This window comes from Streptomyces endocoffeicus (genome assembly GCF_016741935.1).
Lineage (GTDB): Bacteria > Actinomycetota > Actinomycetes > Streptomycetales > Streptomycetaceae > Streptomyces > Streptomyces endocoffeicus.
On record NZ_JAERRG010000021.1, the window covers coordinates 170,269 to 213,016 of the forward strand.

A 42,748-nucleotide genomic window follows, 5' to 3' on the forward strand; every position below is an offset into this window, starting at 1 on the left:
CTGGGCCAGGAAGGGAACCTTCTTGAAGGACCACAACACGGCGGCCAACGTGTACCGGGCAACGGGCTCCGCGTTGGCGTCCGCGGCGGTGGTGACCACGATTCCGCGGTCGAGGACCCGTTCGTCGATATGCCCCCGCACGCTGCCGGCGGCGTGGAAGACGGCACGCAGTCGCGGCGCGGCACTGAGCACGTCGGCGTCGAGCGGCGGGCATCCCCACGAGGTGATCAGCACCTCCACTTTCGCCAGCCGGGAGCGAACGCCCTGGGAAGTCAACTCATCGGTCACCAGCGGCTCGGCGACCGTTGCGGCAGCACGGAGACGTACGAGCTCGGGTTCACCGAACTGAAGGCGCAGGGAGTCACGCCCCATGGCCAACAGCGTTTCCGGGCGGCATCCACGCGGCTCATCGGCGACAGGGCCGTGCGCTGGCGGCTTGTGCATTACAGCCCCCTTACCAACGGCGTGGCTGTCACGGGAACCGGGTGTCGAACTTGGTACATGAACCTGGGCCATTGCTCTGTCACGAACGTGATGTTATTGAAGGGGGTGTGGATATCAGGCAGGGCTGGATTGTGCGGAAGTAGGACGAAGTTGCCTCGTGGGTCGCGATACAGATATGAGCGCGCAACCGTGTTCCGCTCGGACGGGCTGCCTGTCTGGGCCGATCGTCATGAGATCACCGCTGACGTGGCCGCCCATGACCACGACTTCCTGGAGATCGCCCTCGTCACCCAGGGACGCGCCCTCCACGTCTCCGTCGATGGTGACCACCCCATTCGCCCAGGCAGCGCCGTAGTGATTCCGCCGAATCAGTGGCATGCCTATCGGGAGTGCGAGGATCTGGTGGTCTTCGACTGTTTCGTGGCGCCGGAGCTGGTGCACACCACGCTGCCCTTTCTCGATGCCGAGTTGCCTTTGATGGCCGGTTTGCACGCTTCGACCTTGCCGCTTCCCCAGCGGGTGCAGCTTGGTCCGGGCGACCTGAGCGCGGCGATCGCAGAGCTGTACAGCATGAGTGACATCACTTCAGGGCCGCGCTCCCGTGTCCAGATCATCGGGCACCTCTTGATCTACCTCGATCTTCTGAGTCACGCGTGGGTCGCCGAGGACTCGGTGGCGCGTCGTCGGCGAGCCAAGCTCCACCCTGCGGTGTCATGCGCCGTCAAGGTGATGGAGGACGACCCCGGTCGCCTGTGGACCCTTGCGGAACTGGGCGCTCTGACCTCGGTGGAGCGTACATACCTCGTCCGGTTGTTTCAGCGCGATCTCGGAGTCTCGCCGATCGCCTACCTCAACCAACTGCGGGAGCAAGCCGCGGCCCGGCTTCTGGTGCAAACGGATCAGGCGGTCGCAAGGATCGGAGCGCAGCTCGGGTGGGGAGACGCCGGCTACTTCGCGCGGCGATTCAAAGCCGCCTACGGGCTGACGCCCTCTGCCTACCGCAGGCGCGCCCTCAACGGCCAGGGCCGGGACCACTACCCGACTGACTCGGAACCCACAGAGCAGTAACCAAGGCCCGCACCACGGCGTGGGAGGCCCGTGGCGGCCTCACAGTTGTCGCGGCAGGCCCCCTCGGCTGTCGGTTCCAGGACAACTCTGTCCGACTCTCGCCCAATTCAGGCCATGGTGACGGCCAAGTTTGGCCAATAGTGTCGCGACCGTGACAGAGCAGCGTTACTCCCATGTGAACTCCGCCGGAAGATCTCGTCACTCGGGATTCTCGGCATGAGCGGGCCGGAGGCGGGGCTCGCCGAGATCGGCTCAACGGACCGCAAGGCCGGCTGTGACGAGTCTCCAGGCGTGGCCCGTCCGGACGAACCTTCCCCTCGGCGCAGAAGACAGCGTTTCGTGAGGCTCGGGCGACTCCGGCGTGACCGGCTGTTCGTCCTTCTCATGCTCCCGGGGCTGGTCTACTTTCTGGTATTCCACTATGCGGTTCTCTTCGGCAACGTCATCGCCTTCAAGGACTACATTCCTTTCGATGGGTTCTGGGCGAGCGCATGGGTTGGTGTCCAGAATTTCACCGATCTTCTCGGTGACCCGGGTTTTTGGCATGCGGCCCTCAATACGGTCGAGATCGCCGGGTTGCAGTTGATCTTCTATTTCCCTGCCCCGTTGGCCCTGGCTCTGCTGTTGCACAGCCTCACGTCGCACACCCTTCGGCGGTTCGTGCAGTCGGTGGTGTATTTGCCGCACTTCATGTCCTGGGTGATCGTGGTCGCCATGGCTCAGCAGATGCTGGGCAGTGCCGGTCTTTTCAATTCCGCACTGTCGGGAGCCGGCCTGCACACGGTCGACATCATCGGAAACCCGGAACTGTTCAAACCGCTGACCGTGCTGCAGGTCATCTGGAAGGACTGCGGCTGGGGGACGATCATCTTCCTCGCCGCACTCACCCAGGTCGACGATCAGCTCTACGAGGCCTCGGCCATCGACGGGGCAGGCCCGTGGCGGAGGTTCTGGCACATCACCCTGCCCTCCATCCGGCCCATCATCATCCTGCTGCTCATCATGCGAATCGGGGAGATCCTCTCCGTCGGCTTTGAACAGATCCTGTTGCAGCGAACAACTGTGGGTCCCGAAGCAGCGGAAATCATCGACACCTTTGTGTATTACAAGGGAATCGTCGGCGGAAACTTCGGCTTCGGTGCTGCCGCCGGCCTCTTCAAGGGTGTGGTGGGGGCGATCCTCGTCTACGCCGCAAACAAGATCTCGCACCGCCTCGGGGAACAGGGAGTCTACAAGTGAGTGCTGTCAGTGGGACTCGCCCCAGAATTCGTCGGCCGGCCAGTCAAGTGCGCCCGGTCTGGATGGAGAAGCCTCGAAAGGTCACGCTGGCCGCAAAAGGCGCCGCTCTCGCGGTGATCATCCTTTTGGTCCTCATGCCGTTCCTGGTCGTCATCGCCACCTCGCTGTCGTCCACGGAGTCCGTCGTGGCGAACGGCGGTTGGGTGGTGTGGCCCAGCGACCCGTCTCTGCAGGCCTACCGGCAGATTTTCAGCGGTGGCATCGTCACCCATGCGCTGTGGGTGAGTATCGGGGTCACGGTCGTCGGGACGGCGGCGAGCATGGTGTGCACGGTCATGCTGGCCTACGCGCTCGCCCGCCCCAAGGTCTTCGGCGGCAAACCCATGCTGCTGCTCGTGCTCTTCACCTTCCTCTTCCCGCCCGGGATGATCCCGACCTATCTGATGGTCAAGAACCTTGGGCTGCTGAACAACTACGCCGCGCTCATCGTCCCGGTGCTGATCAGTGTCTTCAACCTGGTGGTCCTGCGGGGGTTCTTCCAATCCGTTCCGGAGGAACTGTACGAGGCGGCCCGGCTGGATGGTGCGGGAAACTTCAGGATCCTCGTGGCCGTGGTACTGCCGCTTTCCAAGGCCGCGCTCGCGATGGTCTCCCTCTTCTACGCCGTGACCTACTGGAACTCATGGTTTCAGGCGTCGATCTACATGGATGACGACCACTGGCCGCTCCAGCAGGTGCTCCGCACCTACGTCCTGAGCGGCGGTCAGATCGCCAGTTCAACCGGGGCGGGCGACGCGGCCATGGCCGCCCCGCAAACCATTCAGATGGCCGTCCTGGTCGTGGCGACGGTGCCGATCCTGCTGGTGTACCCGTTCCTGCAGAAGTACTTCGCCAAGGGCGTGCTCTCGGGCGCCATCAAAAGCTGAATTCAAGCCGGACCCACTTCTGAGGCCCGCACATGCGGCGGCCCGTCACTCTGCCCGCAACATGGGCCACAGGCGTCAAGCACTCCTCTCGAAGGGAATGTACGACCATGCACACCCCCTCCCGCCGTTCCGTGTTGCGCTCCATCGGCATCGCCTCCGCCGCCATCGCCGCACCTCCCTTGCTGAGCTCCTGCAGTACCTCCAGCTCTTCGGGCGATGCCGCCAACGCGGGGACGGAACTGGCGCCGTGGCCGACGTACGTGCCCAAGGCCACCGTCACCCCGGACCTCAAGGGCGACGTCGGCACCGGCATCCAGGACACCTACCTGAACTACCCCTCGGAGCTCACCAAGGGAACCTCTGAGACTCCCGGCGACGGCTCCACACTCAAGGTCATGACCATCACCTATGGCACCGCGCCCACCCCCCGTGGGCAGAACAAGTATTGGCAGGGCATGGAGAAGGCCCTCGGCGTGAAGATCGACTTCACCTCGGTGCCGGCCGCGGACTTTACGGCAAAGATGGCCACCTTGATGGCCAGCGACGATCTCCCGGACATCCTGAACCTGGCCGGCGGAGCCACGTTCCCGCACGAGGGTCCTTTTGTCCTCAAGACAATGGCCAACATCTCAGAATTCGTCTCCGGCGACGCCGTCAAGGCCTACCCCAACCTCGCGAACCTTCCGACCGGTTCCTGGAAGGCGGCAGGGCGTTTCCACGGCGGCATCTACGGTGTCCCCGTTCAGCGAGCCAGGCCTGCGTTGGTGTTGTGGATCAACAGCACCAACTTCGAGAAGCACGGCTTCCGCCCCGACAACAGCGGGTACAGCCGCGAGGACTTCACGCGCCTGCTCCAGGAACTCACCCACGGCAGGAAATACGGGATCGGCGCGGCGAAGGACAACGCCCTGAACTGGTTCGGCGCCCACGCACAGTTCCATGGGGTGCCCAACACCTGGTCGGTATCGGACGGGAAGTTCAGTACCTATTACGAGAGCCCTCGCTTCAAGGAGATGCTGGCGTACCTGCACACCCTGTGGAAGCAGAGGCAGTACTACCCCGACTCCGCCTCGACTGCGACAGTCGACCTCAAGACGCAGTTCTACAACGGAACTGTGCAGTCCTACACGGACAGCTTCGGCGCCCTCCCGACAACGCTCAGTCAGGTGCGGGGTTTCAAGGCAACACCGATGATCTCCTACTCCGCGGACGGGGTTGACGCCACTCCGTGGGCAGGACCGGGGTATGCCGGGTACACCGTCATCAACAAGAAGCTGTCGAAGGCGAAGATCAAGATGGTTCTGAAGGTGCTGGATTTTCTGGCCTCACCTTTCGGGACCGAGGAGTACCAACTCCTTATGTATGGCGTGGAGGGCGTGCACTTCACCTACAACAAGAACGGCGACCCGATGCCGACGGCCCTTGGCAGGACCGAGAACGTCGTCAATCTGCCGTTCTATTCCATGTGCAGTGCACCCCAGGTGCTGTATGTACCCAATGCGGAGGAAGAGATCAAGGCTGCCTACGAGTGGCAGCGTCAGACCTGCCCCAAGTTGATCAACAATCCGGCGACCGGTCTCCGCTCCAATACTCTGAGCACCGCGGGCGCCACGCTGAGCCAGTCCATGGACGACGCGATCATCGGCATCATCACCGGGCGCCGATCCGTCAATTCGTGGGACACCGCGGTGAGCGAGTGGAAGTCCGGGGGCGGCGACAAGATCGCTTCGGAATACGAGTCCGAGTATGCGGCGGGTACGACCAAGTAGTCTGATGCGCACCGAAGCCGACTGAAACGTCGTCCGGTTCGGTGCGGCTGGATGTGTGAACGTTTGAACACGAGTGGCCCGCGCCGGGTCACCCCGGATGGTCCGAGGAGACCGCGTGCCGCACCACGGAGACAAGCTCCCCCGAGTGGCTGAGCCACGTGCTGAACACCACAGGGAAGCCCTGGGCATCGGTGAAGCTCGCCCGCGGCTGTCCTGGGCGGTACTCGACGCGCCTGCCGGCTGGCAGCAGGGCGCCTACGAGATCGAGTGTGCGGACCCCGAATCCGGAGATGTCGTGTCCAGCGGGCGGATCGACTCCGAGGACAGCGTGCTGGTCCCCTGGCCCCACCGCGAACTCGGGTCACGCAGTCGGCGGCAGATCCGCGTGCGGGTCTGGGGATCGGGGAGTGCGCACGCCTCCGACTGGAGTCCGACGCTGACGCTGGAGACAGGTCTTCTGGAGCCGTCGGACTGGACGGCGGGCTTCATCACGCCTGACGCGCCTGCCGCGGGCGAGAGCGTGCCGCTCCTGCGCAGAGACTTCTCGGTCAGAGGACCAGTACGTCGAGCAAGGCTCTATGCCACGGCATTGGGACTCTACGAACTTGAACTCAACGGTGTCCGTGTCGGTGACATCGTGCTCGCACCCGGTTGGACCAGCTACCACCACCGGCTTCGCTACCAGACATACGACGTGACCGAGGCGCTGAACTCCGGCTCCAATACGCTGGGGGCCTGGCTGGCCGACGGGTGGTTCCGGGGGCGCCTCGGATTCAACGGCGGCACGCGCCACATCTACGGTGACCGAAGAGGGCTGCTGGCGCAGTTGGAGATTCAGTACGCTGATGGATCCGCTGAGGTCGTCCGCACGGATGAGAACTGGTGCACTGCAGCAGGCCCTATCCAGCGTGCGAGCCTGTACGACGGTGAACACCACAACGCGCAGCGTGAACGTCCGGGCTGGTCCACCCCTGGCTTCGACGCCGGTGACTGGCTGCCCGTCCAATTGATGGCTCACGACAGGACAACGCTGGTGGCCCCCTTGGGGCCGCCGGTCCGCTGTACCCAGGAGCTCAAGCCGGTCGCCGAAATCACCTCACCCTCGGGTAGGAGGATCGTCGACTTCGGACAGAACCTGGTCGGCCGCCTTCAGATGTGGGCTGAAGGCCCCTCAGGCGCGGTGGTCCGGCTTCGCCATGCCGAGGTACTGCAGGACGGCGAACTGTGTGTCCGGCCTCTGCGCCAGGCGCGGGCGACCGATGAGTACGTCCTGCGCGGCGAGGGCCAGGAGAGCTGGGAACCGCGATTCACCTTCCACGGATTCCGATACGCCGAGGTCAGCGGAGACGTTGACGACGTTGAGGTAGTGGCCCGCGTCTACCACACCGATATGCTGAGGACAGGCACCTTCGCCTGCTCGGATCCGCATATCCAGCGCCTGCACGAGAACGTGGTGTGGAGCATGCGCGGCAACTTCCTGGACGTTCCCACTGACTGTCCCCAACGCGATGAACGGCTGGGCTGGACCGGCGACGTTCAGATCTTCGCGCCGACCGCGTCATTTCTGTACGACTGCGCGGGCATGCTGTCCTCGTGGTTGCGCGACCTGGCCGCCGATCAGCTGCCCAATGGCTGCGTGCCCTACTTCGTTCCCGCGATTTCGGCACCGCCTCTGGAACTTGAGGCCCTCACGCCGACGGCGGCCTGGGGCGACGTCGCCGTTCTCACACCGTGGGAGCTGTACCAGCAATACGAGGATGTAGAGGTGTTGCGGGCGCAATATCCAAGCGCGAAGGCATGGGTCGACTGCATGACCGCCCATGCGGGTGACAACCACTTGTGGGACACGGGGTTCCAGTTCGGTGACTGGCTCGATCCATCCGCTCCGCCGGATGATCCCACGGCCAGCAAGGCTGATCCGTACCTGATCGCAACCGCATATCGTGCTCGTTCGACCACGGTTCTGGCCAGGATGGCCCACACTCTGGGATATTCCGAGGATCACCGGCATTACGAAGAACTCGCGCGAGCCATCAGGGATGCGTTTGCACAGAAGTGGATTCTTCCGTCTGGATTGCTTGATGACGACGCCCAGTCCTCCTATGCCGTCGCGCTCCATTTCGGCCTGTTTCCCACCCCTGCGCAGCGCGACGCCGCGGCTCGGCGTCTGGCCACGTTGGTAGAGGAGGCCGACTTTCACATTGCCACAGGCTTCGTCGGTACCCCGGTCATCTGTGACGCCCTCACCGACTCTGGGCATCTCGACACCGCCTACGCTCTGCTTCTGAAGCAGACGTGCCCGTCCTGGCTCTATCCGGTAACCCAGGGTGCGACAACGATATGGGAGCGCTGGGACAGCCTTCTCCCGGATGGAAGTGTCAACCCGGGTGACATGACGTCCTTCAACCACTACGCCCTGGGCGCGGTCGCCGACTGGCTGCATCGCGTCGTTGCGGGGATGGCCCCCGCCGACCCCGGGTACCGCCGGCTCCTCGTTCGCCCCCGGCCTGGCGGCGGCCTCACCCACGCGTCGGCGGCGAAGGAGACGCCGTATGGGCGGGCCGAAGTCAGCTGGCTACGCGAGGCGGACACCTTCTCCGTCCATCTCACCGTGCCGGTCGGCGTCACCGCCATCGTGGATCTTCCTGGACGGTCACCGGAGACGGTCGGGTCAGGGCGTCATCGTTGGCACATTTCGGACCTCAATTGCGCGGATGAGACCAGTGACTGATGGTTATTGGGCTCTCGGTGTGAGTAACTGCTGGTGGAAACCTGGACGGAAGGCCGGGCACAGGTCTACGTCGGATATGCCTCACGGGACTCCCCGTTGGTCAACTCTGACCTACTTTTCCTCAATCCAGCCCGCAGCGTGAACGCCACGTCTTCCATACAGTCGCAGTTGTGATTGATCAACGATTTGCATTCAACTCGCCAGCCATCTCGGAGATTTTGAGGGGCCGATGTGAACAGGCGTGAAGTGACGATGGCGGCGTACTACTTCCCGAACTACCACGTCGACCCCCGCAATGAGCGGTGGCACGGTGAAGGATGGACGGAGTGGGAGGTGCTGAAGAAGGCCGGCCCGCGCTTCGAGGGGCATGAGCAGCCGCGCGTTCCGCTGCACGGCTGCGAGGACGAAGCCGATCCGGCGGTGATGGCCCGCAAGATCGAGATGGCTACCGAGCACGGGGTCGATGCCTTCATCTTCGATTGGTACTGGTACAGCGGGCGCCCCTACCTGGAGCGCCCGCTTGAAACCGCGTTCATGCCCATCGCGGCCGAGCACGACATGAAGTTCGCTGTCATGTGGGCGAACCATCATTGGACCAACATCCACCCGTGGAAGTCCGGGACGGAGGCCACCGAGCTCGAGTCGGGAAGCGTCGATGCCGCCCAATTCCGGGCGGCTACGGAGTACTTGCTGGAGAGGTACTTCCATCACCCGGCGTACCTGCGGCTCGGTGACCGCCCCTACCTGTCGATCTACGATCTGCCCACCCTCGTCGACGGGCTCGGCGGAATCGAATCGACCAGGACCGCGCTTGACGATCTGCGCTCGCGTGCCGCCCGGGCGGGCCACGGCGACGTTCACCTCAACGCCATCACCCGCGATCAGCCGGTGCTGCCCCAGGACGGTGTAGCGCTCGACGAAGCCGTGTTGGTGAGCCGACTCGGATTCGACAGCGTGACGTCCTATGTGTGGGTACACCACCACCCGCTGCCCGCGCTTCTCACCCCGTACCCCGACGTCCTGGAGCAGGCGGAGAAGGGCTGGGAGGACCTCGCGGCCAGGTTCGAGCAGCCCTACTATCCCAATGTGACCGTCGGGTGGGACCCGTCACCACGGACGGTCCAGTCCGACAGGTACAACCCCGGCCTCGGCTATCCCCACACCAACATCATCTCGGACTGCACCCCTGAACACTTCGGGCAGGCGCTTGAGAAGGTGCGCGAGTACGTCGAGAAGACCCGGACCCCACTCGTGACCATCAACGCGTGGAACGAATGGACGGAGGGCACCTACCTCGAGCCCGACACCGTCTACGGATACGGGCATCTGGAGCAGATCCGCAGGACGTTCGGCACCAGCCGCTGAGGCGGCACATCACCGTTTCGGATCCGGGGGCCGGCCACCGTCAGTGACCTCACCCGGCGTCCGACACGTGCCCTTGCGGTCCTCCGAAGGTCGGGGCGAGGCTGACGCGTGCGTCGTCAGTCTCGCTCCCCGGAGTACGTGGCGCTTGAGGAGAACGTGACCATGCAGCGCAGAGTGAGCATCAAAGACGTCGTTCCCACGATCATGCGACCCCGGTCGAGTCCCGAGGAACGAGCCGAGGGCCGAAGACGCGGGTCTCGTGGACGTGTTCGTCGCTGGCTTCGATCTCGTCCATGAGGAGCTGTACCGCCGTACGGCCCAGGTCCTCCACCGGCTGCCGGACGGTGGTCAGGGGAGTGGCTGCCAGCGTCGCGACGTCCAGATCGCCGTAACCGACCACCTGTACGTCGCCGGGAATGCGGACGCCACGTTGCGTCAGCCCCTGGCACATGCCCACCGCCAGGAAGTCGTTCGTGCAGAACACCGCGTCGGGGAGAGTGCTCAGGTCGCGGGCGACGGCGGCGCCCGCGGCGACCGTCATCTGCCCGGCGACGACTTGGTCGAGCCGGGCACCGCGACGGCTGCGGATCGCCTGGCGGGCCCCCTGGTACCGGTCGGCGCACTGCCTGATCCCGTGGCCGCCGTTGACGACGAGCACATGCCGGGCACCGCTGTCCAGCAGGTGCTCCACCGCCAGACGGCCGCCGGTGACGTCGTCGACGGCGACCGAGCAGCCCTCTTGCGGTGGCATCTTCCGGTCGGTCAGGACCAGCGGGATGCCGCGTCGGCGCAGCCTGGTCAGGCGGTCCGGGTCGGCGCCGAGGGGGGCGACGACGACGCCGACCGCGCGCTGTTCGGCGAGCATGTCGAAGTACTCGCGCTCCCGGTCGGGGTGATCGCCGCTGTCGCACAGGACGAGTGAGAAGCCGTGCTCGTAGGCGGCCTCGGCCGCCCCCCGGGCGATGCGGGCGTAGAAGGAGTTGACGATGTCCGGGAGGACGAGCCCGATCGACGACGCGCGGCCGCTGCGCAGGCCGGCCGCCCCCGGGTGCGGCACATAGTCGAGGGCGGCGATCACGGACCGAACCCGGTCGGCGGTGCGGGCGTTGACGCGCTCGGGGCGGTTGAGGACGTTGGAGACCGTGGACACGGAGACGCCTGCCGCGGCCGCGACATCCTGGATACGCGCGGGGAGCCTGCTGGTTGTCACGCGCCCCTCATCCTCCGATCGCCTCGGCCTCGGTGGCCTGTGCAGTCTCCGCCGGTGGCGGTGGGGTCATGATAGTGACGGGGCCCAGCAGCCCCGAGACCAGCTGCGAGGGAAAGGTCCAGGCGGTGGGGGTGGCCTCGCTGAAGTACGGGGCCAGCGTGTTGTACACCGTCACGTCGATGCGCACCGTGCGGCCGGCCGTACCCGGCAACGGGAAACGGTACGGGGCACAGAAGGCCTCGCCCGCCTGCTCTCCGTCGACAGCCACCTCGACGGAGCCGCGTACCCGCCCCAGGTCGAGCACGGGCGTCACCGCCGGGCCTGAGCCGGGCGGGATCGTCACCGTACGGGAGTAGCGCAGCCCTCCGCTCCATCCGGCGAGTCCGATGCCCTGCCAGTCGGTCAGCGGGACGGGGGCCTCGGCGACGCGGACGGTGACCGGTCCGGACAAGGCGCTTCCGCCACGGAGCGTAGCCGTGGGCTCGGTGACGATCTCCAGTTCCGCGGGCGCCTGCAGCGGCTGGTCCAGGTGGAGTGCGGTGCCGTCGAGCCGCCGCTCGGCGCCGTCCAGCCTCGCTGTGGCGGCGAGCCGCAGGGGCAGATTCACCGCGACCGCGCCGGTGGGGAGTGTGGCCCGCAGGCGTTGTGGCGCCGGCACGGCGTCGTCGGTGGTACGCATCGCGTCCACGGTCGCGCCGAGGGCCGGGGCGCCGTGCAGCCATGCGGTGTCGTGCAGTGGGTGCGGCCGGGTGGCGGCGTGGCAGGGCTGCAACTCGGTCCAGCGGCCCCGGTGTTCGACCGCCGCTCCCCGCCAGTCGCCCGTTTCGACTTCCCAGCCCGGACCGCTGACGACGGTGACGACCGCTGAGTGCGTATGGGCGACCAGGTCGGCGTAGAGCACGTCCTCGCCGTGGGTACTGTCGGCGACCAGCTCCAGGAGGTGCTCGCCCGCCGTCAGGCGCAAGGCGTGGCGGAAGAACATCGGGGTCGCACCCCAGGCCGACTCGTAGTACTCGACCTTCTCCTGCCGGGCCACGGCGGCGCCGTCCAGCAGCACGGTGACGCCGGTGGCCGTGCCGACGACGAGGACGGCCTCGGCGGCATCGTCGTCGAGACGCACATGGGCCCGGTAGGTGGTCCGCCCCGACGGCCGTACCGTGTCCGGCAGGCGCATGAACTGGGGCCGGGGGGAGAACTCGCCGGGCGGGGTCAGACAGAAGTAGCTGCCGAGCGGTTCGACGGCTTCGTCCGCGGCGAGTCCGGAGCGGACGTCGGCGTCGAAGAGCTCGTACTCGATGACGTTCAGCGACTGGTCGACGTCGACGCGGACCGTGGTCAAGTAGCCGCCGCCGGTGGGGAGTTCCACGCCGTTCCACCACAGGCGCTTGCCGGCCGCGGCGCCGACGTGCAGGTCGGCGGCGCCGAGCCGGTCCGTCTCGACGATGGCCCGGACCCGGGCGACCGTGCCGTCCGCCGGCATGCGCAGGCGCACGAACTCCTCGCCGACGAGCCCCTTGTGGCCGAGTGTGCCGTACCCGGGATCAGCCACGCCCCGGCTGGCGGAGTGGAGCGAGACCTCCCATCCGGCCGCGTCGCCGACCAGCGGCGCCTGCCCGGCGAGGACGCGGGCGACGGTGTCGCGGTCCAGCGGGTCCGGTGCCTGCGCGACCGGGACCGGGGAGAGCACCCGGACGCGGTTGCCGTAGGTCGCGCGCGCCGTCCGCTCCGGGTGGCCGGCCGGCCCCTCGGACCAGTGGAAGCTCCAGACCTGCAGGTCCTCGACGGACGACGCGGCGGGCAGCGCCATGTCACCCCAGGTGTTGTCCATGGTGGCGACGAGTCGACCGCGCCAGCCCGTCGATATGTCGGTCGCGACGGCGGCCGGAGCCGGCGATGCGGGCGTGGGCACTGAGGGCGGTGCCTCGCCTTCCCGCCAGACCACGATCGCGGCGGGCGCGCCGTTGAGCGGCACCTCGATCCTGGACCGCTGCCCGGACACCGTGACATGGGCAGTCTGGCGTACGCCGGTGGCCGGATCCCAGACCTCCGCCTCCGCTACGACGGCGTTCACCTCGACCGACGACATCGCGGCATAGCGCGCCGGGTCGAAGTCGAAGTCCTCCCACCGCCGGGTCGTGGCGTCGCGCAGCGGATGGCTGTTGGCGTTCGGGAACGCCCCGGTGACCAGGGCGACGGCCTCGGTTCCCTGGCGGCGTACCAAGAGCGGGACCTCGCCGGTGGCGTAGTCGTACCGGCGGGCCACGGACTTGGCGCCGGACTCGGGGTCGGCGACACGCTCGAGACGCGGGTGGGCGGCCACCGCGGTGACCACGGAATCGTCTCCGTCGGCCCCTGCTGCGAAGGCAGGCGGCCGGCCGACGACCACGACCCGGCCGCCGGCGTCGAGCAGCGCGATGAGTTGCCGTGCCGTGGCGGTTTCGAGCACGCTCGCGGACGGTAGCAGGACCGCGGAGAACCGCAGCCCGGCCACCCGCAGCGTGCCGTCCGCGACCTCGGCACGCTGGACGGAGTCGTCGTCGATGACGTCGAAGGCCACCCGCTGCCGGTCCAGTTCACCGATGCGGGTGTGGAACCAGTTGTTGGTGCCGCACAGCTGGAGATAGTGGCGCTGCGTCTCGTCCAGGTCCGTGTGCGCTCCGCCGGCCTGCCCGTCACCGAAGTGGTCGATGGGCAGGTCCAGCGGCAGCAGCGCATGCGCGGTGGTGGTCGGGTGCAGGACCGCGACGCCGGCGTCGTACGTTCCCCACGACATGATCGATGCGATGCGGGAGACGGCCCGCGAAAAAGCCGGGTACTGCTTCCAGTACGGCTGACGCCAGTCGGTGGACGGCGGCGCCCATTCGAACCAGCCGCCCGCGGTGCCGAAGTAACTGGCGTGCGGGTTGTACAGGTTGGCCCCGCCGCGCAGGAAGGGCAACAGCCAGTCGTACGTGTCCTCCAGCGTCCCGCCCCAGCCGGAGGAGTGGAACGCCTCGATCCACACCCGCTCGTGGCCATAGAGATGGGCCATGGACGAGTGGACCTTCGCGTCCCCTTCGTGGTCGCTGCCCGCGGCGCTGTACCAGCGGTGAGTGCGGAAGTAGTCGGTGTAGAGCTGGGTGGACTGGGTGGGGTATCCCGCACGCGCCGGGTTGCTCTGGTCGGCGCCCAGCAGCATGCCGCGGCTGTCGTGCCATTGGCCGAGCGGTTTGAAGAGCGCCTCCTCGGTGAGTTCGGCGCGCACGCCATAGTAGTCGGTGCGCACCTTGGCGGCCTGTCGGCCGCCGTGCCGGAACAGCGCGGGCAAATGGTCGAGGAGGTCGTAACCACGACGGGTCCTGAACTCCTCCGGAAAGCGGGGCGTCCAGGAGTTGGTGGCGGGCAGCTCGTCCTGGAAGCTCCCGGCGATGACATGGCCCAGGTACTGCGGAACGCGGCGGTCGTACTCGCCGTGAACGGTGTCCATCAGGAGACCGACGGCGTGCGGGTCCAGGTAGTCGAAAGCCGTGGGGACGGAGGTGACCAGCAGGATGTCGGTGCCATCGGGGGTGTCCGGGACGTGCAGCCTGCTGCCGTCCGTCCCGTACGCGCCGATCAGTGTCTCCGTGCTCAGCAGGTCGACGCGACCGCCGGTGACGACGGCGTCGCGGCAGCGCAGCGCCTGGCCGGCCGCTTCGGGGTGCCGGTGGGTGATGCCGCCCTGGACGTTGGCGCCGGAGAAGCCCACCTGGTCGTAGAACCACAGCCGCATGCCGAGCCGCTGCGCGATTTCGCAGGCGTCGGTGAAGCGTACCCACCACTCCTCGCTGAACCAGGCCGGGTCGTCGGCCTTGGCGCCGAACGTGGGCCCTGCCGGGGCCAGGTTGATCACGACAAGGTTGTGGATGCCGCCCGCGGCGAACTCGCGCATCTGCCATTCGAGCCGCTCCCGGGTGACCTTGGCCCCCGACCACCACCACAGCGGGGTGGGACCGAAGTCGCGGGGCGGGTCCTGGAACAACTCGGTGAGGGTACGGGAGAGCACAGTGCCGCGGTCCTTTCGCTGACTTCAGATGCCCAACGCCGACGTAAAACGTTTTTAGAAGCGTCACCGTACGCGTCGAAGGCAGGCTGTACCAGTCCTCGATTGCCTCTCCTGTGTGCGATTTGCCCGCATTCTGTGCAGTTGCGTCAGGCGATCGGAAGGTGCTCCAACCACCTTGAAAAACGTTCCAACCCGCCCTACGGTCACTCCCATTGCTCAGCGTCACCCCTCCCGTGCGTTCACGTTCCAACGAAGGATGTGTGACATGACCGGCATTCCCGCTGTGTTCCGGCCCGCCAAGCGCCCTGTCGCATGGCGCTACTGGAAACTCGCGGCCTTGTCCGGCATGGCTTCATATCTGGACTCCGGCCTGCTCATCAGGACGCCGAGGCGGATGACGGACCGCGTCCGGGGGCCGCCGCGCACGTGCCCGGCGACTCAACGGCCGTAGTGCCGCAGGGCACCCATCTGAGCAACCTGCTCAAGAAGTCGATCCTCATCCCGATGACGGCGACCTTCTTCTTCTACGTCGCGTCCCCTATGCCGACACGCCCTGGCGGGACCGGCTGTTCCTGGTCGCGTACTTCATCCTGTACCAGCTCTCCAGCCCACTCGCGGGCGAGCCGAATGACAAGGTGTGGTCCCAGCTGACCCTGCCGCCCGACACCCGCGGCACGTCGCAGGGACTCACCCACGCGCTGGCACGGGGTGCCTTCGCGGGCTCGCCGACCGAGATGAGTGCCACAGCTCAGTCGGTCCCGGCATCGGGCTGAGACCGGGAACAGCGCCCGAACACCCCCACACAACAGTCAGCAAGAAGATCGCAGACGCACATATGCAGAAAGAAGGCACAGCCTCAATGACTCCGAAGGAATCCACACTCAGGGTCGATGCGACCGAGCCGGACCGGGGCGCCGACGCAGCGGATCGGGTGGCCGCTTTGCACCGGCTTCTCCCGCCCGCGCCGCGCAGGGCGGCCCGGATCGGCCTGGTGGCGGGCGGCCTGGGCGCCTACTGGCCGCAGTTCCCGGACCTGCTCCCGCAGTTGCGCGAGTCGGCCCGCTACGTCACCGAGCGGTTCGAGGCGCTGGATGCCGAAGTGACCGACGTCGGCTTCATATCGGACGCCCGCGAGGCCGAAACCGCCGCCGAGCGACTGCGCCAAGCGGACTGCGACCTGATCGTGGTGTTCCTCACCACCTACCTGACGTCGTCGATGGTCCTGCCGATCGCGCAGCGCTCGGGGACTCCGGTCCTGGTGATCGATCTCCAGCCGACGGAGCGGATGGACCACGCGAACTTCGATACGGGGATGTGGCTGGCCTATTGCGGACAGTGCCCCGTCCCCGAGGTGGGCAATGTCTTCCGTCGTGCGGGCATCCCGTTCCGTTCCGTGTCGGGCTGGCTGCGTGATCCCAACGCCTGGCGCCGCATCGAGCAGTGGGTCGCGGCGGCGAAGGTCCGGGCGGCGCTGCGGCACGCGCGCCACGGCCTGATGGGTCACCTGTACCCCGGGATGCTCGATGTCTCGACCGACATGACCTTGCTGTCCGCCCAGTTTGGTTCGCAAGTCGAGGTTCTCGAGTTCGACGATCTGCGGGTCCGGGTCGCCGATGTCACGGACGCGGAGGCCGAGGAGCGCATGGGCCTGGCCCGGGAGGTCTTCACCCTCGACGACTCCGTGGTGGCAGAGGACTACGCCTGGGGTGCCAGGGTCTCCGTCGGACTCGACCGGCTGGTCGAGGACTTCGGGCTGACCACGCTCGCCTATTACCACCGTGGACTCGGCGGCGAGCAGCACGAACGACTCGGTGCGGGGATGATCCTGGGGGCATCGCTGCTGACTGCACGCGGCATTCCGGCCGCCGGTGAATTCGAGCTGCGCACATCGGTCGCGCAGCTGGTGTCGGAGAGCCTGGGTGCGGGAGGCTCGTTCACCGAGATCCAAGCGCTCAATTTCACCGACGGCGTGGTCGAAATGGGACACGATGGCCCCGGGCATCTGGCAGTGAGCGCGCGCGATCCGCTGCTGCGGGGACTGGGTGTCTACCACGGCAAGCGCGGGTGGGGCGTCTCCGTGGAGTTTGACGTCGAACACGGCCCGGTCACCGCTTTCGGTATCGGTCAGGATCAGGACGGCACCTTGGTATTCATCGCCTCGGAGGGGGAGACCGTACCCGGGCCCTTGCTGGAAATCGGCAACACCACCAGCCGCGTCGACTTCGGCAGGGATCCCGGCGAATGGGTGGACGCCTGGAGCGAGACAGGCATCGGCCACCACTGGGCCCTGTCCACGGGCCACCGCGCTGCCGACTACAAGGCGGCCGCCCACCTGATGGGGGTGCCCTTCCGGCAGGTATGACTGGGACAGCGCACGAGTTGCACCGTCGGCTGCCTGCGAGCACTTCGCGTAGGTCCGCGTCGACAGCCAGTAGGACGTCTCCATGGGCAACATGACACAGAGCAAGACATCCCTGGAGAGCGCGGAAGGGCCCGCGCACGGTCCCGATTAGCAACAGGGGCAGCACCGTGGACGACGCCGGACCATGCCCGAGCTCGCGGCCCTGCTGACGATGCTCGTCTCCCTGGTCCTGTTCTTCTCGCTGCAGTCGCCGCAGTTCTTGACCCAGGGCAATATCCTCAACCTGCTCACCGCCATCGCCGTGACCGGCATCATCGCGATACCCGGCACGATGCTCCTGATCGCAGGTCGGGTCGACCTCTCGGTGGGCAGCGGCACCGCCTTCTGCGGCGTGATGATGGCGAGCATCGCCCAGAAACAGATCATTCTTGTGGCCGTTCTCGCCGCTGCAGGCATCGGAATCCTGATCGGCCTGGTCAACGGTGTGCTCGTCACGGTCTTCCGGGTCAACGCGCTCATCGCGACCCTCGGCATGATGGCGGTCCTGCGCGGCCTGACCCATGTCAACGCGGACGGAGGGACCATCGCGCCGCGCGCACATCTCCGCAGTCTGCCACCGTCTTCCCGTACGGTCCGCGTACGCCGTCAGGACCGCCGGACCGCATCGCTTCCGCCGTCGGCCGTGCCCTACCGCGCCGTCCAGCGGCGGGGTTGGTGTCGGTGTCGGGGGTGTGTCACGCGCAGTCGGCGGCGCGGCAGGCGCGCCACGTCTCGCTGCGCGGTCCGCTGCGTGTGCGAATGCGGGCCAGGTTGCGTGTTGATGTGTTCGATCGCGGCCTTGCGTCCCGCGGCGCTGGGAAAGCGTTGATCGGTGCAGGCCGGGCGGGAGCAGGAGGGCCGGACCGAGCCGGGGGAAGGGCGGCCGTAGGGGTCCAGGCGCACTGTCCATACCCGCCCCGTGACGCGGTCCTCCTGCCATGCGCCGGCCTCCACCGCCATGTACGTACTCCCAGTACTGTTTGATCCGTTGCGCCTCAGGTGGTCCCCGTCATTGGCGGTGAGCGTCGATCAGCTGCTGGAGTGCGGAGGTTTTATCCCGGCGTGTCCTGCTGGCACAGGAGAAGAAAGGGCATGCTGTCCCTTCTGCTCCCGTCGTCGGCTGTGTTTGCGTCGGGGTCGCGAGGTGAGAGCCGTGCCCGCGTGAGCCGGTCGCCGTTCCGGGCTCTGCAGCGGAGCGGAGGGCGCCCGTCTCCGGTTTCGGGGCAGGTGCCCGGTCGGGAGCCGGGGGTTGAGACAGGGCGTGTCAGTGAGGGCGGAGTTATGCCCTGGCCAGCGAGAGCGCGGCTTCTGTCGGGGACACGCCGGAGCGACGTGCATGCTCGATGACCGTCGCCACGCGCTCGCCGATCTGACAGACCCGGTGCTCCGCCCGAGCGTTGCGGTGGGGGTCAGTGGGCGAAGGGGCGGCGCAGCGCGCACTCGGGGTTGAGCCGGACGCCGAAGCCTGGGGTGTCGGGGAGCGTGAGCCGGCCGTTCTCCGGCACCGGCTCATCCAGCAGCAGCGGGCTGAACATCGGCACCACCGCGTCCGCGTCCGGCGCCATCATCAGGAACTCGGCGAACGGACTGTTGTGACGGGTGATCACGAAATGGTAGGAGTACACGCTCGACCCGTGGGGCACGACCAGCTTGCCATGGGCGTCGGCGAGCGCGGAGATCTTCATCAGCTCCGTGAGCCCGCCGCACCAGCCCACGTCGGGCTGGATGATGTCCGCGCAGCCCATCTCCAGCAGCATGCGGAAGCCGAGTCGGCCGGCCTCGTGCTCGCCGGTGGTGCAGAGCATGCCGGGTGGCAGGCCGCGGCGCAGCTCTGCGTAACCCCAGTAATCGTCCGGCGGCAGCGCCTCCTCCACCCAGCGCACGCCGAGGCCGTCGAGGCCGTGGGCGAGGCGGAGGGCGTAGGGGACGTCGAGGGACATCCAGCAGTCGTAGGCCAGGAAGAAGTCGTCGCCGACCCGTTCACGCATGGTGCGCATCTGCTCGATGTTGGCGCGCAGCCCCGCCTCGCCCTCGACCGGGGCGTGCTGCAGTGGCATCTTGCCGCCGATGAAGCCCATGCCTTCGGCCAGGTCGGGGCGGGCGCTGGTGGCGTAGAAGACCTGCTCGTCGCGGACCGGGCCGCCGAGGAGCTCGTAGACCGGCTGTCCGCGTAGCTTGCCCATCAGGTCCCACAGGGCGAGGTCGACGCCGCTGATGGCGTTGAGTACCAGACCCTTGCGGCCGTAGAAGAGGGTGGCCCGGAACATCTGGTCCCAGAGGCGCTCCAGGTCGGTCGCCGGGACGCTCTCGACGAACCGGGCCAGGTGGCGCTCGACGATCCAGGCCGCCGGCTCGCCGCCGGTGGTGACGGCGAAGCCGACCGTGCCGTCGTCCGCCTCCGCCTCGACCACGAGCGAGCCGAGGACGTTGAGGCCGAAGCTCTGGCGGCTCGCCCGATATTCGGGGTAGACGGCCATCGGCGTGGCGATCTGGTCGTCGATCCAGTGTCCGGTCGGCTGGTCGTGGTAGTCGCCGCCGCCCGGCGCGTCGACGGTGTAGGCGCGCAGGTGGCGGATCCGGGGCGGGTGGGTGCGGAGGGTCATTCCCGGTTCTCCTCGGCGGCGGTGGTGGCGGGGTGGGGGTGGGTGGCGGTGTCGGGAGCGCCGTGCGGGTAGACCAGCACCTTGCTCGCCTGGTTCTCTCCTCGGGCGAGCGCTGCGAAGCTGCTGGCCGCACTGGCGAGGTCGACCCGGCCGTCGACGAGTGCCGACAGGTCGCGGTCGGTCTCGGCGACCCAGCGGGCGGTCTGCGCGAACTCCCCGGCGGAGTAGCAGAAGCTGCCGATCAGCGAGCGCTCCTCGGTGCTCACCGCGTAGGCCGGGAGGTCGACGCGCGGCGCGTGCATGCCGACGAGGACGACCCGCGAGCCGAGGTCGGTGACGGCCAGTGCGTCGGCGAGGGTGCTGGTCGCGCCGACCGCGTCCAGGGTCAGCGTCGGCCGGCCGAGCGCGTCGCGCACCAGCTCGGTCAGGTCGCCCGCGGCCGGGTCGACGGCCGTCAGTCCGAGCCGCGCCAGTATGCCGCGTCGTTCTGGGTGTGGCTCGCTGACGACAACCGCGTCCGCGCCCATGCGTAGCGCGGCGAGCGCGGTGGCCTGGCCGATCGGCCCGCCGCCGATGACCAGGACCCGGTCACCGGGGGCGCACCCGCCGCGTACGGCGGCGTGGTAGCCGACGGCCAGCGGCTCGATGAGCGCACCGTGCTCGTCCGGCACGGAATCCGGCAGCGGTACGAGGTTGCCGGCCGGGGCGGTCATCAGCTCGGCGAAGGCCGAACGCAGCGCCGGGTCGACTCCGATCACCCGGCGGGCGGGGCAGCGCTGCTGGGCGTCGGTCTGGCAGGCTGTGCACTGTCCGCAGGAGATTACGGGATTGACGGTGACGAGCCGGCCCTCGGCGAGGTCGTGCGCCTCGCTGCCTGCGCCGAGCGCGACGATGCGGCCGACGGTTTCGTGGCCCATCACCTGGCCTGGGTGCCGACGGCCGTTCTCGCCGGTGAAGCCGTGGATGTCGGAGCCGCAGATGCCGGTGGCGATGATGCGCAGGAGCGCCTCGCCGGGCCCGGGGACGGGGGCGGGCAGATCCTCCACCTCCAGCTTCCAGCTCTCCTTCATGACGAGTGCCTGCATCAGAGGGGTCTCCTTGGCGAAGGTGACGGAGGTGACGAGGAAGGGGGAGAACCCGCGTGCACCGGGAATGTGGGAAGGCACCGGCGCACGCGGGGGGTCTGTCAGGAGCTCACGCTGGTGGAGGCTTTCATCCGAATACGCGCTTTACTGCGTCCAGGTAGGCATAGCCGTGATCGGTGTCCGGTTGCAGATAGCTGGCTTCGGTCCATTCATTCCAGCTGTTGATCGTCACCATGGGGGCTTGATTCGGATGCTCGTCGACGAATTTCTGGGCCTTGCGTAGAAAGTTCTCGAATCTGTCCGGCGTGTTTCCGGTGATGTTTGATTCCTGGTAGGCGACATACCTGGGGTTGTTGTCCCAGCCCACTGAGACATGCGGGAAGTAGGGTATGTTGAATTCTTCGTCTATGCCGTTCCATGTGGCCACGGCTTGCTCGCCGTAGGGCTGGTATTCCCCCTTGGGCTCGACGACATGACACCATTGGTAATGAGTCACGCTGTCGAATCCGAGCTGTTCGACCATGTGGTTCTGTATCGACGCACCGTCGCCGGTGATGCCGGTCACCTCCACATGCGGAAGAGCATGACGCAGGACCGCCTGCAGATGCAGCCCGTCCAGTCCCGACGCGACGGCCCGGTCCCGGAACCACTCGAGGGCCGCTCGGGTGCCGTCCACGCCGCCCAGACCGCGCATCAGCGTCGGTAGGTCGTAGATGGAGAAGACCGGCCGGCTCTCGATTCGGTAATACGACGGCTGTGTAAAGTACTTGCTGATCAGGCGGTTGCCGATCCGCTCGAACTCCTCCCGGTCAAGCGCCGCATCCCAGACGACTCGCCTGTCGTGCGAAGTGCGGATGTCCCAGATCGTCGGCGCGTCATGATTGGCCCACATCAGGTAGAACTTGACCCGATGATTGTTGCGTGCCTTCAGATACCCTTTGTTGAGCGATTCCTCGAGGAACGGCCGCCGGTCGTACCAATACCAGTCGTAGATGAAGATATTGACGCCGTAGTCGGCTGCGGCGTCGATTTGCATCTCCATGACGCGCGGGTCGGCCTCATTCTGATACCCCCACAGCGGCTTGCGAGGCTGCTGATGGCCGTCGACCTTGGGGCGGGCGTCGATGACGCGTTCCCATTCCCCCATCCCGTGCGGGAAGAAGATTCGGGCCCGCGGGTCGTCATGATATGCGGGCCAGATGTAGGCCGCGACATCGTACGTCTGCTGCATGGGAACTCTTTCCTTGATGGTTGTTCTTCTACGGGGGCCAGGGTGCAGGGGCCGCCAGGTCTACGGCTGGTGATCCCAGGAGAACCTGGTCCGTCCGATGCCGGGCAGGCCGTCATGGAACTCGTCGGCCGTGCTGAAGAGCAGGTGGCATGCGTGCGGGGGAGCGTCGGCGGTGCGTACCAGCTTGATGAGCAGCTCATTCCAGCCGGACTGGAGACGGACATCGACATAACCGTCTTTGGCCCCCGCATAGCTGGGACGGATGGCGCGATAGCGGTCGAGGCAGAAAAGTTCTCGGCCGTTGAGCCAGGCCTTGACCGGACCACCCGAGTCGACGCCGAGGTGGGCATCGACCGGATCGTCGGCGTGCAGGAACGTCTGCACATACCGGACCTCATCCGGCCCGGGAAGTGCCTCCGCAGGCAGCGCATTGCCCTCGGCCGCGAGCTCGGTCCACACGCCGCCCCTGGTGGCGGGATCGTCGCCGCGTTCAGGGAGAAACACCTCGTCGAGCAGCGCTGCGGTGTCCTTACCGGGCGTCGCGGGGACGGAGGCAGTCCTGACAGCCGAGGATCCGATGAGAACGATCGGGAGGGCGGGTTCTTGCGGATAGCCCTCGGCCTTAACCATCAGGAACAGCCGATTGCTGTTTCGCAGGCGGTCGCGCTCCGGCACCGGGATCGTCCACGCGACGTCGTGGCTCGCGGCGGCATCGATCCGTACCTGGCGTGTGTCCGGGACCGGCCATCCAGCGGGGGCGGTGAGCCGGAGGGTGAGGGAGACGGGGTCGGGGTGCGGATTGGTGATGCGTGTGATGACATACGTCGGTTGTCCCGCGCTCACCGCGGGAGTGCGCTCGTAACGCACGGACGTGGTGAACTGCGCCTCCGGGAACGTGACCGTCAGCGGGTCGCGTGTCCACAGCTCGCGGATGGAGTCATCGGCATACAGCGACTCCTCCGAAACGCGGATCACGGAACCGTCTTCGAGCGCGTCGGCATCGCGGAGGACGGTGTGCGCCGCCCTCACGAGACGGTCCACGACCTCGGGAAGGGTCCTGGGCACCGGCGTCGATCCATCGGACAGGTGCCGCACACCGCCCCAGGACTCATTGGTCGATATGGCGTCGCCGAAGGGGTCGGTCCAGCGTGCGGGGAGTGCCGCGTCTCCGGCCATGATCCCCCACCAGCTGCCGACCGTTCCGCCGCTGGAGTCGGTGTCGTAGCCGCAGTTCACGGTGATGGACAGCGCTTCGCCGAAGTCCTCGGCGGCAAGCAGGCCGATCGTCTGGAAGCCCATGTTGATCGGCGAGTACTGGGCGACGTGGTGCGGTGTGGCCTCCAGCACGCGGCGGCGGGCCGCCTTCCAGTCGAGCCCGTCGTCGATGGCGGCGACGGCGGCGCGCACGGCCTTTGCGGTCTGGGAGTGTTCGGGGACGTAGGAGAGACCGATCTCGACGAGCTTCCACTTATCGCTTACGACAAATGCTGCCGACTGGACGGCCACGTTGAACAGCCCGCCGTACACGCTCTCCCCGCCGGCATGGTCACAAATGGCGTCTTCGTAGGCGTATTTGGCCGCGATCCGCGGCTGCGCTGGGGCGGCGCAGGCCCAGATTTCCGAGCGGATGGGCGAGCCCATGCAGTCCACGAACCAGTTGTTGTACGCCCCGCTCACCGGGGGCTGGAGCCCCAGCCGGAGGTTCGTCTTCGAAAGGCCGTATTCGTCCCAGTTGTAGCCGATGTGGTCGAGCCAGTAGCGGGCCAGGTCACGGGAGGTGAGGCGGGGACCCACCTGTTCGAGGGCGGTGAGCCAGACAAGCTGCATCTCGAGGTCGTCGTTGGGCAGGCCGCCCTCCTGGATTTCGGGGTACCACCACACGTCGAAGGGCTCGTCGCGGCCCCATGCCTCCTCGACCGGGGTGCCGAGCGTGCCGCCGGCGTTCTTTCCGACCCAGCAGCCGCGGAGCTTGTCCCGGAAGAGGGGCCCCGCCACATCGAGTTCTGTGGCCGTTTCTGCTGTCGTGATCCGGTGAACGGACATGACGGTGCTGCCTTCCTGAGCAGGTGGGAGCAGGGCGGGCTACTTGATCGCGCCGGCGGAGAGGCCCTTTTCGAAGAACTTCTGCAGGCACAGGTAGGCGATGACGACCGGGAGGCAGATCAGGATGAGAGCGGCGAAGATCTTCGGCTCGTCCGATCCGTAGGTGCTGGTGAAGTAGAGGGGAATGGTCGTCACCGTCTGCATGTCCTGGTCCTGGAAGAACAGCAGCGGCAGGAAGAAGTCGTTCCAGGCCTGCAGGAATGCCCACACGATGACTACGGCGGTGATGGGACGGGACAACGGGAGCACGACCCGGACGAGCGTCCCGAAGCTCGTGCAGCCGTCCAGCTTCGCCGCCTCCAGGACCTCGTCGGGGATGCCGACCAGGTAGTTCTTCGTCAGCAGCAGCGTGAACGGCATGATCGTGGTGGCCAGCGGCAGGATGACCGCGAGGTAGTTGTCGAACAATCCGATGCGCTGGACCATGAGGAACAGCGGGACGATCAGAGCGATCGTGGGGAGGACCAGGCCCGCCAGGATGGCGTTGAAGACTAGTTTCTTCCCGGTGAAGTGCATCTTGGCGAAGGCGAACCCGGCCAGCATGGTGCAGACATAGACGAGGGCGACGACGCCCAGCGAGATGATGGCGCTGTTCAGCATCGACCTGCCGATGGGCGTCTGGGTCAGCACCGCCTTGTAGTTGGCCGCCGCCCCCGCCCCGTCGAAGGACGTCGCCACGATGGCGACGAGCACACACGCGAACGGCAAGGCAACGCCCGTCGCTGCGATCTGGCAGATGATTCTCGTGGTGAGACTCGGCCGATTGAACATCTACTCCTCCCCGAAGCGGTAGGCGCGGATCTGAACCATGGAGAGCAGCAGGGCAAGGATGACCAGCACGATGGACAGCGCGGCTGAGTACCCGGCGTGGAACTGATCGATGACCTGCTCGTAGATATAGGTGGTGACGAACTCCGTGCCGCGTCCCGGCCCGCCGCCGGTCGTCAGGTAGACCAGGTCAAACGTCTTGAGAGCACCGATGCACCCGGTCAGAGCGAGCGTGGCGTGGGTGCCACGGAGCTGGGGAACCAGTACCAGGCGGAACGTCTGCCACCCGCTCGCGCCGTCGAGGGCTGCCGCTTCGAACAGGTTCTGGTCGAGCTGAGAGATCGCCGCCTGGTAGAGCAGGAAGCTCAGGCCGGTCCATTGCCAGATGTTCACCGCCGCGAGGGCGTAGAGGGCCAGCTGCGGATCGGCGAGCCAGGCGGTGTCGGATGCCGGCAAGCCGATGCTGCTGAGCAGCGCGTTGAGCGAACCCTGCGGACTCAGGATGCTGCGGAAGGCGGTTGCGACAACAGCGGGCGCGAGGACCACCGGAACGAAAAGCACGATCTTGTACAGCGGTCGCGCGAAAACGGCATTGCCGCTCAGGAGCACCGCCATGAAAAGCCCCAGCGCCATCTGAATCAGGATCGTCAGAACGGCGAACACCACGAAGTGGGCGATCGTCTGCCAGAACGCCGGGTCGGTGGCGATCCGTGCGTAGTTGCTGAGACCCGCCGGTTCGGACACCGGGTCGATGCCGTTCCAGTCGCGGGTGCTGATCCAGCCGGTGTAGCCGATGCCGACGTAGACGATGCCGACGACCAGGATCAGCACGGGCAGGATGTACAGCCACGGCACGTACCTGGCCTGGCCCGAGGCGGCGGGGGCGCGGCCGGCGGCAGGGCGCTTTGTCGCGGGAGCGGCATCCAGCACGGGGGCGGGATTCCGGTTCATCGACGCCACTCCCTTACTTCGCCGAGTCGACGGCGTCGTGCACGGATTGGGCGCCGGCCTCGGGGGAGCTCTGTCCCGAGGCCACGGAGGACAGCGCCAAGCCCAGGGCGGTCTGCACATCCGCGGTCGGGATCTGGCGCGGACCGATGAGATTGGCCAGCTGCTTCGCCTGCTCCTTGAGTGCCGCCTTGCCGGCCTTGTTCACCACGTCGCTGTCATCCACGGGCACGGACTTGAGGGCCGGCTGGCCCGCGAGCGTCGAACCCATCATCTTCTGCGCCGTTTTGCTCGCGGTGAGCCACTTGACGAACGTGAACGCAGCGGCTCGATGCGCAGATTTCGCGGAGATGGACCAGCCGACATCCGGGCCGCCGAAAAGCCGGCCGTTCTCCTTGGCGTCGCCGACCACGTCCGGGAAGGGAGCGGGCAGGAACACCTGCGACTTCATCTGGTCACCGTATGTGCCTGCCAGGATCGCCAGCTGCTTCTTGCTCATGTTGCCGTCCTGGAAGGTGCCGAGGAGAACGAATGCGGCCTGCCCCTTGAAGAAAGCGTCGTTGGCGTCGGGGGACTGAGTCTGGCCGAGTGCACCGGGTTGCATGATCCCGTTGGAGAAGAGGCTCTTCCAGATCTCGAAGGCCCGGACAAAGGCCGGGGAGTCGAAGGTGGCCGAGCCCTTGCCCTGGACGGCGTCGTAGAAGGCGCCGGGGGCGATCTGGTTGATGATCGACTGGAACATGTCGATGTTCACCCAGTCGTCCTTGGCGCCCTGCATGAAGCAGGTTTTGCCGATGGCTTCGAGCTTCTTGCAGGCCGTGAGCCAGCCGTCGAGGGTGGCGGGAGGTCCGGGGATGCCGACCCGCTCCAGCAGCCCCTTGCTGTACCAGAGGGTCCCGGCGCCTGTGATCATCCACGGAAGCGCGACCTGCTTACCCTTGGCCGTGAGCTGGCCTGTTTCTGCGAGCTTGTGCCGCCAGTCGGAGCCGATGCTCTTCGACGCGAGCGGGGCGAGGTCCACGGTCAGGGGGGCGAAGTTGGTGGTGATCGCGCCGGCCTGTACGCCGAAGACGTCGGGCCCCGAACTCGTGGTGGCGGCGAGACGGACGGCGTTGACGTAGTTGCTGTATTGGATGTAGCGGTGCTGGACGGTGATGTGCGGATGTTCCTTCTCGAACACGCTGATCCACTGCTTGCTCGAGGCGGTGTTCGGATTCCAGGACCACCAGGTGATGGTCTGCTCGACGTCGCCTGCGACCTGGTGGCTGGGTCCGCCGGACGTGCATGCGCTCAGCCCGAGAGCGGTCAGCGCGGCCAGGGCGGCGGCCGTGCGTGTGCGCCACCGTGTGCGTGATCGAAACATCATTGTTTCTTCCTTCGTTGATGAAGGCTCACCGCCGTGAATCGATTCATGAATCGATTCACGGAGTGTGGCATACTGCCTTCATGGAGCGCAACGGGTTGGCCGACGCAGATTCCCGGGGTGGTGGAAGACCCCTCCGGGTCAAGGACGTGGCCGCCAGGGCAGGGGTGTCGGTCGGCACCGTTTCCAATGTCCTCAACGGCCGCAAGACCGTCGCCCCCGACTATGTCGATCGAGTGATGCAGGCCGTCAAGGAGCTTGGTTTCCTGCCGAACGACGCCGCGCGGACGCTGCGTGCGGGGTCGAGCCGTGTCATCGGTTTCGTGATCGCCGAACAGGACAACCCCGTCTATACCGACGTGGTGCGCGGGGCGGAGGAGGAGGCTGAGCACAGCGGAGGCATCGTTCTGATCGGGCACAGCCGCAGAAAACACGACCGAGAAGCCTTCTACCTCGGTGCATTCGCGGCACAGCGCGCCCGCGGCGTGGTCATCCAGCCCTACGGTGACGTCGCGGCCGAACTGGGGCGACTGCGCTCCCAGGGCACACCCACGGTCGTGCTCGACGCCGGCCGGTCCGGCTGGGGCGGCTCATCCATCTCCATGGACGGCGAGGAGGGTGGGCGGCTGGCCGCCCGGCACCTGGTCGAGGTCGGCCGGCGACGGCTCGCTTTCGTCGGCGGCCCGTTGGATTTCCTCGCGGTGGAGCAGCGCGTTCGTGGTGCGCGAGCCGGCGCGGAGGGCGTCGTGCCCATCGAGGCCTTCGAGATCCCGGATATGACGATCGAGGAGGGGCACGGAGTCGGCAGCCAGATAGCCCTGCGCCCCGCTGGCGAACGGCCAGATGGCATCTTCGCCGGCAACGATCTCGTCGCCCTCGGCCTCCTCAACGCCTTCACGCAGGCCGGGATCAGGGTCCCCGACGACATCTCGATCGTTGGATACGACGACATCGGGCTCGCGGCCACCGCGTGGGTGCCGCTCACGTCGATCCGCCAGCCGCGGGAGGAGACCGGAGCGGCCGCTGTCCGGATCATCGACGAAGAGCGACGCGAGGACCTTCCCGCACGGCACTTGCAGCTCCGGCCCGAGCTGGTGATCCGCGCGTCGTCCTGGCCGGGGAGATCAGCAGCGAACAGCTGATGCGGCACGGGTGGTGGGCCATTGTTATCGCCAACACGATCGGTGCGCGACCAGGCCCACGCCCTGGTTCGAACAGGGTCGCGTCGTGCTCTTCCTCGAGCGCGCCTGCGCCTGCCGAATATCTCGTCCGTGCAGGTCACGCGGCATGTCTGTATTCATGGAGGATGCTGCCAAGGCGGTCGTGGCGTCGTACGCCGAGGCTGTTTAGCTTGTCAGGATCGGCGATTGGTGAGGGCAGTGGGTGTAGCGGTCGGGCGTTCGCGATGCCCTGGTGCGGTCGGTGGGAGTTGTAGAACTCCTCGAACTCTGCGGGTGCCGATAAATCATCCGTGCAGTTCATGCCGCGTGCTGGTATTCGTGGAGGGTTCCGCCGAGTCGGTCTCGTCTGTGGATTTCCAGATGAACGAGTTGGGCTTGTTGGGTGATGGGCGCGGGTAGCGGGCGGCACGGGGCCGCCTGTTCCAGGGTCCTGTGGGGGCGGTGCTCGTTGTAGAAGGATTCGTTCTCGCGCAGGGCTGCACGATCCACTCCGCGGTGGGGTGTGCCGTGGCGCCGAGGATCCTGGAAGCTTCCCCTTGCGATTGGACACCTGGAGAACAGGTACGCGGGCGGCTCCGCGCGTGCTGGAGGGAAGGCCGGACCCTGACGGCCGGAGCCCGGACAGTGGGCGTGGGCCCGGCCTCACTCCAGAAAGTGGGTCAGGCCGACCGGGCGGCAAGCTTTTCGATGAATTCTTCCCGATTGACGACGGCACGCCTGTGCACACCGCGCAGGACTGCGCCGTGGCTGTCGCGGCCTTCCACGGAGAAGGTGAGCTTCTTTCCGTCGATACCGGTCAGCGTGGCGGTAATGGTGATGGTGTCGCCAGTGAGCGTGGGGGCGAGATGCGTCGAGTCGTGGGCCAGCCCCACGGTCATCGCCGAGGCAAAGACCACGCTCTCGATCACCTTCATTGCGGTGATCTCGCTCAGCCACAAGAGGACCGGAGTGGACAGCACATCGAGGTCGTTACCCCAGTTCTTCGCGGAGTCTTCGGCGGTGACGGTGTGCGTCAGCGTGGCCGATGTGCCGACCAGTGCGGAGAATTCGGCTCCCAGAATGGGGGTGGACATCATACTCCTTCGTTGTCGGTGGGACGTGGCGTCAGGCCGTGGCTGAGATAGCAAGTCTGCGCATCTGGTTGAAGACGTTCTTACGCTGCATCTCCGTGGTTCCACCGGCGATTACGGTGCCCAGGGCATCCTTGAGGGCCCGAGCATGCGGACCCTCCATGTAGCCGAGGTGTCCGTAAACGCGCAGCGCGGTCTCGGTGCCGAGCTTCAGCGTCTCGCCGGCGTGGTACTTGGCGACGGAGCACATCAAAGATGCCTGCGGTGAGTTCTGCATGAGCGCGTCCAGCGCGCCGTAGGAGACCCATCGCGTCGCTTCAATGGCGAACTTCGCGTCCGTGATGCGCCCCTGGACGTACTGGTGGTCAGCGATCGGCACCTTGAAGGCATGCCTGCGGGACGTGTAATCGAGCACCTCGTCGAGCAGCGGGTCGAGGTAGGCGGCGGCCAGTACTCCATACAGCAGACGGTCCAAGGAGATGGTGTTGTAGATGGCCTCGATGCCGCCCCCGATAGCGCCGACTATGTTCTTCGCCTCCACCACGACACTGTCCAGCGCGATGGGGCCGGTGGGGCTCGTGCGGTTGCCCATCATGTGCTCGACCGGCCCCTGCTGAACGCCCCTGTCCTTCAGATCAACCATGAACAGGGTGATGTCGTGCTCCCCGTGCTCGGGAACGCGGCCGAGGATCAGCGCAACATCCGCGACGGGGCCGTTCGTGATGTGATCCTTGTGGCCCGTCAGCAGGTAGCGGCCTTCCACTCGGGTGGCCGAGGTCGCGATACGGGTGACGTCCGACCCACCGGTGGTCTCGGTCAGGGCAGTCGCGCCGACATCTCCGCCGAGCAGTCGCGGAAGCCAGTGGCCCTTCTGCTCCTCATTACCGTAGATCAGCAACGAGCGGATCAGCCCAGCCTGGGCCACCATGGAGAGGCAGAAACCAATGTCACGCCCAGCTGAAGCGATACCTTCGAACGCAGCGACGAAGTCCCACCAAGTGCCGCCGTTTCCGCCCCACTCGACAGGAACTGCCAGTCGCCACATCCCGGCGTCGCTCAACTCCTGCCAGGAATCGCGGTCCAGGCGACCTTCCTTGGAGCACTCCTCGGCACGCTTGGCCACTGTTGCGGCAGCCAGATCCCGGAAGTGGGCACGCAGATTGGTGTCAGAAAAGTGATGAATCATTGTGTTGTGTCCTTGTTGAGACGGAGGACGTGCGGGGAGAGTAGGTCCGGCCTGCCGACCCGGATGCAGCGGTAGCGGTCAGCAACCCGAGCACAGCAGTTGACTCGCGTCGGCTACGGGTGCAGCGGGCGACAGACGGGTCAGGGCGCGGTCAAGCCGCACGGCGAGCTCGTCCAGCTCGGTGTCAGTCGAGACCAGAGGAGGCGCCACCATGACCGACTCAAGGGCGGGCGATACCCCTGACGGGTACAACAGCAAGCCCTCGCGACGGGCAGCCTCGACAAGGTCCAGGGACGTTCCCGGAAACCGCGAAGCATCGCTATGAACACCAAGGGCCATCTGCATCCCCACACCCCGGACGTCGCTGATCACCCGGTGTCGCTGTCGCAGGCCCTGCAGAAGCTCGTGCAGATGCTCACCAGCCTCGGCGGCGTGTGCCGGGACATCATGGGCTTTCAGATATTCCACGACGGCCAGACCAGCGGCTGCGGACAGTGGCGTACCCGCCATGGTGTGCCCGAACAACAAAGTACCGAGCGGCTGCCCGGCGGCGTCGGCGACTTTGTCGGATGCCAAAAGCGCTGCGATCGGTGCGAATCCTGCGGAAATTCCCTTGCCCAGAACCATGACGTCAGGGGTGATGCCGGCGTGCTCACACCCAAACCACCGACCGGTTCGCCCCAGGCCGGACATGACTTCGTCGGCGATGAGAAGGAACTGGTGCTGGTCGGCCAGTTCCCGCAGTCGGCGCAGGGTCTCCGGGGCAGTGGGGACTGCTCCGGAAGAGGCTCCGCCGACTGGTTCGATCATCACGGCGCTCAGGTTGGCCGGACCGATGCGCTCGATCGCTGCCTCCCAGTCGTGGACGCCGGCGCGCAGTGAGCCGTGCTTCGGCCGCACCCGCGAGACCGTGGCCTGATTGGCGAGCAGTGGCGTGAGGTTCTGTCGCCGTAGCGGATGCCCGGAGGCTCCCAGGGCGCCAGCGGTCATGCCGTGGTAGCTGGGCTCCTCCGTGAGGACCGTGCACTTGAACGGACGATATGCGCGGGCGTGTATAAGCGTTGCGAGGCGCAGCGCCATCTCGATGGCTTCCGAACCCGAGTTGCAGTATTCAACGTGTTTGAGATCACCCGGTGCGAGTTCCACCAACAGCTCCGTAAGCCGCATCAGCGGCTGGGAGCGGAACTGCGTCCGGTACGCGTAGCATGCCCGATCGATCTGCTCATGCATGCGGGAGGTGACTTCCGGCACGGAGTGCCCGAGATTGACGTTGATTGCGCCGGAGCAGCCGTCGAGATACTCGAGTCCTTCCTGGTCGTAGACGTACACACCTGTGGCATGACTGACAACGGGCAGCATGAATCGGATTCCTCACGTTCATTCCAGCCGACACGGGGAGAAGGCCCAAGTTGAAGTGGCTGTTTGTCCAGGGGAAGTGAAGGCAGTAGCAGACGCGCCAGAAGAGATAGTGACCGCAGTGGGCGGCTATGGCGGTCAGTACCAGGTCAGCACTGTGGCTGCTGCAGTCATGCCCCCGCCCACGGCCGCGAGGAGCACTCGCTCGCCACGTCGAAGGGGCCGACGGGCGTGATCGCGTGCGAGGGTCAGGGGAATAGAGGCTGCGGCCGTGTTGCCGAGCGTTGGCGCGGATACCGCCAGCCGGTCTTGCTCGACGCCCATCGCCTCGGCGAGGCTGTGCACCAGACGTGTGTTTCCTTGATGGAACACGACCCGGTCGATAACCTCGATGCTCATACCAGCCTGTTCCAGAGCTTGTTGAGCCGCCTTGGGGACGAATTGCAGCCCCCAGTCGCGGACCGCTCGCCCCTCCATACGGAAGAAGTGCTCGCCTGCCTGTAAGCGTTCAGCGGTGAGCGGTCGCCGGGTTCCCCCGGCCTCCACCCGCACGAGGGACGCAGCCTCGCCATCGGCGATCAGCGAAGCGCCCTGGATGCCATAACCCTCGGGAACCCTGCCGAGCAGAACGGCACCTGCCCCATCACCGAAAAGGCTCACGGTGCGCCGGTCGGCGCGGTCCATGATGGACGAATACTTATCGGCGCCTATCACCAGGGCGTAGTCAGCGCCAACGCGCGTGGCCATCAGCGCCTCCGCGACGGTCAACCCGTACAAGAAACCGGAGCACACCGCGTTTACGTCGAATGAAGGCACCTGCTTCAGTCCAAGCCGACGCTGCACAAAACTCGCCGTCGCCGGTTGCGGCTGATCCGGGGTGGCCGTCGCCAGCACGAGAGCCCCCACCGACTCGGCCACCCCAGGGTTCGTCAGTAGCGGCAGAGCCGCACGCGTGGCCAACTCCGAAGTGGAAACATCTTCCTCAGCATAGCGCCGTTCGACTATCCCCGTCCGCGATTCGATCCACCCCTCTTCGATAACCGCCCATTGCCCGATCTGTTCGTTATTCACGACGAGAGGCGGGACATATCCGCCAATAGAAACGATCCCAATGGGCACAGATTCCTCCTCATACGTTTGCCAAGTGAGCACCCGGTGCACCCATGAAAGCCGCCCAGCCCCCTAAGCCCTCTGCGAAGGTCTTCGCCAGGTTCTCCGTGGCGGCGTCCAGAGCGGCATCGGTCCGTGCAGACAGAGGGAACAGTTGCCACGGACGGGTGCTGCCACTGGTCGGCGCCTTCGGCAGCTCCTCGACAATGGCGAAGGCGTTGGTGTCGCTCCATCAGCGCGCGCTGGCCGCTGATCGAGGGTGCCGTGAAACCGGCCCGGTCGGCAGCGTCGTTGTTGACGGCCGAGCCCTGAGTAGATCCCGCCCTCGGCCGACCAGTAGCCCGACACCACGGGCGGCTCCACCTCGACTCCGCCCGCGACCGCGGTCTCGCATTCGCCGTTCATCAGCGACCGGCACGCCATGTGGACCGCGACGAGCGACGACGAACAGGCGGTCGCCACGTTGACGCTGGGACCGGTCAGTCCCAGCTTGTAGGAAACGGTCGGCGCGACGTAGTCGTTCGTGTTACCGATCGAGACCGTCATCTGCCCCAAGGCCTGTACGCGCTCCTGGTGGTGGCTGACGTTCTGCGGCTCGTAGGCGTTCGGAGCGCTGCCGGCGAAGACACCTACCCGTCCAGGAACGGAGAACGGATCGTAGCCGGCGTCCTCCAGCGCGGTGTGCACGGACTCCGGGAACAGCCGGTGCTGAGGATCCCGGACCTCCGCCTCCCGGGGGTGCTCATTTCTCTCCTGGTTCGACGTAGATGTGGGCACGGCAAAGTACCTCCCTCGGCGGGGCGCCTTCAGTCGGTTAACGGCAAAAACAAGGTGCTGGTGCGGATGCTCAGATGTGGTGGGAGCAGATTATCCGGCAGGGCCGGCTGACCGTCGCCGCCTTTATGGAAGGGGTGACCGAATCACCCCCCTTGGGTCCAAAGACTATCGGCCGTAGGTAGGCCGCGCCTCGTCCGGTGCGGCCAAATCCGCAACATCGACTTGTTCGGCCCAGCCAGCGGCAATCGGCCTTCGGCCGCAGAATTGTGCGCCCGGTCGACTCTCCTGAGGCGTACACAAAATCGACTGGAACACTCGGCGAACGGTGTCCACAGACAGCGGGACACGGTTCTTCGGCACTTTTCGTGAAGTAAGTCAACTGGCTAGCGGATACGGCGCTCGAGGAGGCCGAATCCGGCGCGTCCATAGTGCCGACGCTCGAGTATCCTAAAATTCACGTGAAATCTGCTAGGTGATCATGTTACCCCGGCGCCGCCACGGACTTGGGAGATGGCTTGAGCGGCACGACAGAGTTCATGGAGAAGTGGCCGGTGTTCGGCCGGTACGAGCAGGCGGCAGCCTGGGGGCTGGCCCAGTAGCCGTGTTCGTGGCCGATCGAGCGCTTCCAGCCGCAAACGCTATGCAGTCGACGGGTGTTGTAGAAGTCGGTGGTCCAGGTCGCGATCCGGATCCGGGCCTTGGCGCGGGTGGAAGGTGTGCTGGTGGACGTGCTTCGCCTTCAGTACGCTGCTCGAACGCCTCGCCGACGACGGTGCTGCCCCTATGGATGTCAAGCGGCGTCTCGGGCTGGTTCCGTGCGGTGTGCCGGGGTGGTTTTGGGCACCACGGGGCGGCCGTCTGCCCGGCCTGGTCAGCCTCCGCCGTCTGCGTACCTTCCGCGCGTCCAGGCCGAACTCGGACGTGATCTTCGCGATGGTGTTCACCGAGGCCCGTCAGCCGTGCCTCACCAGCCTCATCCAGATCTTCGGCGAGACGAAGGCGCCGCTGGAGGCGTCGAACTCCTCTTTCACCGCTTCGGTCGGATGCGAACCGTACTGGTTCGTCGGATGGTTCCAGAGCCCTTGGCCTGTCGTGCCCGAGCCGGTGTCCCGCGCCGGGATTCGCGGTCTCCATGTCTCAGCCGCCGCCTCATCGTGGTTGGTCACCGTGCCGCCTCGTCATCCGGGCGGAGGCACGCACAAACGCTTGCGCTAAAGGTGACGGCAACGCTGCTCTGCTCCTCTCACAGTTGCCGCAGATACTGTTCAGGTGCCTGCGTCAAGCTGGGGCCACAGCCCGGAGGACCCCGTCAACGAGCGCTGGCAGTGATCGCGGGGGTCGTCAACGCTGGGGCGTGCTGCGGCTCACGGTCGTGGCCTGAACGGCCTCTTCCTTGGCACGTGTGTGTCGTGATGCCCCATGTCGCTGTGCCACTGACGATTCTCGATTACGCCTGGGTCGCGGTCTTCTGCTTGAGGCGTTCGTAGGGGGTGTGGCCGCCGAGGCCGCCGTGGGGGCGATGGTAGTTGTGGTAGTCCTCCCACTCGCGCAGCTTGTCGTTGAAGACCTCGGCGTCGTCGATGACGACGCCGTCGAGCAGGCGGTAGAACTCCTCGGCGTCGATGCGATGGGATCGTTCGACCTTGCCGTTCAGCCGCGGAGTTCGGGGTTTGATGTAGGTGTGGGCGATGCCCTTGTCGAGAACGTGCCAGTGGAAGGCGGACTGGAACTCGGCACCGTTGTCGGTCTGGATGACCTCGACCTGGAATGGCAGGCGCTGGAGGACGTAGTCGAGGAACTGGATGGCGGTCTTCTGGTTCAGCTGCAGTCGTCGATGGCGGTGAACTGGTAGTACTTGTTGCGTCCGCCACGCCTTCCCTGGGCTGTGTTGGCGAGCGGTTCGATGAACTTGACGTCGATCTGGACGCGGTGACCGGGCAACTGCTTCTCGTACCGCTTCCACCACTTGTCGTGGCGCTTGTAGCGCTGGGAGGCCGGAAGGCGGCCCATGTCCAGGCGGTGCAGGATCCGCCACACACCCGACTGGCTGATGGTGATGTCGTGGTACCGCTTGAGGTACATCGCGATCTTCTCCGGGCCGAAGTGGTAGTTCTGCCGCAGATAGATGATCTTCCCGACCACCTCGACGTGCGTCGCGTTCGGCGATGTCTTCGGGGCCTTGGAGCGGGTGCGCAGGCCCTCGACGCCCTCGGCCTGGTAGCGCCGGTACCAGGTGTAGTACGCCTGCCGGCTGAACCCGAAATAGCGGCAGGACATCGCGACGTTCCCGGTGACCTCTTCGACATGGCGTATCACCGCCAGCCGCCGCTTGGCCCCACGGTCAAGCGGCGGGGTGGTGAGAGTGGACTTCGGCATGTGGATCTCCGTAGTGATCGGAGACCCAGGTGTCAATGATGATCGTCAGTATTAGAGCCCGTGATGTTCCGGGCATGGCGAACACGAGCATCTGGCTGAAAGTACCGTGAGGTGCAAGCGATACGGGCGGGTGTACGATCAATCCCGCCGCTGGCAGGGACGGCGCCCTGCTGCCGGCTTCACCGGATGGCAGCGCAAGCCCGGGTGCCGATACCGCGGGCCTGACATCTGAGACCTCAAGACCGAGTCGACACCTGTGTCGACTTCCGTGACACAGAGCCGGGGCTGGGGCGAGGGGGATCTTCAGCACAACCTCCATCGACATCCTTACCAAACCGAACAGCCATGGCCTCCGGCATGTCTCCGGCAGCCGACCACCGGGCCTGCTGCCGTGCCGCCGAGGCGGGCCGCCGCGCCGGTGGCCGCCACGGTCGGCCGCGGAAGTTCGAATCAACTGTACTGACAACAGTCGGTGTCGGCCTGCACCGGACCGTGCTAGAGAGACTCCACCTCGGCCTCCGCCAAGAAAAGCGCACCGTTTCTTCGAGGCGAACTCCCTCCGGGTGGCCATGGCTGAGGAGCTATCACCAGCACATCTCACACATGTCTAGGGGAAGAAGATGAGTCCCGCCGAAAACCAGGCCCCGTCGGTATCACCACTGGCCTTCAGGCCTGCTGGGATACTCCTGCACGAAGACGACGCTCAGCCGACTGCGGCCGAGCCCAACACTCCCAGGGCCGGTGTCCGTGAGGGGAACGCCTGTCGGTCGGACGGAAAGCTGAGCGCTGCCGTCGATCTGCTGGAAGCCCGGATCGACAGAGTGGCGGCCACCATGGTCCGCGCCTACCGGACGGAGATCGCCGCCTACGGCGAGATCACCGATGAATCACTGCTGCAAGACATACTTCACGTCTGCTCGGACACGGTCCGCTGCTGCCTTGAGGCCATGCGGCGCGGGCAGCTGCGCGACGAGGAACTGATGTCACTGACGGAAGGAGCCAGGCGTCGTGCCACACAGGGCATCAATCGCGAAGCGGTGCTACGCGCGTATCGCGTCGGGGCACGGGTGCTGTGTGAGGAGATAGTGAGCACGCTCGCGGCCGACAGCGCCGTCGGCGAGCGGGACATCGGAGCGACGGCGGCATGGGTCCTGGAGTTCGCCGACCTGGTCTGCGTGGCGGCCGCCGCAGCCTACTCGGACCAGGTCGCGCGCATGGCCCGCGCCCCGGAGCGGTACCACCGTTCCCAGCTGCTCGACGCCGTACTCGCGGGCACCTGGACCGAGCGCCACCGGCAGACCGACACGTTCGCCGTCCCCCACTGTGTCGCCGTGGCGCAGATCCAGGCGACGGCGACCTTCGCCGACCTGGAGGGCATCGGGCGGGCCATGGTGAGCAAAGCGGGCGCGTCGTCTTGGACCGTACGGCATCGGACCGTCGTGGCGACGCTCGAAATACCCAACGGGACGAGCAGAGACCACCTCATCCGCCGGCTGAGGCCGCTGGTCGCCGGTCAGGTGGTGGGCTTCGGGCTGGGATACATGGCGGAAGGCGCCGCTCAGACGCGGCACAGTTACGCTGAAGCACTCGACGCGCTGCGCATCGGTATGGACACCGCGCCGCAACGCGGCGCACAACCCGTGTACGACTACAATGCGCTGGCCCCGCTGATCGCCATGCTCGCCGAGCCGGACCGGGCACGGAGATTCGTCAGCGCCGCCCTGGAGCCGCTCTCGCCGATGATGGACCGTGACTGGGTACTGCCCACCATCGATGCGTACCTGTCGCGCTGGGGCCGGTTGAAAGAGGTCGCCTCCGCGCTGGGGGTGCATCAGAACACCGTGAAGTACCGGGTGGGCGAATTACGGCCGTTCGTCGATCTGACCGCTGGCGGCGACCGGGCTGCGATGCTCCTGCTTGCGGTGCGTGTGCACGAGCACCTTGCCACCGTGCACGCCGAGCCCTCCTGCGGCGGGAGCGGGACGTCACCACTTCGCAACCACGATCGATTAGTTTGAGCCCGGAGCGGAATCCCGGTAGCGGAGGAGAGCAGGCACCCAGAACACGCGAGTGCGCCTCTCCCGCTCGGTAAACGGGGCATGACCGCCCGGCGCATGAGGGAAAACATCCTAAGCGAGCACAGATACCATCCCGACTGACGACCTTTCTTAATAATAAGGTAAAAATTCACTCACGACGAGGGAAATCGCACCCCGTCCGCATTCCGCTCGGTCGCCCCCGACCGGCGGCTTCCCGTACGGCCGCACCCCCCCCGAGAAGTACCGCGCGCCAACGACGACCTGACTGGCGAATAGAGCCAAGTTACCGTGGGATACTTTGGCTCGCTGTGACGAGGTGCGATCGTCACACCTGCCGATACCGTTACGGCTGCGGATATCGAATTAGGCAAACCCGTTCCAGCCGGCGGCACCCGACCGGCGTCGACCCAGCCCCCGACTCCCCGGTCGCGCCGCCGAACCATTCGAAATCTCGAGAATCCGCACAGCAATCGCCGACCCCCGTTGCCCCTTCGACGTGGCGCCATCACCTTGCTCTTTCCGCGATGACGTCGATACTCGGCGTCGGACCCGACAGGCATCTGGAGAGAAATATTAAATTCTCAAAGATTCGCGCTCATGGGACTCGGCTGTTGACTTTCCGGCACCCGCGGCTGCCCGATCCTGTTGCCCATTGTGGTTATGCGGTGAGGGTGTGCTTGAGTCGGGTGAGGTGGCTGGTGCGGGTGCGGTCCAGGGGGCGGTCGTTCCACCAGGCGTTTAAGCGGATCAGGTTGAGTGCGACGGCGGAGTAGATGTGTTCGAGATGGGTCTTCGCCAGGCCTCGGTAGCGAGCGCGGCGTGTGTCGGTGACGGCGGTGGCTTGCCGGATGGTGCCCTCGATGCCGGAGCGTAGGGCGTAGTCGGTGTTCCAGTCCTTGGTCTTCTGCCGGGTTCGGGTGTGCCGGAGTGCCTCGGTCATCTGTCTGGGGTGGAGGGAGAGTTGGCGGCGGTTCTTCTTCGCGGTGGTGCACTGGGGTTTGAAGGGGCAGGGGATGCAGTCGAGGGCGGCGAAGCTGACCACGGTCTTGGGGATACCTTCGCTCACGACGGGGTTCCAGGTGGCGCTGGTATGCCCGGCGGGGCAGGTGGCCTTCTCGGTTTCCCAGTCGATGGTGAAGTCGGTGGCGGCGAAGCCCGTCTGGGCTTTGGCCTGCGGGGAGGTGTCGAGCAGGACCGGTGTGATCAGTGCGATGCCGTAGGTCTTCACTGAGCCGTGGATGAGTTCGGCGGTGGCGTAGCCGGAGTCGAGATGGTGCTCATCGGGCAGCAGCCCGCGTTGCTGGAGACGGTGGTGGACTGCGGGGAGAGTCTTGCTGTCCGGCACTGTGGAGCTGGTGGTGGCGATGTTCGTGATCAGGTTCGGGCGTGTGCGTGCTGCTTCGGGGGCGGAGGTGCAGGTTTCGCTGATGTGGAGTTTGTAGCCGTTCCAGAAGATGTCGCGTTTGGCGGACCAGCGGGCGTCGGTGTCATAAGGCGAGGACAGCCGTAGGTGGGCGGGCGGGCGGCCGTCACCGCCCTCGTCGGTCTTCTCCCGCCGCTTGACGACCTCGCGGCCGCCTCGTGTGGTGGTGCGGGTGTAGTTCTGCAGCAGTACACACCGCAGGACCTGCACCGCGGGGAGCTCGCGCAGCCAGACCGGGGAGCCGGAGTGGTAGACCGCGCCCAGCAGGGCGAAGCCGTCCCGGGCGAAGTCCACGGCCAGTTTCTGCTGCTTGGTCCGGGAGGTGGGCAGGCGCCAGCTGTCCACCCGTGGTCCGTACCGCTTGCTCCATGAGGTCACGTCCACTGTCTGTGCGACCCAGTCCGCATCCGCGCAGGTCAGCGCTTCCAGTGCGGCGCGAACCGCTTCCCCGGCCAGCTCCAGCCGGTTCAGGTCGCGCACCGCCGCGGTCACGTGGGTGGAGTCTGTGCGCTGCTTGCCTCCTGCGGCCAGCAGGCCTTGTTCGACCAGCCTGGCCACCAAGAAGTCCAGCACCTTCTCTTCCAGGCCATGGGCGGCGACCCGGGTACGGAACTGGGACAGGACACTGAAATCGAAGCCGGGATCCTCCAGGCCCAGTCCGAGCGCGTAGGACCACGAGAGTTTGTCCCGCACCGCCTCGGCGGCCTGCCGGTCGGTCAGGTTCTCGGCCATCTGCAGCACCGTGACCAGTGCCAAGCGGCCAGGTGACCAGCCACGCGGCCCCGTCACCGCGAACGCTTCCGCGAACTCGGCATCCGCGAACAACTCACCGAGCCGATCACGCTCCACAACCGGCAGCGGCACCTGACGTCCCCGGTACTTTGCCCGTACCGCCCGAGCCACCTCCGGCGCCGGCTCCGGCCACGACTGCGGCTCCATCGACACGGAACCCCTCCCGCTCCGTGACCGGGAACGAGAAGGACCGGCCACCAGACCAGCCTGCCGCAACGATCAACACCCCGACCAGCACAAACAGTAAATGGGCAACAGGATCCTGCGCTTGCCGGAAATCTCATCCGTCCTGGTGGGGGCGGGTGCATCGGGTTTCCCTAAATCTGGCCGCGGTCGCTAGAGCTGGCGCTCTCGCGCAGCTGCTGTCAGCGCGTCATGATGATCGATCGTGTTGCTGCGACTGGCTTACCTGGGTGTGTCGAACGCGTACGCGATGCTTCGCCTGCTGCCGATGACCGACCGGGACAAGGACGCGGAGGTCCTCGCTCTGCGCCACCAGATCACCGTGCTGGAGCGCCAACTCGACAAGGACAAGATCCGGTTCACGCCCAGCGATCGGGCGTATCTGGGAGCGCTGCTGCACCGGCTGCCCCTGCACGTCCTGCGAAGATTACGGCTGCTCGTACGCCCCGACACGGTGCTGCGTTGGCGGCAGACTGATCACGGATCTTCGGTTCTCCTCGACGTTCACCCCGGGGTCTTCACCAGCGCAGGGCCCCGGCGGCATCATGATCTGTCGTGCTGCTGCGTCTGGCCTACCTCGCCGCAACCAACGCCCTGGCGTTCCTACGGCTCCTGCCGATGAGCGACAGAGAGAAGGACGTCGAGATCCTCGTACTCCGGCACCAACTGCGGGTCCCGCAACGCCGGGTCGGTAAGCCGACCGGGCGTTTCCCCTTGATCGTGGACACCCTGATCATTGGATCGTGATGATCCATAGGACAGGAGTGCTCGTTGGGGACGTCGAAGTACTCGCCTGAGTTCCGGGCCGATGCCGTCGCGCTGTACCACGCGAGCCCTGGTGGGACGTACGCGTCGGTGGCCAAGGACCTGGGCGTCAACCACGAGACGCTCCGCACGTGGGTGCGGGATGCCGAGCAGGCAGCCCGGCCCGGGGCGGTGGAGGCCACCGCGATGGAGAAGGAGAACCGGCAGCTGCGGGCGCGGGTGAAGGAACTCGAGCTCGAGCGGGAGATCCTGCGGAGGGCCGCGAAGTATTTTGCGGCGGAGACCAGCTGGTGAGCAGCCGCTTCCAGTTCGTCGAGGATCACCGTGGCGCCTTCGGCGTCAAGCGGCTGTGCCGGATACTCGCGCTCTCGCGTTCCGGCTTCTACCGATGGCTGGCCGGCGCGGACGTGCGGGCCAGCCGGGCCCGGGCGGACGCCGAGCTCGCCGAACGCATCGCCCAGATCCATCAGGAATCGGACGGTACCTACGGGGTCCCGCGCGTCACCGCCGAGCTGAGGGACTCCGGTCGGCGGGTCAATCACAAGCGCGTCGAGCGCGTCATGCGCAAGTTCCACATCGTCGGGCTGCACCTGCGCAAGAAGGTCCCCCTATTCCCGAGCCGTCAGCGACACCGGTGCCGGACCTGCTCCAGCGGGATTTCACCGCCCAGGAGCCGAACACCAAGTACGTGGGCGACATAACCTGTCTCCCCGTCGGCAACGGCCAATTCCTTTATCTGGCAACCGTGTTGGATTTGTGCTCGAAACGCCCGGCAGGTTGGTCGATCGCCGACCACATGCGCGCCGAGCTGATAACCGACGCGCTCAAGGCCGCCGCGAGAGCCCGGGGTGCCGACGGACTGCGCGGGGCAATCTTCCACAGCGACAACGGGGCGCAATATGTGTCGAAGGAGTTCGCCCAGGCCTGCTCGGAGCTGGGCGTGACCAGATCGCGCGGCGCGGTCGGCACAAGCGCGGACAACGCCGCCGCGGAGAGTCTGAATGCGACCATGAAGCGCGAGACGCTGCAGGGGCGGAAGCGGTGGAACGGGGCGCGTGAGGCCCGCCTCGCGGTCTTCCGCTGGGCAACTCGCTACAACACCTGCCGACGGCACTCCCGCCTCGGCCAGATCAGCCCGATCACCTACGAACAGCGATCAACTACGCTGGTCACCGCCGCATGACAACCGGTGTCCACGCTCAAGGGGAAAGC

Annotated in this window: 29 protein-coding genes and 3 pseudogenes (1 of these 32 cut by a window edge); 13 read left to right on the top strand and 19 right to left on the bottom strand. The window is 66.3% G+C overall.

All coding sequences use genetic code 11. From position 1 onward, the window contains the following. Positions 1-372 carry the start of a hydroxyacid dehydrogenase gene (locus JK364_RS38315; protein ID WP_230993115.1) on the bottom strand. The gene continues 612 nt to the left of window position 1, outside the view, so the window shows 372 of its 984 coding nt (coding positions 1-372); its start codon is at positions 370-372; the stop codon falls past the left edge of the window. 261 nt (positions 373-633) lie between these two features. Here JK364_RS38315 and JK364_RS38320 point away from each other — a divergent pair, with 261 nt between their 5' ends. The 6 genes from JK364_RS38320 (at position 634) to JK364_RS38345 (ending at position 9,542) form a co-directional block, all read left to right on the top strand. Continuing rightward, a complete protein-coding gene (locus JK364_RS38320; RefSeq protein WP_201856016.1) occupies positions 634-1,512 on the top strand; it encodes a helix-turn-helix transcriptional regulator in 879 nt (292 codons plus the stop codon). Positions 1,513-1,896: 384 nt separating this feature from the next. Beyond that, a complete protein-coding gene (locus tag JK364_RS38325) occupies positions 1,897-2,751 on the top strand; it encodes an ABC transporter permease (RefSeq protein WP_201856054.1) in 855 nt (284 codons plus the stop codon). A gap of 62 nt (positions 2,752-2,813) precedes the next feature. Next, the gene (locus tag JK364_RS38330; RefSeq protein ID WP_201856055.1) at positions 2,814-3,677 is read left to right on the top strand and encodes a carbohydrate ABC transporter permease; all 864 of its coding nucleotides are present in this window, start codon (positions 2,814-2,816) and stop codon (positions 3,675-3,677) included. A 107-nt stretch (positions 3,678-3,784) separates the two neighbouring features. Continuing rightward, a complete protein-coding gene (locus tag JK364_RS38335) occupies positions 3,785-5,446 on the top strand; it encodes a type 2 periplasmic-binding domain-containing protein (protein ID WP_201856017.1) in 1,662 nt (553 codons plus the stop codon). 145 nt (positions 5,447-5,591) lie between these two features. Then, positions 5,592-8,177 carry a glycoside hydrolase family 78 protein gene (locus tag JK364_RS38340; RefSeq protein WP_307841500.1) on the top strand — a complete coding sequence of 862 codons (2,586 nt, stop codon included), beginning with the start codon at positions 5,592-5,594 and terminating at the stop codon, positions 8,175-8,177. 231 nt (positions 8,178-8,408) lie between these two features. Next, complete coding sequence (locus tag JK364_RS38345; RefSeq protein ID WP_201856019.1) at positions 8,409-9,542, top strand: glycosyltransferase WbsX family protein; 1,134 nt, start codon at positions 8,409-8,411, stop codon at positions 9,540-9,542. Positions 9,543-9,744: 202 nt separating this feature from the next. Here the strand turns inward: JK364_RS38345 and JK364_RS38350 are convergent, their stop codons facing one another. Both JK364_RS38350 and JK364_RS38355 read right to left on the bottom strand, forming a co-directional pair. Beyond that, positions 9,745-10,752, bottom strand: a complete 1,008-nt coding sequence (locus JK364_RS38350; protein WP_201856020.1) for a LacI family DNA-binding transcriptional regulator — start codon at positions 10,750-10,752, stop codon at positions 9,745-9,747. Positions 10,753-10,759: 7 nt separating this feature from the next. Beyond that, a complete protein-coding gene (locus JK364_RS38355; RefSeq protein WP_201856021.1) occupies positions 10,760-14,776 on the bottom strand; it encodes a glycosyl hydrolase in 4,017 nt (1,338 codons plus the stop codon). 1,045 nt (positions 14,777-15,821) lie between these two features. Here JK364_RS38355 and JK364_RS38360 point away from each other — a divergent pair. Further along, positions 15,822-17,138: an arabinose isomerase gene (locus tag JK364_RS38360; protein WP_443732269.1), complete on the top strand. Its 1,317-nt coding sequence runs from the start codon at positions 15,822-15,824 to the stop codon at positions 17,136-17,138. A 184-nt stretch (positions 17,139-17,322) separates the two neighbouring features. Next, the gene (locus JK364_RS38365; protein ID WP_201856023.1) at positions 17,323-18,006 is read left to right on the top strand and encodes an ABC transporter permease; all 684 of its coding nucleotides are present in this window, start codon (positions 17,323-17,325) and stop codon (positions 18,004-18,006) included. A gap of 580 nt (positions 18,007-18,586) precedes the next feature. On the opposite strand, the gene rhmD is transcribed toward JK364_RS38365, so the two are convergent. From rhmD to JK364_RS38400, 7 genes are all read right to left on the bottom strand, one after another. After that, positions 18,587-19,780 (bottom strand): L-rhamnonate dehydratase, encoded by a 1,194-nt coding sequence (gene rhmD, locus JK364_RS38370; protein ID WP_201856024.1) that lies wholly within the window; start codon positions 19,778-19,780, stop codon positions 18,587-18,589. Next, entirely contained in the window at positions 19,777-20,865 is a 1,089-nt protein-coding gene (locus JK364_RS38375; protein ID WP_201856025.1) for a zinc-dependent alcohol dehydrogenase, read from the bottom strand. Before JK364_RS38375 ends, rhmD begins: the two co-directional genes overlap by 4 nt. Before the next feature lie 127 nt (positions 20,866-20,992). Then, complete coding sequence (locus tag JK364_RS38380) at positions 20,993-22,096, bottom strand: glycosyltransferase WbsX family protein (protein ID WP_201856026.1); 1,104 nt, start codon at positions 22,094-22,096, stop codon at positions 20,993-20,995. 60 nt (positions 22,097-22,156) lie between these two features. Beyond that, positions 22,157-24,139 carry an ADP-ribosylglycohydrolase family protein gene (locus JK364_RS38385; protein ID WP_201856027.1) on the bottom strand — a complete coding sequence of 661 codons (1,983 nt, stop codon included), beginning with the start codon at positions 24,137-24,139 and terminating at the stop codon, positions 22,157-22,159. A 39-nt stretch (positions 24,140-24,178) separates the two neighbouring features. Beyond that, positions 24,179-24,970: a carbohydrate ABC transporter permease gene (locus JK364_RS38390; RefSeq protein WP_201856028.1), complete on the bottom strand. Its 792-nt coding sequence runs from the start codon at positions 24,968-24,970 to the stop codon at positions 24,179-24,181. Beyond that, a complete protein-coding gene (locus JK364_RS38395; protein ID WP_201856029.1) occupies positions 24,971-25,918 on the bottom strand; it encodes a carbohydrate ABC transporter permease in 948 nt (315 codons plus the stop codon). Positions 25,919-25,931: 13 nt separating this feature from the next. Then, a complete protein-coding gene (locus tag JK364_RS38400) occupies positions 25,932-27,281 on the bottom strand; it encodes an ABC transporter substrate-binding protein (protein WP_201856030.1) in 1,350 nt (449 codons plus the stop codon). Positions 27,282-27,361: 80 nt separating this feature from the next. On the opposite strand from JK364_RS38400, the gene JK364_RS38405 reads away from it, so the two are divergent. Continuing rightward, positions 27,362-28,420: a LacI family DNA-binding transcriptional regulator gene (locus JK364_RS38405; RefSeq protein ID WP_201856031.1), complete on the top strand. Its 1,059-nt coding sequence runs from the start codon at positions 27,362-27,364 to the stop codon at positions 28,418-28,420. Positions 28,421-28,756: 336 nt separating this feature from the next. Here the strand turns inward: JK364_RS38405 and JK364_RS55880 are convergent. From JK364_RS55880 to JK364_RS58510, 8 genes and pseudogenes are all read right to left on the bottom strand, one after another. After that, positions 28,757-28,936: pseudogene (locus tag JK364_RS55880) on the bottom strand (integrase); the annotation flags it as partial. Between the two features lie 182 nt (positions 28,937-29,118). Further along, positions 29,119-29,532: a thioesterase family protein gene (locus tag JK364_RS38410; RefSeq protein WP_230993116.1), complete on the bottom strand. Its 414-nt coding sequence runs from the start codon at positions 29,530-29,532 to the stop codon at positions 29,119-29,121. Between the two features lie 31 nt (positions 29,533-29,563). Then, the gene (locus JK364_RS38415) at positions 29,564-30,715 is read right to left on the bottom strand and encodes an acyl-CoA dehydrogenase family protein (protein WP_201856033.1); all 1,152 of its coding nucleotides are present in this window, start codon (positions 30,713-30,715) and stop codon (positions 29,564-29,566) included. A gap of 78 nt (positions 30,716-30,793) precedes the next feature. Continuing rightward, positions 30,794-32,074, bottom strand: a complete 1,281-nt coding sequence (locus JK364_RS38420) for an aminotransferase class III-fold pyridoxal phosphate-dependent enzyme (protein WP_201856034.1) — start codon at positions 32,072-32,074, stop codon at positions 30,794-30,796. A 135-nt stretch (positions 32,075-32,209) separates the two neighbouring features. Then, positions 32,210-33,232, bottom strand: a complete 1,023-nt coding sequence (locus JK364_RS38425; protein ID WP_307841501.1) for a 3-oxoacyl-ACP synthase III family protein — start codon at positions 33,230-33,232, stop codon at positions 32,210-32,212. A gap of 21 nt (positions 33,233-33,253) precedes the next feature. Next, on the bottom strand, positions 33,254-33,958 hold the full coding sequence (locus JK364_RS57705; RefSeq protein WP_307841502.1) for a beta-ketoacyl synthase N-terminal-like domain-containing protein: 705 nt from the start codon (positions 33,956-33,958) through the stop codon (positions 33,254-33,256). Positions 33,959-34,911: 953 nt separating this feature from the next. After that, a complete protein-coding gene (locus JK364_RS55890) occupies positions 34,912-35,124 on the bottom strand; it encodes a hypothetical protein (protein WP_230993117.1) in 213 nt (70 codons plus the stop codon). A 281-nt stretch (positions 35,125-35,405) separates the two neighbouring features. Continuing rightward, positions 35,406-36,334 (bottom strand): annotated as a pseudogene (locus JK364_RS58510) (IS481 family transposase). 620 nt (positions 36,335-36,954) lie between these two features. Here JK364_RS58510 and JK364_RS38445 point away from each other — a divergent pair. Beyond that, a complete protein-coding gene (locus tag JK364_RS38445) occupies positions 36,955-38,352 on the top strand; it encodes a PucR family transcriptional regulator (RefSeq protein WP_504942402.1) in 1,398 nt (465 codons plus the stop codon). A 679-nt stretch (positions 38,353-39,031) separates the two neighbouring features. Here the strand turns inward: JK364_RS38445 and JK364_RS38450 are convergent. Then, positions 39,032-40,735, bottom strand: a complete 1,704-nt coding sequence (locus tag JK364_RS38450) for an IS1182 family transposase (protein ID WP_201856057.1) — start codon at positions 40,733-40,735, stop codon at positions 39,032-39,034. A 241-nt stretch (positions 40,736-40,976) separates the two neighbouring features. On the opposite strand from JK364_RS38450, the gene JK364_RS55905 reads away from it, so the two are divergent. From JK364_RS55905 to JK364_RS38465, 3 genes and pseudogenes are all read left to right on the top strand, one after another. Further along, a complete protein-coding gene (locus tag JK364_RS55905) occupies positions 40,977-41,393 on the top strand; it encodes a hypothetical protein (RefSeq protein ID WP_230993119.1) in 417 nt (138 codons plus the stop codon). Continuing rightward, a complete protein-coding gene (locus JK364_RS58200; protein WP_372462057.1) occupies positions 41,390-41,518 on the top strand; it encodes a hypothetical protein in 129 nt (42 codons plus the stop codon). Before JK364_RS55905 ends, JK364_RS58200 begins: the two co-directional genes overlap by 4 nt. 24 nt (positions 41,519-41,542) lie before the next feature. Continuing rightward, positions 41,543-42,719, top strand: a pseudogene (locus JK364_RS38465) (IS3 family transposase). Positions 42,720-42,748: the final 29 nt, after the last annotated feature.

What these genes read in the sequence shown, in the direction of transcription:
- JK364_RS38325 (WP_201856054.1), top strand. Translation starts at nt 1,897, where the DNA reads ATGCTCCCGGGGCTGGTCTACTTTCTGGTATTCCACTATGCGGTTCTC.
- JK364_RS38330 (WP_201856055.1), top strand. Translation starts at nt 2,814, where the DNA reads ATGGAGAAGCCTCGAAAGGTCACGCTGGCCGCAAAAGGCGCCGCTCTC.
- JK364_RS38335 (WP_201856017.1), top strand. Translation starts at nt 3,785, where the DNA reads ATGCACACCCCCTCCCGCCGTTCCGTGTTGCGCTCCATCGGCATCGCC.
- JK364_RS38365 (WP_201856023.1), top strand. Translation starts at nt 17,323, where the DNA reads ATGCCCGAGCTCGCGGCCCTGCTGACGATGCTCGTCTCCCTGGTCCTG.
- rhmD (WP_201856024.1), bottom strand. Translation starts at nt 19,780, where the DNA reads ATGACCCTCCGCACCCACCCGCCCCGGATCCGCCACCTGCGCGCCTAC.
- JK364_RS38375 (WP_201856025.1), bottom strand. Translation starts at nt 20,865, where the DNA reads ATGCAGGCACTCGTCATGAAGGAGAGCTGGAAGCTGGAGGTGGAGGAT.
- JK364_RS38380 (WP_201856026.1), bottom strand. Translation starts at nt 22,096, where the DNA reads ATGCAGCAGACGTACGATGTCGCGGCCTACATCTGGCCCGCATATCAT.
- JK364_RS38385 (WP_201856027.1), bottom strand. Translation starts at nt 24,139, where the DNA reads ATGTCCGTTCACCGGATCACGACAGCAGAAACGGCCACAGAACTCGAT.
- JK364_RS38390 (WP_201856028.1), bottom strand. Translation starts at nt 24,970, where the DNA reads ATGTTCAATCGGCCGAGTCTCACCACGAGAATCATCTGCCAGATCGCA.
- JK364_RS38395 (WP_201856029.1), bottom strand. Translation starts at nt 25,918, where the DNA reads ATGAACCGGAATCCCGCCCCCGTGCTGGATGCCGCTCCCGCGACAAAG.
- JK364_RS38400 (WP_201856030.1), bottom strand. Translation starts at nt 27,281, where the DNA reads ATGATGTTTCGATCACGCACACGGTGGCGCACACGCACGGCCGCCGCC.
- JK364_RS38405 (WP_201856031.1), top strand. Translation starts at nt 27,362, where the DNA reads ATGGAGCGCAACGGGTTGGCCGACGCAGATTCCCGGGGTGGTGGAAGA.
- JK364_RS38410 (WP_230993116.1), bottom strand. Translation starts at nt 29,532, where the DNA reads ATGTCCACCCCCATTCTGGGAGCCGAATTCTCCGCACTGGTCGGCACA.
- JK364_RS38415 (WP_201856033.1), bottom strand. Translation starts at nt 30,715, where the DNA reads ATGATTCATCACTTTTCTGACACCAATCTGCGTGCCCACTTCCGGGAT.
- JK364_RS38420 (WP_201856034.1), bottom strand. Translation starts at nt 32,074, where the DNA reads ATGCTGCCCGTTGTCAGTCATGCCACAGGTGTGTACGTCTACGACCAG.
- JK364_RS38445 (WP_504942402.1), top strand. Translation starts at nt 36,955, where the DNA reads ATGAGTCCCGCCGAAAACCAGGCCCCGTCGGTATCACCACTGGCCTTC.
- JK364_RS38450 (WP_201856057.1), bottom strand. Translation starts at nt 40,735, where the DNA reads ATGGAGCCGCAGTCGTGGCCGGAGCCGGCGCCGGAGGTGGCTCGGGCG.
- JK364_RS58200 (WP_372462057.1), top strand. Translation starts at nt 41,390, where the DNA reads ATGAGCGACAGAGAGAAGGACGTCGAGATCCTCGTACTCCGGCACCAA.